A 57,545-nucleotide genomic window follows, 5' to 3' on the forward strand; every position below is an offset into this window, starting at 1 on the left:
GTGCGTGAGGCGGTGCTGAAATGGGCGCACAACGAAGATGTCCTCGACAACCCGGTGCCGGTCCTCGGCGCCTTCGTCGTCGGGACGCAACGGCACCTGATCGACGGGACGGCCGCGAACCGCCGCTGCGCGGCGGACCCTCCTCTAGGCCGGGCCGTGCGAAGTCGACGAGCCCGGGGCGGTCAGCGGGGACCGCGCCCGGGTTTTTCTTTGTCCTTCTCGGGATCCTTGCCCCTTCAAGGCAGGGCGGTGAGCGTTACGACGCTGCCCGCCTCCACATTCGAGTTGAAGCCGGGAACCTGGCCGATGACCAGGGAACTGTCCGAGTCGGTGAGGGATTTGACCTCTACCCGCAGGCCGAGCTGTTGCAGTTTGGAGCGGGCGTTGCCGACGCTTTGACCCATCACATTGGGGACCTTCACCGCGTTCGACACGATCAGCGTCACGGTGTCGCCCGATTGCAGGGTGGTGCCGACGGCGGGCTCGGTCGCGATCGCCTTGTCGCCTTCGACGCTCTTGTCGAACTGCACGCGCGTGTCGCGAACGACCAGGCCCGCGGTGGTCAGCGCGGCGGCAGCCTCCTCGGCGGTCTTGCCCCGGACGTCGGGCACGTTGACAGGCTGGGAACCCTTGCTGCGGTACACCTTCACCTGCGCGCCCATCGGCAGGATCGTGCCGGGCGCCGGCTCCACCTTGGCCAGCGAACCCTTCGGCGCGGTACTGGCCGCCTCGCCGCTGTCGATCGGCTGCAAACCGGCATCGCGGATCGCCTGGTTGGTGGCGGCGAGCTGGTCACCGGGCTTGATATCGGGCACCCGCGGCTTTCCGTTGGAGATCAGCACCGCGACCGTGGAACTCTTGGTCACCCGCGACCCGGCCGACGGCTCGGAGCCGACGACCCCGCCCACCGGCACCGTGTCGGAGGCCTTCTGCCGCAACTCCGTCTCGAAACCGGCTTCCTGCAGGACCGCGACGGCCCGCTGGGAGTCCATGCCCGCGATCGGCGGCACCGCGGTGTAGCGACCGACGCCGAGCCACCAGCCGCCGATACCGACCAGCAGGGTCAGCGCGGTGACGATGCCCACCCACACCAAACCTGTTCGGCGCGAATGATCGTCGCCACCGCCGAACGCGCTCGCCGCCGGTGCGGGGGCGTACTCCTCCGGGCGCGGGCGCGGTGCGGTGACCACCCGGGTGTGGTGCGGTTCGGGCGCGGGGGAATGGTGCGCGGCCATCGGCGGCGGGGTCGCCGGGCGCTCGCCGGGATGATGCGCGGCGCCGGTCTGATAGCTCTCGCTGAGATGTTCGGCCGAATCGCGCGGTGCGGGCACCCGGTAGGGCGGCAGATTCAGTTCCATCGCGATCGTCTGCAGTTTCGCCGCCATCTCGTTGGCGTCGGCGAAGCGCTGCGCGGGGTCGCGGGAGGTGGCCTTGGCGACCAACGCGTCGAATTCGGGCGGTACGCCACCGATGAAGTTGCTCGGGGCGGGCACATCGTTCTCGACCCGCTGATACGCCACCGACAGCGAGTTGTCGCCGGTGAACGGCACCCGCCCGGTGAGCAGTTCGAAGATCAGGACGCCGAAGGAGTACACATCGCTGCGGGCATCGGCGGTACCGGTGGTGACCTGCTCGGGGGAGAGGTAGGCGGCGGTGCCGAGGATCACGCTCGCAGAGGTGGTGTTGGCCGCGGCCACGGCGCGGACCAGGCCGAAGTCGGCGATCTTCACCTCGCCCGCGTCGGAGATCAGCACGTTCTCCGGCTTCACGTCGCGGTGCACCAGGCCTGCGTCGTGGGCGGTGCCGATCGCGCGCAGCACCGGCTCGGCCACGGCGCGCACGGCGTGCGGCGGCATCGGCCCGCGTTCGCGCAGCAGCTCGCGCAGCGTGCCGCCCTCGACCAGTTCCATGATCAGGAACGGGTATTCGCCATCGACGCCCTGGTCGTACACGGCGACCAGCGACGGATGCTTGAGCTTGGCCACCGCCCGCGCCTCGAACTCGAAACGGCTGAGGAACTGCGGGTCAGCGGCGAACTTCGGGTCCATCACCTTGATCGCGACGGGGCGATCGAGCCGGGTGTCGGTCCCGCGGAAGACCATCGACATCCCGCCGCGAGCGATCGGCGCATCGATGCGATAGCGCCCTTCCAGCATCTGGCCGATCAAGTGATGTCCTCCGGCATTCAACCGGCCGCCGTGTGCGGCCACCACGATGGTAACCGGGTGGTGTGGGCATGCCAGACGATGCGTGCGCGCTGACACGTACTACCGTTGTGGGAGTGAGTGCCTTCCCCTGCAGCGACGACGTGCTGCCCGACACCGAAACCATCGTCTCGCTTCCCGAGGCGGCCGATATACTCGGCGTCCCGGTCACCTCGGTGCACCAATTGCTGCGTGACCACCAGATCCTCGCGATCCGCCGCGGCGGCGTCGCGGGCATTCCGTCCCGCTTCTTCGATTCCGAGGACGAGATCGTCCGCATGCTTCCCGGCGTGATCACCGTCATGCGCGACGCCAAGTACACCGACGAGGACATCCTCGGCTGGCTCTACACCGACGACCCTTCCCTGCCCGGGCGCCCGGTGGACGCTCTGCACGGGCAATTGGCCCGCGAGGTAGTTCGCCGCGCGCACGCTGAACCCTTCTGATCGTCACACCGCAGGATCGTGCGCGGCCGCGGGCAGCGGCCGTCGCGAGCGAACCGCGGTAACTAGCCGCCGGTGAAACCCTTGGCGGCGACCAGGATCCGGCGACGGCGGGGGACCGTTGCCCGGGTGGTGAAGACCTGATAGTCGGCTGCTTCGATGCGGTCGAGGATTTCGGCGTAGAGGATGGCGGCGGTGGTGATCGCCGGGCGTACGCGGGGGGCGAGCAGGGCGATGCCGGGGACGGCTTGCCGGTAGATGTCGCGGTTGACGGCGATCAGGTGGGCCAGCGCACGCCGCAGTGGTGCGTCGGTGTGGCCCCGATGACGGCAGTCGCGCAGGTGGGCTTCGTCTACGCCGAACGCCGTCAGCTCGCCGGTGGGCAGGTAGACGCGGTCGCGGTCGAGGTCTTCGGCGACATCGCGCAGGAAATTGGTGAGCTGGAAGGCCTCGCCGAGGGCAGCGGCGGCCGGTTCGGCCTCGGCGACGGGGACGACGGTGCCCAGGACCGGCAGTAGCTGCAGGCCGATGGCGGCGGCGGACCCGCGCATGTACTCGCGGAGCTCGCTCATCGTGGCGTAGCGGGTGCGGTGGGCGGCCGTACCGGGGACGTCCATGCGCATGGCGTCGAGGAATGTCCAGAGGTGGGTGTGCGCGATGTCGTAGCGGCTGATGGTGTCCGCGGCCGCGGTGATGATCTGGCGGCGGCGCGGGTCGGTGCTGTCGATGTCGCCGTGTTCGAGGGCCAGTCGCAGGTGTTTCTCGACGAGGTCGAGGTGCTGGGCGGGGGAGACGTCGACGACCTGCGCGGGTTCACTCGGCACGTGCCGCTGGGTGGTGGTGAGCCGCGCAGGGGCGCGTCCGCCGGCGACGAGGTGGGTCGGGGCCAGGCTGTGCCGGGCGCCGTCGCGGGGGTCGAGGACGCGCGCGGGGTTGTCGGCATGATCGACGATGTCGTCGACCATCCGGGCGAAGGCGTACAGCGCGTGTACCGCTCGCCGACGTTCCGGTGAGAGCAGTGTGGTGGCCAGGTAGTAGGTGCGCCCGTGCTCGGCGGCGATCCGCCGGCAACTCGCGTAGGCCGCATCCAGCTCGCTGGTCAGCGGTCGGGCATCTCCGGAAACGTTCACGGTGTCGCGTCGAAGCCTCTGCGCGCGAGGGCTCATGCTCGAACTGGCGGCGCCGATTCCGTGGCAACGGCCTTCGAACCGGCCGAACGCAGATGCAGCGGATCGACGGTGCGCAGCGACACCGCCGCGACCACGGCGGCGAAGGTCGCCAGCGCGACATGCCAGAAGTTGTAGAGGCCGATCGACCCGTCGGGCTGGAACACCAGCATCAGCCACGTGCAGATCCCGACCAGCCACATCAACGTGCGGGTCGACATCGCGAACCCGGCGGCCAGCGCGAGCGGCCACGAGTAGTACCAGGGCAGCGCGGCGGGGGAGAGCAGCACGATCGCGACGAACGCGATGATGATGCCCATCACGGCCTCGCGCTCACTGTGCCGGAACCGCCACCAGGTCGCGACGAGCAGCGCGACCATGGCGATCTGGCACAGCAGGCGGGTCACGTCCAGTACGGAGTTGAAATCGAGCGGGGTCACCCAGGTGACCATGTGCGCGAGAATCGTCGGCAGCGACAGCCAATTGATGATCTTGTTCGAGCCCTGCAACGCGGTGACCCAGCCGAAGCCGACTCCCGCGATCACCGACGCCGCGCCGAACACCAGCGCGAACACGCCGACGCCGATACCGGCGATCTTGGCGAAGACGAACAGCGGGTGCGGCATGTCCGCGGACGGTCTGGCAGCGTCGGGGTGTTTCTGTTCCTCGGCGAGTGCGGCGTCGGAATCCACCGCGGCTCGCCGCTCGGCGGCTCGCCGTTCCTTCTCGTGCAGAATCCAGATCCACACCAGGAACGGCAGCGCCACGCCTGCCGTCGCCTTGATCGCCACGCCGATGGCGACCACCACGATGCCGGCCACATGATGGCGTTCGAGCACGAGCGCGACGCCCGCGCACATCAGCCCGACCATCAGCATCTCGTTGTGCACGCCACCGATCAGGTGCACCAGCACCAGCGGGTTGAGCACGGCCAGCCACAGCGCGACCGTCGGCTTTCCGCCCAGATGCTTGGTCAGATACGGCACCGCCCACATCATCAGCGCCAGTCCGGGCAGCATGACGACGCGCAGCGCGATGGTCCCGGCGATGACGTTCTCGCCGGTGAGCGAGGTGATCGCACGGCCCATCAACAAGAAGACGGGGCCGTACGGTGCGGTGGTGGTGGTCCAGACCGGGCTCACGTTGTCCAGCAGCACGCCGGGATTGGCGACGGGACCCACCTGATAGGGGTCGAAACCGTCACGCAACAGGGCACCCTGGGCGAGGTAGGAGTAGGAGTCACGGCTGAACATCGGCGCCGCGAACAGCAGGGGCGTGATCCAGATTCCGACGATCGCCCGCAACTCGTTGAGCGTGACCGTCGATTCGCCCTTGCCGATGGTGGTGCGACCCAGCCGGACCCACGCCGTGATCATCAGCAGCACGCCGATCCAGATCACGATCGTCGACAGCACGTATCCGTGGCCGAATCGCAGCCACGACAGGTGCAGCGCTTCGAGTAGCGGATCGCGCTTGCGAACAGCCCCCGCGCCGAAGCCACCGAAGGTGATCATCATGGCGCCGAAGAAACCCATCAGAGCAGCGTGGCCCTCGGGGCTCCTGGCGAACTCGCCTGCGGTGCGCAGCCAGGTCCGGACGCCCGGGTCGCTCCCGGCGGGTAGGTGACGCTGGCGCTCGAGGGTGCGCGTGTTGTCCATGGTGCCTACGGTCGTCTCGGAGGGCGGCATGTTCGGTCGGTCCCCCCGGATGGTCGGCGGTCGCAACCGCGAGCTGATAAGTCGGCCGTCAGTTTACGGCTTCAAGTTGGAACACTAACCCGGTGGTCGGTACCGGCGTGTGCCCGGCTGCCGGTGATTCGTGCCGCCGCCAGCTTGCCGGACAGCAGTGTGGTGGGCACACCCACCCCCGGAGTGGTGCCGCAACCTGCGAGAACGACGTTGTCCACGCCCCTTGGCAGATTGCGTGGCCGGAAGGGCCCGGTTTGCCGGAATACGTGGGCGAGGGAGAACGGTGTGCCCGCGATCATGCCCTGGGCGGCCCAGGTGGCGGGCGTGTCGAGGTGGTCGACGCGGAAATGTTCGGCGATGCCGGTGTAGCCGCGCCGCTCCAGTTCCGCGAGCAGCTCGCGCAGGTAGGCGGGGGCGAGCCGGTCCCAGTCGAGCGGGGCGGCGGTCAGGTTGGGGCACGGCGCGAGCACCGACAGCGGTTCGAAGCGCCCGGTGGCCCGGTCGACGAACTGGTCGGCGTCGGTGAGCGCGGGCCGGGTGAGCAGCAGCGACGGATCGCTCATGAGCCGGCCGCGACCCTTGCGCGCGGCGATCTCGGCGAAGGTCTGTGCCCAGGCGGCGCCGAACTCGATGGTGTGATGGGCCTGCACGGGCCAGCGCGCGGCGATCTCGGCCGCGATGGTGCCGTGGGCGACGACGGCCGACGGTGAGGCGCGCAGGCCGCGACGGTGGCGCAGGCCGAATGTCGGCAGTGACGCGATGTCGGCGGTGAGGACCACCGCGTCGCAGGGGTAGGCGCGCCCGTCGGCGGTGCGCACCGCTTCGGCACGTCGCCCACGGGCCGCGCCCTTCTGTCCCTGTCCGTTCGGTGTCCGTCCGGGGCGATAGTCGATGCCGTCGACCTCGGCATTCAGTACGAGCTGACCACCCGCGGCCGTGAACGCCTCGGCGAGCGCCGCCGTGATCGCGCGCATTCCGCCTTCGGGGAAGTAGACACCCAGGCAGGTGTCCATGTTCGGGATCGCGCCGTAGACGGCGAGCGCGTCATCCGGCGACATGCCCGCGTACAGCGCCTGGAAGGTGAACAGCCTGGTCAGCCGTTCGTCGCCCAGAAAGGACCGTACGCGCGGCCCGAGTTTTCCGAAGCCGCCGAGCTTGGCGAGTGCGGTGAGCGCGGCCCTGGAGCGCGGTGTGCGCACCATGTCGAGCGGCGAATCGAAATCGGCGTTCATGAACTCGTCGAACTCGGCGTCGTAGACGCGGCCGAGCCAGTCGCGCAGTCGGCGGTAGTTGCGCGCTTCAGCGGGCCCGCAAGCACTTTCGACCTCGGCGGCCATCTGGTCGGCGTCGTCGAAGACGCGGATGTCGCTGCCGTCGGCGAAGCGTGCGTGATAGGCGGGAGCGAGGCGGTGGATGCGCAGGCCGACGCTCTGCCTGGTGTGCCCGACGGCGGCAAGCGCGTCGTCGATCACTTCCGGCAAGGTGAGTACCGTTGCGCCGCTGTCGATCTCGTAGTCGTCGAACCGGTATCGGCCCACCCGGCCGCCCGGATGATCGGCCCGTTCCAGCACCGTCACCTCGCGACCCGCGCCCCGCAGGTGCAGCGCGGCCGCCAGACCTGCCAGCCCGGCCCCGACTACGACGACATGATTCGCTTGTCCCACAACACTTTTCCTATCAGGCCGCGCGGCGAGTGGCAGCCAGTGCCATGGCGTGGAGCAACTGCTTGGCCTCCGGCGTCGCGGAACTGGTCGCGATCGCGGCGAGCCCGGTGTCGGTGAGCTCGGTGATCCGGCGCTCCACCTCGTCGACCGCACCCAGGTCGGTGAGCACTGTGCGCAGCCGGTCGACGGCGGCGTCGTCGAGGTCCGTGCCGAGGCCGGTCCGGATCAGGGCGGCGGCGGCCGGATCGGCCCGGCGCAGCGCCTCCGCGATCAACACGGTCCGCTTGCCCTCCCGCAGGTCGTCGCCCGACGGCTTTCCGGTCACCGCCGGGTCGCCGAACACGCCGAGCAGGTCGTCACGCAGCTGGAACGCGATCCCCACGTCGGTTCCGTAGATCCGCAGCGCGTCCACCAGCGCCTCGTCGGCACCCGCCAGCGCCGCGCCCAGATGCAACGGCCGTTCGATCGTGTACGCGGCGGTTTTGTACCGGTTGATCCGCAATGCGGCCTCGACCGACTCGTCGCCGCCCGCCTCGCCGTTGATGTCGAGGAGTTGCCCACCGAGCACCTCGGTCCGCATCCGCGCCCACACCGGTGCGAACCGGGCCAGCGCCCGTGGGCTCAAACCGGCCTCGTGCACCAGATCGTCCGCCCAGGCCAGCGCGAGATCGCCGATCAGAATCGCGACCGCCGAGCCGTAGGCGGCGCCGTCGCCGGGCCAGCCCGCCGCCGCGTGCCGATCCTCGAACTCGATGTGCACGGTCGGGAACCCGCGCCGAGTGCGCGAGGAGTCGATGATGTCGTCGTGCACGAGCGCGCACGCCTGCACCAATTCCAGTGCCGAACAGGCGGTGAGTACCGCGGCGGCATCCGGCCCGGCGGGATCGCCACCGGCGCCCAGCCAGCCGGTCCACGCGAATCCCGGTCGCGTCCGCTTGCCGCCCCGAACCACGAACTGTCCGAGCGCCTCGACGGCGTCGAGGAAGACGGGCCCCAGCGGCTCGACGATCTCACGCCGGGTGGCGAAGAAGCTGGTCAGCACCTGTTCGACAGCGGCGACGAAGGCCGGCGTGCCCGGGGTCAGCGCGACGAGGTCGACCGAGGTCAGAGCGTCGGCGGCGGACCGGGATAGCGGGGTACCGATTCCGGCGGACAGGGCGGCCTCCAGGGGCGAAGTGGGCGAACAGCGGGACCGGTTGGGCACTCGGTGGTGCGGTCACCAGCGTTGTCCCGAACGATACGCGGGCGGACCGGGCGCGCTCTCGGCGCACAGGGCCGCTGCGACGCAGCCCACATCCGGGTTTCCGCGGTGCTACCGTCCGCGGGCACGTTCATCGGCCTTGACGCGTTGCTGGGTGTTCGGCGCCCGGTTTCCCAGTCGGTGCCGGGGCGCCATCGCCTCCCACTAGACTGAGCCGGTGGATTTCGACAATGGACGGGGAAGTTCGACCCCAGATCGACCCGCCCAGCGGCCGTCGATCGTCTCGAACACCCCCTCGGTGGTGCAGAGTCTGCGCACCCATTCGGGCAACGGCGTGCCGTTCTCCGTGGAGTTCAACCCTCCGCGAGACGAAGCGGGCGAGGCTCGGTTGTGGCGCGCGGTCCGCGAGTTCGAACGCATGCATCCCGCCTTCGTGTCGATGACCTACGGCGCGGGCGGTTCCACCCGCGACCGCACCGTGCGCATCACCGGTGCGCTCGCGCAGGAAACCACCCTGCTCCCGGTCGCCCACCTCACCGCGGTCGGGCACAGCATCGCCGAACTGCGCTCCCTGATCGGGTCCTACGCCGACTCCGGCATCTGCAATGTCCTGGTTCTGCGTGGTGACCCGCCCGGTGACCCGCTAGGTGAATGGGCCAAGCACCCCGGCGGTGTCGAATACGCGGAGGAACTGGTCCGCATCGTGCGCGATCTCGGCGACTTCCACGTCGGCGTCGCCTCGTTCCCCCAGGGCCACCACCGCTCGCCCGACCTCGACCACGACACCCACCACCTGGCGGCAAAACTCCGTGCGGGAGCGGAGTATTCGATCACCCAGATGTTCTTCGACGTCGAGCACTATCTGCGTCTGCGTGATCGCGTGATCGCCATGGACCCCATCGAGGGCGCCAAGCCGATCATCCCCGAGCTGATGCCCATCACCTCCCTGCGCACGGTCGCCCGCGCCGAAGAACTCAGCGGCCGCCCCGTCCCCGCCGACGTGGTAGCCCGCCTCACCCGGGCGGCAGGTACCGGCCCGGAGGAAGACCGTGCCGCCGTCCGCGCCGAAGGCATCCAGATCGCCACCGAAATGGCCCAGCGCCTCACCGAAGAAGGCGCCCCCTGCCTCCACTTCATCACCTTGAACTTCGCCAAGGCCACCAGCGAAGTCCTCACCAACCTCGGCTACGGAGTATCCGCCGCCCCGCTCAGCGCGTAGGAACAGCGCTTACCGCGTCACGGCGAGGTCGTTCCAGGTGCGTTCCCAGCTGCGGGTCATCGCCGGGTAGACGATGCTGTAGCGGAAGGGCTTGATCAGGGCCATGTAGAGGCGGCCGAATCGACCGTTGGGCTTCACCAGGACCGCCATTTGTAGGTGGTAGCCGGTGGTGTCGGGGACCCAGCCCAGGTGCATGATGCCGTGCATCGTGCCGTTGGCGATTTCGGCGGCGTATTCGTTGTCGAGGACGTAGAGGGCGGTGAGTGGGCCGTCTTCGGCGGGGATGTCGGTGTCGCGCAGGTCGGCGGGCAGACGCTCGCGCAGAGACGGGACGCGGGTGCCGGTGCCTGCCTCTTCGCGGTCCCAGCCGAACAGTTCGCCCAGCTTCCAGCGGATCTTGAACAGCAGGCCGCTGATGCCGGTGGACTCGGAGGCGCGTTCGGCCTGGAGGGCGGCGAGTAGGGCGGGGAAGTCGTCGGGGCCCGCGCCGGGGGTGCGGAACTGCCAGATGTCCTCGACGTCGAAGTCGGGGGCGATCTCGTGGATGCGCCAGGGCTGGTCGGTGTGGGCCGATTCGGGTAGTCGCATAGCGGGGACCTCCATGTGTACGGCAGCGTATATGTCGAGAGTACCGCTGATATACGCCTACGTATAGAAAGAGGGAATGTGATTGATGCGGGCTTGACGACCGGGCAGCGTGGGGGCCGCGGAACGAGTCCGAGCCCCCGGTGGACCGGTGCTACTCGTGTCGTTCGGGTTCGACGAATGCCGTAGTGGCCAAGGCGAGCACGAGCAGGCCGGCGCACAGGTAGCTCGCCACCTCGATGCCCGCGGCCATGGCCGCGCGCGCCGCTTCCGCGATGGGCAGCGTGTTCGGGTTTTCGGCGAACGCTCCGATCACCGAACCGGCGCTGTCGGTGACGGTCGACTCCAGTTGCCGCACTTCGGGTTCGGGCAGGCCCGCGTCGGTCAGGCGGTCGCGCAGGCCGGTGCCGACGGTGCTGAAGTAGATGGTGGTGAGGACGGCGATGCCCAGTGCTGAGCCGAGTTCGCGTGCCGCGCTTTGTATTCCCGAGCCCTGTCCCGCGCTCTCGCTCGGCACGTCGGCGAGCACGATATTGGTGACCTGGGCGGTCGCGAAGCCGACGCCGATGCCGTAGACGAACAGTGCGAGCGCGATCGACCACCAGCTGCTGTCCGCCGCGGCGAACAATCCGAGCAGCGCCAGTCCGGCCGCTTCCAGCAGCAAGCCGATCCTGACCTGGCCCAAGGCCGAGACCGAGGCCGTCAACGAGAAACTCGCGCCGCTGGCGACGAAACTGCCGATCGCGAGCGGCATGAGGGCGAGTCCGGCTTGCAGCGCGGTGTAATCGAGGGCGAATTGCATCCACAGCGGCAGGACCGCGATGATGCCGAACTCGCCGACGCCGACGATCAGTGTCACCACATTGCCCCTGCGGAACGAATCGATCGAGAACAGCCGCACGTCGACCAGCGGTTCCCCGTCGGTGCGTCCGAGTCGCGCCTGCCTGCGCCAGAAGAGCCCGAGGGCGAGTGTGGCGCCTGTGAACGCGACGAGAACCGGTGAAGGCCCGCTGCGCCAAGCGAACCCGTCGATGCTCAGCGGCTCGGTCACGAACAGCCAGCCATAATGCCGACCCTCGATCATGGCGAAGGCGAGCAGGCCGAGGCCGAGTGCGGACTGGGCCGCCCCGAGCCAATCGACGCGACCGGCGTTCTTCGGTGCGGCGGGGAGGTAGGCCAGCACGGCCACCATGATCAGCGCGACCGCGGGGATGTTGATGCCGAAAGCCCACCGCCAGGAGAAGCCGGCGAGCCAGCCGCCGAGCAGCGGGCCGAGCGCCGCGGCCGCGCCGATCGTGGATCCCCAGATCGCGAAGGCCTGTCCGCGAGCCTTTCCGGTGAATGCCGCGTTCACCAGGGCCAGCGAGGTCGGCAGGATCATCGCCCCGCCGATGCCCTGCAGGAAGCGGGCCGCGATGAGCAGGCCGCCACTCGGTGCGAGCGCGGCGAGCAGGCTGGTGGCGCCGAAGACGACCAACCCGATCAGGAACAGCCTGCGTGCGCCGTAGAGATCGCTGAGTCGACCGGCGACCAGGAGGAGCGCGGCGAAAACGATCGCGTACGACTCCTGGATCCATTGCGCCTGAATCGAGGTGATCGCCAAGTCCTCGACGATCGGCGCGAGGATCACGTTCACGATCGTCAGGTCGACCACGATCAACGCGACGCCGAGTGAGACGGCGATCAGCCCCAGCCACAAGCGCAGCGGTGGAGTCTCGGTTTCTGTCCGCACTATACCTCCGTCATAAAGTTACTTTACTATGAAGGTAAATGGTGGGCCGGTAAGTTGTCAATCGGTGATCGACGAGAGGACGAGATGGTGGAGCAGACATCCGGCGATGTCGCGATGCGGCGGCAGCGGCTCGCCGCGGGGCTCATCGACTACGGCGCGAGCTTCACCGAACTGGGCCGCCGATTCGCGGAAACGCTCGGCGTGCACTCCACCGACGCCTTCGCGCTGATGGAGATCGCGGCCGCCGAACACGCCGAAGAACCGCTGTCTCCCGCGCTGCTGAGCAAACGGATCACCCTGACCTCGGGGGCGATGACCACCCTGCTCAACCGGCTGGAGCAGGCGGGATACATCACCCGCAGCCGCGAGCACACCGATCGCCGGGTCGTGACGTTGCGGTGCAGCGCGAACGCTCGACAGCTGGCCGACGAGTTCTTCCACCCGATCAACGCCGAGCAGGACGCGATCCTCGCCGAATACGAGCCTGCCCAGCTCGCGCAGTTCGAGCGGTTGCTCGAGCGGTTGCGCACGGCGATGGACCCCGGACAGCCGAAGGGCGCCCCGTAGTCGAGTCGACGTTGCGGGGCGCCCGAGGGAGGTAGGCCGGTCAAGCCGCGCGGGCGGCTCGCAATCCCCACGCGTCGGCCAGCAGGCGGTGTGATTCGAGCCGGTCGGCGTGGTCGTGGGTGATGGTGGTGATGAGCAATTCGTCTGCGCCGGTAACCCTTTGGAGGGCCTCGAGCCGCTCGACCACGGTGGTGGGCGAGCCGACGATCTGCGAAGCCAGGCGGTCGTCGACGAGGCGGAGTTGATCCGGGGTGAGCGGGGACGCTGTTGCGGGATCGGGGTATTCGGCCGCGCCGCCGCTGCGGATGCTGTGCACCCAATGTCCGTACGTGCTCGCGAGGTGGCGGGCGGTGTCGTCGTCGGCCGCGGTGACCACGTCCGCCGAGACGATCACGTGCGGTTCGGCCAGCTGCGCCGACGGCCGGAACGCCGCCCGATACGCCTCGACCGCGTCCAGCGCGGACCCCGGTGCGACGTGGTAGGCGGCCGCGAACGGCAATCCCGACTTGCCCGCCAGCTCGGCGCTTTCGCCCGCCGAACTGCCGAACAGCCACAGCTCGGTGTCGATGCCCTCGCCGGGAACGGCGTGCAACTCGACACCGCCCGGGGTGAAGTAGCGGCCGTCGAGGAGCGCCTGCACCTCGGCCACCTGGTCGGCGAAGTCCAACGACTCCGCGCCGGGCTGCTGCAGCGCCTCGGCCGAGGCCAGGAACTTCGTGCGGTCGGTGACCCGGCGTGGATCGAACGGTGGCGGCACCACCACACCGTCACGCACCTCGGTCCGGCCGGTGACCGTGTCCACTATCGGGTGCCCGCCCTTGGTGGTCGTGGCCGCGGCGCCGAACTGGCTGCGCCGATGCCCCGACCGGCCCAGACCCAGATCGAGTCGTCCCGGGTACAGCGCGTCGACAGTGCCGAAGGCCTCCACGATCGAGGCGGAGGTGTGATGGCCCACCTGCACCGCGCCGGTCCCCACCCGGATACGCGAGGTCGCCGCGGCGACCAACCCGAGCAGCGTCAGCGACGACGAACTCGCCACCGACACGAAATGGTGTTCGGCCAGCCAGTATCGGCGATACCCCCACTGCTCGGCCTGCCGGGCGAGGTCGACGGTATTGCGCAGTGCCTGTGCGGCACTGGACCCTTCGCTGATCGGTGACAGATCGAGAATCGACAGCGGCACACTCATAGCTTCGGATCCTGTTCTCCCGCTTCGATCGCCACGCGCAGCCGGTTCTCACGGGGGGCGACAGGGCAGGTGGCGAAGTCGGTGAACGCGCACGGCAGGTTCACCGCCCGGTTGAAGTCGAGGGTGACGGTGCCGTCGGCCTCGACCGCGCCGAGGGCGAGCGAGCGGGCGGCCGGGTAGGTGGTGACGCCGCTGGTGGCGTCGGTGAACAGCACCTTCAGGTCGTCGGGGGTGCCGAAGGCGAGCAGCGCCTCGTGGCTGTCGCCGATGCGGAACTCGATGATTCCCGCGGCGCTGTGGTGGTGCTCGAGCCCGTCGACCACGGCGCCGGTGGTGACGGTGCGTGCTTGGCCGAACGCGGTGAAACGCCCGGTCACCACCCAGCGCGGGTCGGCCGGGTAGGCCGCGACCCCGGTGAACGCGGTCAGTGTCGGCGTGGCCGGATCGTGCACCCGCACCGCGTACTGTCCGGAGCGCCGGATCACCTCGAGGACCCTCTCCTCGTTGAGCACGCTCACCCCCGGGGCGCCCTCCACGGGCGTCACGATCTGCACGCCGCCGATCCGCTCGCCGTCGACATCGAGCCGGTCGGCGGGCTGCGCGGTGATGAACACCTTGTCGTCGGTGACCCACCAGGTGCCGGGGACGCCGTCCAGGCGGGCCGGGCTGTCGGTGAGCCAGTGCAACCCCGCCAGGCTGAGCCAGCCGAGGGGATCGCGCAGGCCGTCTTCGCGGGCGTGATGCCAGCGCGCCCAGTCGTCGGCGAATGTCGTGGTGGGGGTCGGGTTCTCGACGGTGATCGTCATGACGCGCGTGCTCCTTCGGCGACGGTGTGGTGGTGGGGGTGACGCAGACCGAGATGGTCGCGCAAGGTAGTGCCGGTGTATTCAGTGCGGAAGCTGCCGCGTTCCTGCAGTTCGGGGACCACGGTGTCGACGAATTCGTCGAGCCCGCCGGGTGTCAGGTGCGGGACGAGGATGAAACCGTCGGACGCGTCGGACTGCACGTACTGGTCGATCTGCTCGGCGACCTGGGCGGGTGTGCCGATGAACTGCTGGCGGGCGGTGACCTCGATGATGAGTTCGCGGATGCTGAGGTCGCCCGCCTCGGCCTGTTCACGCCACGCCTTCGCCACGGCCAGTGGATCTTTCGTGTGCCGGACCCGGCCGCGGGTGATCTCCGCGGCGGCGTCGGGCTCGACATCGGGCAGCGGGCCGTCGGGGTCGTATCCGGAAAGGTCACGGCCCCAGACCTGTTCGAGGAAGGCGATCGCGGTCTGCGGGCTCACCTGCTGGTAGCGGATGTCGCGGGCCCGTTCGTGTGCCTCGTCGGTGGTGTCGCCGAGGACGAACGTGGCCGCGGGCAGCACCAGCAGATCGCCGTGTGCGCGACCGTATTTCGCCAGTCGGCCCTTGACGTCGGCGTAGAACTTCTGGCCCGCCTCCAGGGTGCCGTGCCCGGTGAAGATCGCGTCGGCGGTCTTCGCGCCGAACTCGCGGCCCTCGTCGGAATCGCCCGCCTGCAACAGCACCGGATGCCCCTGCGGGCTCGGCGGGACGACGAACGGTGCCGCGAAGTCGAACTGTGAACTGCGGAACGCGGTGTCGGGAATGTCGCGGGCGAAGATCCCCCGCTCGCGATCGATCACCAGCGAGTCGGTGGGCCAGCTGTCCCACAGTGCCCTGGTCGCGGCGACCACCTGTTCGGCCCGCCGATACCGCTCACCGTGTTCGAGGTAACCACCGCGCCGGAAGTTCTCGCCGGTGAACGCGTCCGAGGAGGTGACCACATTCCACGCGGCCCGGCCGCCGGAGAGGTGATCGAGCGAGGCGAACTGCTTGGCGACCTCGAAGGGTTCGTTGTAGGTGCTGTTGATGGTGCCCGCCAGCCCGAGCCGCTCGGTCACCGCCGCCACCGCGTTGAGCACGGTGAAGGTATCCGGCCTGCCGACCACATCCAGGTCGTGGATCTGCCCGCGATGCTCGCGCAGCCGCAATCCCTCGGCCAGGAAGAAGAAGTCGAACAGGCCGCGTTCGGCGGTGCGCGCCAGATGCTCGAAGGACACGAAATCGACCTGCGATTTCGAGGCCGGATCGGCCCAGACGGTGGTGTTGTTGACGCCGGGGAAGTGCGCGGCGAGGTGGACTTGCTTGCGTGGTTTCGAGGTCACCGCGCTGCTCCTGTCGTGGCGTATCGGCTGAGTGGACGGGGGAGACCGAGGCGCTCACGCAGGGTCGCGGTGGTGGTGGTCGGCGCGAGCGTGGATCGATGGGTGGTGAGCTCGGCCAGCGAGGCGTGCAGGGCCAGCGGTCGCAGGACCACGCCGTCGACGGCGTCGGCGCGGGTGATCTCCGTGAGGAGATCGTCGAGCGCGGCGGCGGTACCGACGTGGTGGAATCCGAGCGGCGGGTGGTCCGCCGCCCAGCGATCGAGCTCGCGCACCTCGGCGAGTGCGGTGTCTGCCGAATCTGCCAGGTGCACAGGCAGATCCAGCAGGATCTGCACGGTGCCGGGATCGCGGCCCTGCGCGGCGATCGCCGCGCGCAAGGCCGCGCGATGCGCCGCGGCGGTCGCGAGATCGGGGGCGCTGACGCGGATGATGTCGGCTCGGCGGACGGCGACCTCGGTCGACTCGGGGGTGTCGGCGCGGACCGTGATGACGGGTTGGCCCTGCGGCGAGCGCGGGGTGATCGACGGGCCCTTGACCGAGAAGTTGTCGCCGGCGAAGTCGATGTAGTGCAGGCGGTCACGGTCGATGAACCGGCCGGTGGGTACGTCGCGGATCTCGGCGCAGTCCTCCCAGCTGTCCCACAACCGGGTCACCACCTCGATCGCCTCGTCGGCCTCGTGCCACAGCAACTTCGGATCTTGCACCTGCTTGCGCCCGAAGGCCTTCGCCTCGACCTCGGTGGTGGACACGGTCACCTCCCACCCCGCGCGGCCCAGGCTCGCGAAGTCGAGCGCGGTCACGGCCTTGGACGCGTGGAACGGTTCGGTGTGGGTGACCGGTACCTGCGGGATCAAGCCGATTCGGCTGGTCAGCGGGGCGGTGCGGGCGGCGATCGCGACGGCGTCGAGCCTGCCGCGGGTCACGGCCGCGCCACCGGACTGGATGCCGAACGCGTCGGGCAGGAAGACGGCGTCGAACCCGAGCTGCTCGGCCGAGGAGATCACGGCGGTCCAGTAGCCGGCGGTGAACAGGTCTTCGGCGCCGGAATCGGTGGGCCGCCAGGACGCGGGATGCGTTCCGGTGCCTACCGTTTCGATGCCGAGGAACAGTCTGGGCTGGCTCATCGGGTGAGGTCCTTTCCGTCGAGGGGATCGATCCGGGTGCCCGGCGCGGGAATCGCCGCGAGCAGCTCCCTCGTGTACGGGTGTCGCGGATCGGTGAACAGGGTTGCGGTGGGCCCGGTTTCGACGACGCGACCGTGGCGCATCACCGCGACCCGGTCGCTGATCCGGCGCACCACGGCCAGGTCGTGGGAGATGAACAGGTAGCCGAGGGCGAGTTCGCGCTGGAGGGTGTCGAGCAGGTCGAGGATCTGCGCCTGCACCGAGGCGTCGAGCGCGGAGACCGGTTCGTCGAGCACCAGCAGGTCGGGGTGCAGGGCCAGCGCGCGGGCGATCGCCACGCGCTGTCGTTGCCCGCCCGACAGTTCCGCGGGCCTGCGTTTCGTGAAATCCGCCGGTAGCGCGACCTGTTCGAGCAGCTCGGCGACTCGTTTCGTCCGGTCGCCGATCCCATAGGCGCGCAGGGGTTCGGCGATGATGTCGGCGACCTCCCAGCGCGGATCCAGCGAGGAGTACGGGTTCTGGTACACCACCTGGAACCGTCGGCGCAGCGTGCGCAGGCGGTTTCGGCGGGCGCTGGTGAGGTCGTGGCCGTCGAAGGTGACCGTCCCGCTGTCGGCGTCGGTGAGTCGCAGAGCGATGCGCGCCGTCGTCGACTTGCCCGAACCGGATTCGCCGACCAGCGCGAGCGTTTCCCCGCGATCGAGACTGAACTGCACATCGTCGACGGCGGTGATGGAGCCCGCTCCCGCGTGGAAGCGCTTGTGCAGGGCGTGAACCGACAGCAACGGTTTTTCCGCTCGGGGTCGCAGGGGCCGGAATTCGGTGGGCGACAGCGCGGGGGACGCGGCGAGCAGGCGCTGCGTGTACGGCTGTGCCGGGTGGTGCAGAACCTGTGCGGTAGTGCCGGATTCGACGACCTTGCCCTGCTCGAGCACCACCAGTCGATCGGCCCGTTCCGCGGCAACGGCCAGGTCGTGGGTGATCAGCAGGACGGCCGTCCCGCGGGCCGCGATCCGCTCGGCCAGCCGATCCAGCACCTGCCGCGCCACCGTCGCGTCGAGGGCGCTCGTCGGCTCGTCCGCGATGATCAGTTCCGGCCCGCACGCCAGCGCGATCGCGATCAGCACGCGTTGACGCTGCCCGCCGGACAGCTCGTGCGGATACTGCCGCGCCCGCAACTGCGGGCGATCCAGCCCGACCTCTTCCAGCAGGTCGAGGGCCTGGAGCGCCGCCCCGCGCCGGTCGGCCAGCCGATGCACCAGCAGCGCCTCGGCCACCTGATCGCCCACCCGCAACACCGGATTGAGCGACAGACCCGGATCCTGCGGCACGAATCCCACCCGTGCCCCGCGCAGCCGCCGCAGGGCCTTCTCGTCGTCCGGGTCGATCCGCTCACCGGCGAACTCGACCTTGCCCGCCACGATTCCCGCCGAATCCCCGAGCAGCCCGATCACCGCGTGCGCCAATGTCGATTTGCCCGACCCCGACTCGCCGACGAGGGCGACGACCTCTCCGCGCGCCACCTCGATCGACACGCCGCGCAGCGCGGACACCGACCCCGCGCCGGTCCGATATTCGATGTGCAGATCTTCCACCTGTAGCAACGGCTGGTCCGGCGTGGCCGAACTCCGCGTCGGGTTCGTTCCGTTCGTCTTGTCGCTCATCGGGTTTCGGTCCTTCCCGCGAATCGACCCACACGCTGAGCCGACAACACCACGGCGATGATGACCAGGCCCGGCAGCGTCGTCAGCCACCAGGCGGAGGCGAGGAAGTTGCGGCCCTCCGAGATCAGCGAACCCCATTCGGGGGTGGGCGGTTTGGTGCCGTAGCCGAGGAAGCTCAGCGAGGACACGGCCAGCACGGCCATGCCGAACTCGACTGCGGCCAAGGCCAGCACCGGCTGGAACGCATTGGGCAGCACGTGCCGAACGAGCACCGCGTACCAGCGCACGCCGGACGCGTGCGCGGCCTCGACATACGGCGCGTGCCGCACCCGCAGCACCTCCGAGCGCATCACCCTGGCGAAGTTCGCGATCAGCGAGACGCCCACGGCGACAGCCACATTGCGGGTGCCGAAGCCGAGCGCGGTGACCAGGGCCAACGCGAGCAGCAGCGACGGGATGGACAGCAGCACATCGACGACCCGCATGATCGCGGTGTCGACGATGCCGCCCGCGGCGCCCGACAGCAGCCCGAGTACCGACCCGACCACCAACGCGATCCCGACCGCGGTGAGCGTGGCGGTGAGCGAGAGCCCCGCACCGTGCACCATCCGCGTGTACAGGTCGCGTCCGAGATTGTCGGTGCCGAACCAGTGCGCCGCGCTGGGGGCCTGGAACTTGTCCGCGGGCACGCCGATCAGCGGATCGCCGGAGGCGAACACCGAGGGCGCCACCGCCCAGCCGACCGCGACGGCCAGCACCACGCCCGACACCACCAGGCCCAGGTGTGCGCGGGCCCATCGGGCAGTTCGGGCCACTCGGTGCACGCGCGCGACGCCGTGATCGGCCACCGATTCGGGCCGTGCGGTCGGCGCCGGTCGGCGCACGAGGATGTCAACCACGTTCACTCCGTTCGGTGTCGGTGTTCGAGCCATCCGATTCGCCGGATTTCCCAGCGACGGACACGGCGTCGGCGGGGGTGCCCGCGACCGGCACGCCACGAGCGCGACGTGTCCCGGTGATGCGCGGATCGAGCAGCGGATAGAGCAGGTCGACCGCCAGATTCACGCCGACGAAGATCAGCGCCGAGATCAGCACCACGCCCTGGACCACGGGGATGTCCTGGTTGAGCACGGAGGTCTGGGTGAGCCGGCCGACGCCCGCGCGGGCGAACACCGACTCCACCACCACCGACCCGGCCAGCATCGTGCCGACCAGCACCCCCGCGATGGTGAACGCGGGCACGCTGGCCAACCGGGCGATATGACGACGCTGCACCCACCAGCGCGACGCGCCCTTGGCCAGCGCCACATCGGTGAACGGCTGACGCCAGGTCTGTTCCAGCCCGGCAGCGAGAACCTGGGCCAGCACCGCCCCGATCGGTAGCGCCAGCGTCAGCGCGGGCAGTAGCGTCCCGCGCAGCCCGGTCCCGCCGAAGGCGGGGAACCAGTGCAGCCGGAAGGAGAACAGCTGCAACAGGAGCAGACCGGTCCAGAACGTCGGCACCGAAACACCCAGCGGCGGTAGCGCACTCAAGGTATTGCGAAGCCCCGGCCGCCGTGTGTAGGTGGCGGCGAACGCGAGGATCGTCCCGCCGACGATCGCGAAAAGCAGTGCGAGAGAAGCCAGTCCGAGCGTGGCCGGTAGAACGTCGCCGAGGGCTTCGGTCACCGGCTGACCGGTGTTGATGGAGCGCCCCAGATCACCGGTGACGGCATTGCCGAGTGCGGTCACGTACTGGTCCCACAGCGGCTTGTCCAGCCCGTAGCGAGCCTGCAACTCGGCGATCGCCGCCTGGTCCACCGGCGCACCGGTGCCCGCGCTGTCGGCCGCCATCGAGACCGGATCCGCGGGCAGCAGATACAGCACCACGAAGGAGATCGTGAATGCCGCCCACAACACCCAGATCGCCTGTAGCAAACGAGAACCCACGTAGCGTGCGAAGTCCGCCCGGCCGTCCGCGCGCCGGATCTCGCTACCCGCGTTGTCGCGCCGCGGACTCCCGACCACCTCGCTCATCTCAGTGCCCGCTAACCCAGGTGTCGAAGAACTGCAGTCGCGCTGAGGCTTCGAATTTCAGATCCTGGGTGTGCGCGGCCGCTCCGATCGCCTGGGACAGCTCGATCGTCGGGACGTAGAGCCCGTTGTCGAGCACCTGCCGCTGCGCTGTCGCGAGCAGTTCCGCCCTGGCGGCCGGATCGTTCGTGGCGAGCTGCCGGTCGAGAGTTGTGTCGAGCTCGGGGATCGGGCCGCGTGCGTTGATATTGCGCCCGGCGAGCCCGAACGACGTGCGCAGGATATCGCCGTCGGCGCGGGTGGAGTTGCCGTAACCGGCGTCGACGTCTTTCGTGTTCTGCCTCGCGATGGCCTCCGGGGTGGAGACGAGATCGAGCTTCAGCTCCACCCCGATCTGGCGCAGTTGCTGCTGCACCAGCTCCAGAATCGCCTGGTTGCCCGCGAATACCTGGCTGAACGTCACCGCGAAGCTGAGTCGGTCGCCGTTCTTGGCCCGCACACCGTCCGCACCGAGCGTCCAGCCCGCCTGATCCAGGATCGACTTGGCCTTGGCCGGATCGTAGGCGAGCCGTGCTGACTGATCCAGGTACGCCGGAGTCGCTGATGCCAGGCTCGAGGTCGCCGGTTTGAACTGCGGACCGAGCACGGTCTCGACGAGCTGCTTGCGGTCGATCGCAGGAAGCAGTGCCTGCCGGACCGCCGGATCACGCAGCGGGCCGCGAGTCACGTTGAGCTGCAAGCCGAACGGAGTACCGGGGTTGGATGTCGACAGGATCCGCCCGCCGGTGGCCTCGATCTGCGGTGCGTCCTGGGGCAGTGCGTCGCTGACCGCGTCCAGCTGACCGGAGGCCAGGCTGCCGGTGCGCACACCCGACTCGGGTACCACGGTGAACTCGATCCGATCCAGGTACGCCTCGCCCTGGTGGCCGAAAACAGCGGAGCCCCAGTTGTAGCCGGCGCGTTTGGCCAGGGTCACCGAGGTGTCCTGCTTGTACGCGGCGTAGGTGAACGGGCCACTGCCGATGTTGTCACCGGCGCACCTGGCCTCGGCCGGTTTGGCATTGGTGGAGGTGGCCAGGATGCCGAGCTGCGGAGTCGAGGACGCCTGCAGGAACTGGGCGTTCGGCTGGCTGAACTCCACGCGGGCGGTGAGCTTGTCGACCGCCGTCGTGCCGACATAGCTGGTGAGGTAGCTCGCTCCCAACTGCGCCTTCGCGGCACCGAGCTTCACGATCGCGTCGAAGGTATCGCGCACCGAATCGGCGGTGAGCGCGGTGCCGTCGCTGAAAGTGACCCCATCGGCCAACTTGAAGGTGAACACCTTGGCGTCGGGACTGACCTCCCAGCTCTTGGCCAGCCACGGCGTGATCGCGCCGGTCTTCGGGTCCTGATCGGTCAGCGAGTCGACGATCTGGCGGGCCACATAGATGGTCTGGTTGGTGCCCGACTGCGCCGGATCCGAGCAGGTCGGAGCGCCGGACAGCCCGTAGCGCAACGTGCCGCCCGGCTGCGGCGGACCGGCTTGAGCACCGGAGCCTGCGGTGTCGCTGCCACAGGCGACCACCGTGGTGACGGCGGCCAGTGCGCCGACGGCGGCGGCGATGCGATGACGAGGACGGATCACGAGACAACTCCAGAGAATTGGCGGCCAGCGGCCAGGGGACGACTCGGAATGCGGCGGCGCAGCTCGGGCGCCACCTCGGCCTGGAACAGTTCGAGACTGCCCAGGTACTCGGATTCGGTGCGGCCGTCACGTTCGGCGGACAGGTGGATCACCTCGTGCCCGAACTGTTCGTGATAGCGGCCGACCTTGTCGATCACCTGCTCCGGGCTGCCGACCAGCGCCGACGAGCGGGTGACGAAGTCTTCGACGGTCTCGAACACGACCGGATTGCCGACCTTGCGCTGCAGCGAGGTCCGCGCCTCGAACAGCGGGCGGAACACCGCGACGGCCTCCTGCGAGGTTCGCGCCACATGGAAGCCCGCGGTGCCCGCGCCGACCAGCGCATCGGCTGGGTCGTGACCGTAGTGCGCCCACCGCTCGCGATAGTGGCGGATCAGCGCGGCGTACGGCTCGATCGGATTGGTGACGTTCGCCGAGAACACCGGATCACCGTGGCGCGCGGCCAGTTCCACCGACTCCAGGCTCGTCGCACTCCCGTGCCAGATCCGCACCCGCGGCTGCAGCGGCCGGGGCAACGCCTTGGCGGCGGCGAGCGAGGGTCGGAACTGTCCCGACCACGTCACTTCCTCGCTGTCCCACAGCGCCCGGAACAGCTCGTACCCTTCCCGATTGCGCTCCCACTGATCCTCGGTGGTGACGTGATAGAGCTGCGCCTGCGCCGCGCCGTTGCCCTTGCCGATGATCAGCTCGAGCCGGCCCTCGGACAGGTTGTCGAGGGTGGAATAGTCCTCGAACGCGCGCACCGGATCGAGCAGGCTCAAGGTGGTGACCGCGGTGAACAGGCTGATCCGCGAGGTGAGGGCCGCGATGTGGCTCAACACCACCGGGGGAGCGGTCGACAGGAACGGATCCTCGTGCCGCTCACCGACCGCGAACCCGTCGTAGCCGAGCTCCTCGGCGCGCCTGGCCTGTTCGACCACCTCGTGCAGGCGATCGCGCGTCGTCGGGACCACGCCGGTGACCGGATCGGGCACCCGCGTGATCAGCGTCATCAGTAGGAACTTCATGCGGCGGGCTTCTTCGGCAGACCGGGCGGGTTGATCCGCGACTCGGTGACCTTCTCCGAATTCAGGCCCCAGCGATCGAGGATCTTCTGGTAGCTGCCGTCGGCGATCGCGTGCTGCAGCGCCTTGTGAATCGGGCCGATCAGGCCGTTGTCCTTCTTGGTGAGCGCCGCGATCTCGCCCTGCAGCTGCTCACCCGCGCCGGAGAAGGTGGCGATGATCTTGCCGTCGCTGGTGGCGGAGTGATAGACGGCCGCGGGGTTCGGGCCGATGTAGCCGTCGATGCGCTTGGAGGCCAGCGCGAGGTAGTAGTCGGTGCTCTGCTGGTAGTAGGCGATGTCTACCGGGGGCAGGCCCTCGGCGACGTTCTTCTCGTTCCAGCTCACCAGCAGCTGTTCCTGATTGGTGCCCGCGCCGATCCCGATCCGCTTGCCCGCCAGGCTCTTGCGGTCGGTGTAGGTCAGCGTGCTGTCCTTGGGGACCTCGAGGGCGACGGTGTCGGTGCGGTAGGTGGCGAAGTCGTACTTCTCCTTGCGCTCCTCGGTGACGGTCACGTTCGAGATGAACGCGTCCACCTCACCGGAATCCACCCGCACGAAGTTCTGCGACCAGTCGGCCACCTGGATGTCGAGCTTCAGGCCCAGGATGTCGGCCACCAGGGTGGCGAAGTCGACCTCGGAGCCGATGACCGTCCGGTCGTCGGTGGCGTAGAACCGCAGCGGCGGCACGGAACCGGCGGGACCGGTCACCACCAGCGTGCCGCGGTCGCGGATGGCCTTGGGCACCTCGGCGGCGATCGCGTCGACCTTGGCGGCGCGCACCCTGCCCTCCTGGGCGGGGGACAGGTCGTAGGTGATCGCACCGGCCTGCACGGTGTCGGCGGCCTCGGGCTCGGCGGTGCAGCCTGCCGTCAACAGCGTAGCCGCCGCGACGATGCCGATCAGAGTGGAGAGCTTCATCAGTGTCGAAACCTGTTCGTGGGAAGGGATGTTCAGCGGACGCGGGACAGGAACGCCTGCGTGCGCGGGTGTTCGGGGTGATCGAGAACGCTGGCGGCCTCGCCCTGCTCGACGATCACGCCCTCGTCGAGGAACACGACCGTGTCGGCGACCTCGCGGGCGAAACCGATCTCGTGGGTGACGATCACCAGCGCGGTGCCGCTGTGTGCGAGATCGCGGATCACCGCGAGGACCTCGCCGACCAGCTCCGGGTCGAGTGCGGAGGTGGGTTCGTCGAACAGGATCAGCCGTGGTTTCAAGGCCAGGGCCCGTGCGATGGCCACGCGCTGCTGCTGACCACCGGACAGACGCCGGGGGTAGGCGTCGACGAAATCGGCCAGGCCCACCCGTTCCAAAAGCTGTGTCGCCTCGGCGATCACCTCGCCGCGCGGACGGTGCTGCGCCGAGACCGGGGCGAGCACCACGTTGTCGAGCACCGTGAGATGCGGGAACAGATTGAACTGCTGGAACACGAAGCCGATGCGGCTGCGCTGGGCGCGCACCGCGTGGTCGGGCAGCGAACGCAGGGTATTGCCGCGTTGGCGGTAGCCGATCAGCTCACCGTCGATGTGTACGGTGCCCGCGTCCTGTGCTTCCAGATGGTTGAGCACCCGCAGCAGTGTGGACTTGCCGGAGCCGGACGGCCCGATCAGCGCGACCACCTCACCGGCGCGTACGGCCAGATCCACGCCACGCAGTACCTCGGTGCCGCTGTAGGACTTGCGGATTCCGCGCGCCAGCACCGCTGCGGTCATCGGGTTGCTCCTCGGGGTGCGGCCGCACCGGCGGCGATCTCGGTGACCTTGGCGCGGACCCGCTGCCACGGTGTCGGCGGCAGCTCACGCTGCGCGCCCTTGGCGTAGTGCCGTTCGATGTAGTACTGCAGGATCGACAGCGCCGTGGTGAGCACGATGTACCAGACGGTCGCCACCATCAGCAGCGGCACCACCCGGCCGTTGCGGCCGAAGATCACCTGTACCTGGTAGAACAGCTCGGCGATCGCCATCACCGACACGATCGAGGTGCCCTTGAACAGGCTGATCACCTCATTGGCCGCGTTCGGCAGAATCGAGCGCATCGCCTGCGGCAACACGATCGTGCGGAACTGGCGCCAGCGTGGAATCCCCAGCGCCGCCGCCGCTTCGAGCTGACCGTCGTCGACGGCGAGCAGACCCGCGCGGATCAGTTCGGCCGAATACGCCGCCTGATGCAGGGCCAGCCCGATCACCGCCGCGGTGAAACCGCTGATCACACCATTGACATCGAACTCGTAGAAGCCGGGGCCGAACGGAATGCCCACGGACAGGCGGGGATACAGGTAGGCGATGTTGAACCAGAACAGCAGCTGCACGATCAGCGGGATCGAACGGAAAGCCCAGATGTAGGTCCAGGCGATCACCCGCAGCACGGGATTGTTCGACACCCGCCCGATCGCCAGCAGCGTGCCGATCGCGAAACCGAGGGCGGTGCCCCACAGGGTGAGCTCGATGGTCACCCGGAGTGCGGCCAGCACCGACTTCGCGGTGAAGTACTGGGCGAAAGTGCCCCAGTCCCAACCCGGATTGGTGATCAGGCCGTGCGCGAACTGGGCCACCAGCAGTAGAGCGATCGCCGCGACGGCCCAGCGCCACGGGTGCCACGACCCGGCGATCCGGGGCAGGTCGTCGATGGGCGCCTTGTCGGCGGGGAGAGCGTCGCCGGGCGGTGCGGGCGCGGTCTCGGCGCCGGATACGGCAGACGCGGTCATGGGAATCCTTCGGAAAACAGTGGAACGAGGCACAGTGACCTCCACCCGGCCAGCAACGGGTTCGCGATCTGGCGGCGCTCAGGCCGGACAGGTGGACAGCACGAAAATCTCCTCCATCGAACCCGGCAGAAGCACCCACACCCCGAAACGGGCGGGTTGCTGCGACGTCGTAGAGCCAGGTCTCTCGGTCGCTCTGGATGGTTGTGCCCGGCCGTCGTGGCCCGAGCTGAATCAGCATGTGGCATATGCACTAGTGCGCGCAACGATAGAAATCAACGTGAGCGCAGAGGTTGGAACCGATCGTGGGCACCGGCATAATTGCCCCGGTTCGGCGCGGTAGGTGATTCGCGCGCGGGCGCGGGCGCAGGGGTCTGGGCGAACGCGTCCGGGCATAGGGATCCTGCGGACGCGTCGTTGGGTCCGGTGCCGAGAAGGGGGCGGACACCGGGCCGCGGCGGCGGGTTCGCTGCGAGATTGCGACGCGCCGAACGGCCGGTGACTTCACCTGTCCGGATTCACCCACCGCACGCGGTAGCGTCGGCCTTCTCTGCGTCGATGAGGAGTTTCGCCGTGATCGTTGCACGTCGTTCCGCCACACTGACCTCGCTGACGGCCTGCGCCGCCGCGCTACTGCTGGCCGCGCCGCTGGCCGCCGCCGAACCGGCCGCACCGGTGACGCCCGCTGTCACCCGGGATGCGCCGGCTGTTCGGCCATCGGCGGGCCCGGGTGATCTGCTCGGCGCCTACCAAACCGTCGTCGAGACGCTGAAATCCCTGGGTATCCAGCCGTTCCTGTACCCCACGGTCGCCGCGAACTGCACCGGTGACGGCGCGGGTCTCGTGCCTGCCGTCGCGGGCGCGGTCCCTGGGCCGTGGCCGGCGAACACCCTCCCGATCCCGGGCATCGACCTGTCGGCCGTGAAGTCCGGCCAGACCCTGTTCACCTTCCTGCCCTACGGCCTCGCCCCCGACACCGCTGCGACGAAAACCTCCGGTATGCAGGTGGCCTGGCTCAATATCAGCACCGGTCGCGGCGGCATGGCTTCGATGGGCTCGATCGCCGACATCGTTCGCGCCATGGTCCCGCCCGAGGTTCCCGCCGAACTGCGTCCCCTCGCCGAAACCGCCATCCGTGACTTCCTCTTCGCCGCCATCCCTGTCGGCGGCGTTCGCGCTGTCCCCGTAGACACCGGCCGCGGTACCGTCCTGGCCGCCGTCTTCGGCACCACCGACAATGCGGGCAGGTCTTGCTTCTTCTTTCCCACCATCGGCATTACCGAGGTCGCCTGAAACTCGCGGGTCGGCGTCAGGCTCGGCATCGCCCAGTACTGGATCGTCCGCACGGTCGACGACGACGGACCGGTGTCCTCCATCGAGCAACTGCGTCTCACTTCGGACGGCAGGTACGTCACCGAGCGAATCGGGCTACGGGGTCAGGACCTTGTCACCGCAATCGACCTGGTCAAGGTCGAAATCGCCTGGGCAGATCTGGATCTGGACATCGAACAGTCGTCGACCGCCGGAGTGGCGACGGAGGCGGTGGTCATGCCAGGCGGGTAACGGCGTCGCCGGGCGTCACCAAAGGTCGCTGTTTCCAGCGGAGGCGGCCGGTGCGGTGGCGGTGGTGGGAGCGGGTCCAGAGAACGAGGTAGTGGGCTACCGAGAGGGGGTGGGCCAGGGCTGAGGTGAGGTCGGTGGCTGTTGGGGGGCGGCGGGTTTCGATGGTGCGGGCGGTCAGACGGCTTGTGACGGCGGCCAGGTAGCCGAGTAGGCCTGCTCGGCGGGTTCGGGTGCGGCCGAAGATCGCGGCCAGTGGGGGGATCCAATAGGCGAGGGCGGCGAGGATTCCGATGGCTGCGCCGGTGTCACGGCGGCCGCCGTAGGCCGACCACAGCCAGCGGGTGTAGCCGTCGGTGAGTTCTGTGGTGCCGGTGTACATTCGGGTGCTCGCGGCGGGGCCCGCGGTCACCAGGGCGGTGCGATGGCCTGCTCGGCGGATGGCGCGGGCCAGGTCCAGGTCCTCGGTGGCGCTGGCTGCTACGGCCGCGTGGCCGCCGCCGGCGCGGTAGGCCGCGGCGTCGACGGCGAGGAACTGGCCGCACGCTACGGCGGTGGACGGGCGCAGGCTGTGATTGGCGGGCCCGACGGGCAGGGTCGAGGCCCACGACCAGGCCAGCAGGGGCTGGATGAGGCGCTCGGCGGTCGAACCGGTGTCCTGTCTCGGCCAGGCCGAGACCAGACCTGCTCCGCGCCTGCGCAATTCGGTCACCGCCGCGGCGATCGCATGGGGGGCCAGGCGGACGTCCGCGTCGATGAAGACCAGGGCGGCCGCGTCGGTGCGGGCGGCCAGGCGCGCGCACGCGGCGGCCTTGCCGGTCCAGCCGGGGGCGGGGTGGGCGGCCGAGCGCAGGACGGTGAAGCGCTCGTCGTCGGCGATCGCGTCGAGTGCGGCTTCGTAGGTGCCGTCGGTGGACGCGTCGTCGAGAATCAGCACGCTCAGGCGGGGGACGCCGACCTGTGCGCGAAGGTCGGCGATCAGCGCGGGCAGGCGCTGCGACTCGTCGCGGGCGGGGACGCACACCGTGACCGGTTCGATCACGCCCGCGACCCCGCGCGGCAGGGTGCGCAAGGTGACCAGGTTGTAGGCGGCGGTGGCCGCGCCGAGCGCGGCCAGACCGGTGCCCGCCCAGGTCAGGTAGCGGGCAGCCGCGCTCATGTCAGCGGCCCAGTCTGCGACTGGAGATTTCGCGCCACATCTCCGAGGGGGAGAAACCGCCACGCGGTGCGTTCGGCGGGCCGGGGTTGCGGTCGCGGAACGCCAGGCCCGCGATCAGCGCGGCCACCGCGAGGGTGATGCCGCCGACGATGCCCGCCCAGCCCGCGAACGAGCGGGTGTTGGGGTCGGCGTACTTCACCTCGGCACGCAGGGTCGACACCTCGCCCGCGGGCAGCTTCCACGACACCGTGTTCTCACTGTCGGTGGTCTCCCGGGTGCCGTTGGTCTTGGCGACGCGGGCCGGGAACGCCACGGAGAACTGCACGTCCGAGCCGTGCGGCGGCACCGATTCCAGGTCGACCCGCCCGGTGAGACTCACCAGATCGCCGCTGCGCTGGAATTCGAGCGTGAACATGCCCTGGGTCTGATCCGACAGGCCACCGAGCTGGCCGACCTCGCCGAAGGACAGATCGTCGAAGAACACCTGGGTACCCATGTACCCGTCCTGGTTGTAGTTCTCCACCCGCACCTTCGCCGCCAGCTGCTCCGGCGCCTTCAGCTGCGGCCCCTTGTCTTCAGGCCCCGTCGGCACCACCGCGGCGACGATCCGCCCCGACACGCGATCGTTCGACGACACCCCCATCGACACCTGCACACGCAGGCACCCGGCGAGCGCGGGCACGAGCAATGCCAGCAGGACGGCAACGGCCGCGACGCGCCGCGCGGGCACGGAACGACGCGGCGAAGGAGCGGGCATGTCGGCGACGGGACTCGGCTGCACGGTTGACATCGTGCCAGGCTCAGGCCCGAGAGCCCACACGACGGGCCCAGCGCTCACCACCCACCCGTGCCGATCAGGCATTTTCGCCCCGAATCGGGGTGTGTCGCGGCGGGGCCTGCCCGCTCAGAACACGCGTCGCGCGGCCCGCGCACGCAGAAACAACGGGATTCCGAGCACACCGAGACCGAGGAATCCCCAGATCGCCGAGGCGGGAAGGCCGAGGAACACCGCGTGCGCGAGAGTCGAGCCGAGCCAGGTCCACCCGAACACCGCGACCGGGACCGCCACCGACGGGTCGCGCGGCGGCGGCAGGAAATGATCGAGCAGGGTGAGAATCACCGCCATGACCACGGCGACGAGCGCCCAGCCCAGGTAGTTGGTGTACGGGATCTCGGGGATGCCGGGCAGGCCCGCGTCGGTGACCGCCCAGGTCCATTGGCCGTCGGCCACCATCTGCGGATCGAGGAACAGATCCCAGCCGACCGCGCCGAGGACGAACAGTCCCACGCGCCCGGCATTCGACCCGCTGAGCAGTCGAGCGTCCGACGCGCTGTGTGCCCGCGCACGCACGGATCCGGACCGACCCGGGCGCCGCGTGATCGAGGCGCTCGAGGGGCGCTCGCGAGACACGAGCATGCCCGCGACGATCCAGATCGGGTACAGCCCGCCGGTCCACGCCAACGGCACCGCCAACGGGACATCGGCGAACGCGGGCCCGAGCCGATCGACGGCATAGGCGTAGCTGCCGAACGGGAATCCGGTCGCGGTGCCGACGATTTCGGCGGTGAGCCCCAGCCCGGACACGACGACGAAGAACCCGGCGGCCCACCGCAATCCACGAGTGGTCGCCGCGTGCAGCAGGGCGGTCGAGGCGGACAGCACCACGACCGCGACGGTGATCCGGTCGCGCGCCACCCCCGCGCTCAACGGGTACGTGATCTGCGCGAGCACCAGCGCCAGCGCGGTCACGGCCGGCATCGCGCGGCGTGGGTCGGCGCGTAACCAGGCGCGGATCGCGGCGCGAGTACGACGACCTGTGTCGAGAATCGTGCCGGTCATCGATGCCGCCGAACTGTCGGGCCGGTGCTGCCGTGCCGCTGACTCCGGCGGTGTGGCGGGCAGGCCTTCATCGCTTGCGCAGCGGCGTGAACCGGCGCTTGCGCCCGTCGCCGAGGACCAGCCGGGCCGCGCTGCGCCCGCTGGCTCCGGAGACTCCGCCGCCGGGATGGGTGGATGCGCCGGTCAGATACAGGCCGGGAGCGCCGGGGACGCGCTGGCCCGACAGCTCGGGCAGCGGCCGCCACAGCATCATCTGATCGAGTGACATCTCCACGTGCATGACGTTGCCGCCGCGCAGACCCATCTCCCGCTCGAGATCGACCGGCGTCTGCACGAATCGCCGGAGCACCGACGAGGTGAAACCCGGGGCGTACCGGTCGACCTCGGCGATGATCCGGTCCGCTTCGTGCTCGGCGTGTGCTGCCCAGTCGCCGCCGTCGGCGAGCTCGTAGGGATGCCACTGCGCCCACAGCGACAGCTGATGTTCGCCCGCGGGCGCGATGGACGGGTCGAGCGCGCTGAAACTCATCGCCAGCACCACTGGGCGTGGCGGCAGCGAACCGGCCGTGGCGGCGCCGTGAGCCAGTCGCAGCTGCCGACGGTCGGAGACGAGAAACTGCAGACCACGGGCGGATTCGGCGGGGGAGGCGCCGGGGTATTCGGGTAGCCGGTCGGTGGCCAGGCGCACCACCATGCCGATGCCGGGGCCGACCCGGATGCGGCGCTGCCAGTCGTCGAGGACCTGGGCGTCGAAATCGCCCGCGCGCAACAGGTCGAGTGTCGACAGGATATGGGAACCCGCGATCACCGTGTCGGCGTGCAGTGTCCGGCCCGATTCGGTCGCCACCTGCCACCCGCTGCCGGATCGGCGCAGCGAGGTGACGGCGTCGCCGGTGTGCAGCTCGCCACCGTCGGCCCGCAGGCGCGCGATCAACGCCGCGCTGAGCGCCCCACTCCCACCCACCGCACGCCCGGGCGGCACGGTGTGCATGAGCGCGGCGAACCCGGCCATCGGCGCCGTTCCCGGCTCCGACATCGGCGGACCCGACTGCGCGCCGAACCACGCGAGCGACGCCTTGAGTCGTTCGTCGTCGAACCAGAAGTCCAGTAGCGCGTCACCGGACTGCAAGAACTCCCGCGACAACGCCGATCCGCCGGCCCGCGCGTCCAGCCCCCAGAACGAGCGAACGAGCCTGCCCGGCGTCGGCGGCCCGCCGAACGACCGCATCACCCGTGCGCTGCGCTCACCCCACACCTCGACGAAGCGGCGATATGCGTCAGCGTCCTTGACACCGCAGGCGGCCGCGATCGAGGCGCACGTCTCGTCGAGATCACGGTGGAACACGATCGGCGGGCGCGCACCGTCGGACGGTGTGAAGCCCCAGGGATCACAGTCGAGATAACGCAACCCGAACCGTTCGAGCTCGAGCTCCTCGATGATCCCGGTGTGCCGGATCATGATGTGCGCCGAAGATCCACGATCAACGAGATGGCCGGGGAATCGCGCCACCGTCGATACCGCGCCACCGGGCACCTCGTCGCGCTCGAGCACCTGCACCCGGTGCCCGGCCCGGGCCAGATAACAAGCCGCGACCAGCGCGTTGTGACCGGATCCGACCACCACCGTCGTCATGGGTGCGTGGGCGGCATCGGCAGCCTGCGGCCGAGGATGGCGAACGGCCGGGTATCGCCCGCGAACACGAAATTGCGGATCACATCGGTGAATCCGGCCCGCCGGTACAACTTCCAGGCCCGGTTCGCCTCCTCCGGGACCTCCGGCGTCGACAGCAGCACCGCGGCCTCGGCGCGGTCGGCCAGCAACCGCTCGAGCAGGCGCGCGCCGATCCCACGGCCCTGCGCCGCCGGGTGGACGTGCAGTTCGGTGAGTTCGAAATAGTCGGCGAGCAGGTCACGGGCGGCGGTGTCGGGCCATCCGCAGCGCCGCATACCGGTCTGTACCTGCTGGTGCCACCACTGACGCGGCGCACCGCTGTACCCGTAGGCGATCGCCAGGATCGGCGCGGTGCGCAGGTCGACGCCGCCCGCGTCGTCGGGCAGCACCGCGGCCACCGCCCGCCAGCCGGCCCTGGTGGTGTGTTCGGTCCACATCGGGGCGCGGTGATGCTCGGTGCCACGGGGGTATTCCATGGCGGCGACATAGACCGACAGGGCGTCGTGCAGGCGTGCGCGCAGGGCGGCGACGCTGAGGTCGACGATGACGGGTGCGGGGGTGTGATTCGGCTTGACGGCTGTCATGGCTCTCGTCGATGGCGCGCGGACGCGGAAAGTTGTCGGTGGGTGTCCCTATATTCAATCTCAATTCAAACGTTCGAATGTTAGTTCGATCAGTGCGAGGGGCGAAAGGGGCAGCAGATGGCTGGTCACAACGATGGTCGAGCGCACGCGGGCCACGACGGGCGAGCCGGCGGACTACTACGCCAGGCCGACGCGCTGCTCACCGATTCCGCCTGGGAGCACGAACCGGGGGAACGGTTCCGCACCGCGTACCTGGCCGCGCTGCGCGGCGCGGGCTCGATGATCGCGCTCACCGGCGCCGATCGCGCGCCGCGGGCACGCTCGCGTAGCGCCTGGGTGTTACTGAGACGCGCCAGCCCGGAGTTCGTGATGTGGGCCGACTACTTCGAGGCGCACTCGCAATTACGGGCCGCGCTGGAGGCCGGATTGGACCGAGCGATCACCGACACACAAGCTGACGAGTTCTGCTCACGGGTGGGCGCATTCCTCTACGACGTCGACGATGCGCTGGTAGCCGCGGCTAAGAGCCTCCCGCAGCCGAGTCGTGGCCGCGACATGACCGCTTAGTTATGACCGAGTAGGTGGTACGCCACCGATCGAACTCGTATCATGGGGAGCAGATAGCCGCCAAGGTCGGCTACCCGTCGCCTACCCGGAGGCGACCAGCCACGCCTAGTGCCGGGGGAGGTACCGTGCCACTCTCCGAGCACGAGCAGCGCATGCTCGAACAGATCGAGAGCGCTCTCTATGCTGAGGATCCGAAGTTCGCCTCGTCCGTCCGCGGCGGACGTCTTCGCTCCACGTCGAGTCGACGCAGACTCCAAGCTGCGGCGTTGTTCGCCGTCGGCCTCTTTCTGCTCGTCGCCGGCATCGCCGCCCCGTTCAAGCCGGGCGGTTTCCCGATCATCAGTCTCGTCGGATTCATCGCCATGTTCGGCGCTGGTGTCCTGTTGATGATCGGCAACTCGCGTCGCGCCGCCCGACCGGACGCGACCGAGCCTCCCGCGGCGGGCAGCGGCCCGACCACGGGGCACCCGGCCCGTGGTGGTCGCCAGCGCAAGTCCGGCGGCTTCTCCGAGCGAATGGAAGACCGATTCCGGCGACGGTTCGAGCAGGAATAGCTCAGACCTAGCCGACAACGTTGGCGGCGCCACATCCAGCACGGGTGTGGCGCCGCTTTCGTGCGTCCATGGGTGCGGTGACTGTCAGAACGCGAGGCCAGGGCGGTTCCCCCACCTTCCCCACCGCTCCCCACACTTCCCCCGCCCGGCCGCTCGACCGATGTCGCACCTGCGATGTTTGCTGAACGTTGTCGGAACGAGGGGTTGCCGACCCGCGCGGGTTGCCCGAACACGGGATAACCGCGAATCTCAGTGATAGCTGGGATGACCTGCGGAATTGTCTTGGCGGGGAGCAGGATCACTCAGGGTTTCGATTGAAAGTGGGGGAAAGTGGGGTAATGTGGGTCGCGCACTACAGGAGAGGCCGTACGGCGAGGTGAATCCAGTAGGGAGGTGGCCGAGATGTTCCTCGGTACCTACACCCCCCGATTGGACGACAAAGGGCGGCTGACGTTGCCTGCGAAATTTCGAGACGATCTGGCGGGAGGGTTGATGGTCACGAAAGGCCAAGACCACAGCCTGGCCGTGTATCCGAAAGACGAGTTCACCGCGCTCGCGCGGCGAGCCGCGTCGGCGTCCCGAAGTAACCCGCAGGCAAGGGCTTTCGTTCGAGCGCTGGCGGCGGGCACCGACGAGCAACGTCCGGATGCACAGGGCCGGATCACGCTGTCGCCGGACCATCGGCGCTATGCGAACCTCTCGCGGGATTGCGTGGTGATCGGTTCGGTCGACTTCCTCGAAATATGGGATAAGCAGGCGTGGGAGACCTACCTCGAGGAACACGAGGAGGACTACGCGCAAGCCGGAGACGAGTCGCTGGGCGGAATCTTCTGACCCGGAGCACGCGAGTGCTGCGAGGCCTCTGCCCGGGCGTGGACCCTGACGTACTTCCCCGACGCCAGGTGCCTTGCCCCGGTCAGAGACCTCGAAGCATTCGCATCAACTCGTTCGACAAGCACTCATTCGAAAAGCACTGTGTGGCACGGCGATCCGTCTGCGACGCGAGGCAGTATCCCGGGAGGTCGAGGTGAACCATGACGCCGAGAACCCCCGTCATGTGCCGGTTCTGCTCGAGCGCGCCGACGATCTGCTCGGCCCCGCGCTGAGCGAACCGGGCGCCGTCTACATCGACGCGACCCTCGGATTGGGCGGGCACGCCGAGCATTTCCTGCGTACCTACCCGCAGGCGCGTCTGGTCGGTCTCGACCGCGACACCACCGCGTTGCGGATGGCAGGCGAGCGCCTGGCGCCCTACGCCGACCGGATCACGCTGGTGCACACCCGCTACGACGGCATCCCCGCGGCCCTGGCCGAAGCGGGGCTCGACGAAACCGGTTCCGTCTCAGCCATCCTCATGGATTTGGGTGTGTCCTCGATGCAGCTCGACGAGGCCGAACGCGGCTTCGCGTACTCCGTCGACGCACCGCTGGACATGCGCATGGACCCGACCACCGGGATCACCGCGGCCGACGTGCTCAACACCTACAGCCACGGCGACCTGGCCAGGGTGCTGAAAACCTATGGCGACGAACGGTTCGCGGGCAAGATCGCCTCGGAGGTGCTGCGCAGGCGGGCGGTCAAGCCGTTCGCCACCAGCGCCGAACTCGTCGAGGTGCTCTACGCGACCATTCCGGCGGCGGCGCGCCGCACCGGCGGACATCCGGCCAAGCGCTCGTTCCAGGCGCTGCGGGTGGAGGTCAACGGTGAGCTCGACTCGCTGCGGGCGGCCCTGCCCGCGGCACTGGATTCACTGCGTGTGGGCGGACGGATCTGTGTCATGTCGTACCAGTCGCTCGAAGACCGGCTGGTCAAACACGAACTCGCGCCACGGATCGTGTCCCGGTCGCCGATGGACCTGCCGGTCGAACTGCCCGGCATGGGACCGGAATTCCGGATGCTGACCCGTGGAGCGGAAAAAGCGACCGAGTCCGAGATCGAGGTCAATCCGCGATCCGCGCCGGTGCGGATGCGCGCGGCCGAACGAATCGCGGAGAGGTCAGGGAGGACACAGGAGGGGACACGATGAGCGTGCGGACGAGCACAGTCGCGGTGCCGAGCAAGACGGCCCGGCGCGTAGCGGCGGCCGAACGAGTGAAGTCCGGTGCGGCAGAGCGGGCCTACGCCCGCAAGCGCACCAGGGAACAGCTGCTCGACGGCATCGAGCTGCCCGAACGGGCCTCGACGATGGCGGGGCGGATCCCGTTCGTCACCGCGATCATCGGACTGCTCGGCTGCGGCCTCGCCCTGACCCTGTTGCTCACCACCCGCGCCGCCGAGGACAGCTATCAGCTCGGTGACGCCAGGGCGGTCAACCGCAAGCTCGACGACGAGCGGGCCGCGCTGCAGCGCGAGGTCGCCGCCGCCGACTCCGCTCCCGAATTGGCCGCTCGCGCACGTGAGCTCGGCATGATCCCCGCGAAGGATCCGGCCCGGCTGGTGATCGGCGCCGACGGCGAGGTCACCGTGATCGGTAACCCGACGCCCGCGCAGGGTGCACCGGTGCCGCCGCTGAACGGTCCGCCGACCACCGCCCCGAACACCCCGGCGCCGGGACACGCCCAGGCGCAGGGCGAGCGGGTCGTGCCGGTGCAGCCGGGTGCGGCCACCGCGAGTCCGAGCGCGCCCGCCGGTGCCGCGCCCAGCAGTGTGCCGACGAACGTGCTCGCGTCTCCGCCCGCGCCGACGGCCCCCACCGTGAACGCGCCGCAGCCCGCGGTCGCTCCGGTCGCTCCAGCCCCGGTCGAAGCAGCCGTTCCCGCTCCGGCGAACGGTCAGGCACCGGCGGCGAACGGTGAAGTCCCCGCTCCGGTGGACGGCGCTGCCCCGGCCCCGCTCGCCCCGGCGACGGTGCCCGATCGCATCGACGTCGCGGGTCAGGGTGCACCGCTTGTCTCGGCCGACACGCCTGCGCTCGCACCGGATGTCGTGGCCGACCCGCCGATTCCGGCCGGTGCGCCGTTACCGGGTGCGGTGGCTCCGGCCCCCGCATTACGAGCCCCCTCGGCCGGACCGCCGAGTGAACAGCCGCAGGTCGTCGAATCGCAGGATGGTCCTCGATGAAGCAGAGCGGGCCCGCGTCGCAGCAGCGACGCGGGCCGGTCTCGTCGAGGGCCCGCCGCGCAGGCTCGCTCTCGCCGGACCGGCCGATCCGCCTGCGCCTCGGCGTCGGCCGGGTCACCCTGCTGGCCTCGTTGGCCGTGGTCGCGTTGCAGCTGCTCTACATTCAGAGTCTCGCCGCTCCCGCGCTGTCGGCGCAGGCGGCCTCGCAGCGCACCATCAAGGCCACCGAGGCGGCCGTGCGCGGCCCCATCACCGACCGGCACGGCAACCAGCTCGCCTTCACCCTCACCGTGAAAGCTCTGACCTTCCAGCCGGTGACCGAGCGCGAGAAAATGGTCGAAGCCAAGAAGCTGAAGCCCAGCGCGCCGGACCCCGAACAGCGGCTCAAGGACATCGCGAAGTTCATCCACGACAAGCTCGGGGCGCCCACCGAGCAGGAACTGCTCGACAAACTCAAGAGCGACAAGAAGTTCCATTATCTGGCCAAGAACGTCGATCCGCGCGTGGCTGCCGAGATCACCGCCAAGTTCCCGGAGGTCGGCGCCGAACGGCAGGACCTGCGCGAGTACCCGGGTGGTTCGCTGGCGTCCAATGTCGTCGGCGCGATCGGCGGCGACCGGCACGGTCAGATGGGTCTGGAATCGGCACTGGATTCGGTGCTCTCGGGTACTGACGGTTCGCGCACCTACGACCAGGGTTCCGACGGCGCGGTGATCCCCGGCAGCTACCGGGATCTGCAGCCTGCGGTGAACGGCTACGGCGTCGAGCTGACCCTGGACGCGGACCTGCAGTACTACGTGCAGCAGCAGGTGCAGCAGGCCAAACAGGTCTCCGGCGCGTCCTCCGCCTCGGCGGTGGTGCTCGACGCCAAGACCGGCCAGGTGCTCGCGATGGCCAACGACGGTACCTTCAATCCCGCACTGGGCCCGAACCATTGGGCCTCGGGCAAGATGGGCAACCCTTCGGTCTCCGAGCCCTTCGAACCCGGCTCGGTGAACAAGATCATCACCGCGGCGGCCGCCATCGAATACGGCGTGACCACCCCCGACGAAGTACTGCAGGTGCCGGGCTCGATCCGGATGTCGGGCGTCACGGTGAACGACGCGTGGCAGCACGATGTCGCGCCCTATACGACCACCGGCATCTTCGGAAAGTCCTCCAACGTCGGCACTCTCATGCTCGCCCAGCGCGTGGGCGAGGACCGCTTCGCCGACATGGTCACCCGCTTCGGGCTCGGCCAGCGCACCGGCGTCGGCCTGCCCGGCGAGAGCGGCGGCCAGGTACCCGCCCGCGACCAGTGGTCCGGCGGTTCCTTCGCGAATCTGCCCATCGGTCAGGGACTCTCGATGACGACCCTGCAGATGACGGCCATGTACCAGGCCATCGCCAACGACGGCCTGCGGATCCCGCCGCGCATCGTCAAGGCCAAGGTCGCCCCCGACGGCACCCGCACCGAGGAGTTGCAGCCCGACGGCGTGCGCGTGGTCAGCCCGCAGACCGCGCACACCCTGCGTGAGCTGTTCCAGGCGACCGTGCAGAAGGACCCGATGGGTGTTCAGATGGGCACCGGCGCACCCGCCTCGATCGAGGGGTACCAGGTGGCGGGCAAGACCGGCACCGCGCAGAAGGTCGACCCCGCGTGCCGCTGCTATTCGACTTCGTCGTTCTACAGCACGTTCGCCGGGATGGCGCCCGCCGACAACCCCCGCTACGTGATCGGCATGATGCTCGACGCGCCCGTGCGCAGCTCCGACGGCACCGGGGGCGGCTCGGCCGCACCGCTGTTCCACAGCATCGCCTCCTGGGCGTTGCAGCGCGACCGGGTGCCGCCCTCCCCGGAGGCCAAGCGACTGGTGCTGGAGGCGGTGTCATAACGGCTGGTGCCGTAGTTCTCGGCCCCTTCGTCGCACCGTCCACTCAGTCCGGAGGCGGGCGGGCCGAGAACACCAATTAACTCAACCCGCGTTGTCCGACCGACACCGCGCGTCGGTAACCTGACTGCTCGTCTCGCCCACGCGCTCGATCACTCTCAGAGAGGAGCCTTGTGCCCGCGCAGTCCAGCCCGCACGCGCTCCGGCCAACCACTCCGCTGTCGACATCGCTGCAGGCCGTGGCGGACCTCACCGGTGCCACGTCGGTTGCCCCGGTGTCCGCCGAGGTGACGGTCACCGGCATCGAGCAACGATCCAACGCGGTGCGCGCCGGAGACCTGTTCGCCGCGCTGCCCGGCGCGAACTCGCACGGCGCCCGATTCGCCGCCGACGCGATCGCGAACGGCGCGGTCGCCGTGTTCACCGATGCCGCGGGCGCCGAGTTGATCGGTGACGTCGCGGTGCCCGTGCTGGTGCGCGAGCAGCCCCGCGCGGTGCTCGGCGAGCTCTCCGCCGAGATCTACGGCCACCCCAGCGATCGGCTGCGTATCGTCGGCATCACCGGCACCTCGGGTAAGACCACCACCTCGTATCTGGTGGAAGCCGGTCTGGCCGCGGCCGGACTGTCCACCGGGCTGATCGGCACCATCGAAACGCGGATCGGCGGGCAGCGGGTGCCGAGTGCGCTCACCACGCCCGAGGCGCCGCAGCTGCACGCGATGTTCGCCGCGATGGTCGAGCAGGGTGTCGACGCGGTCGTGATGGAGGTGTCGAGCCACGCGCTCGCGCTGGGCCGGGTCGACGGCGTGCGGTTCGCGGTCGGCGCGTTCACCAACCTCTCGCAGGACCATCTCGACTTTCACAAGGACTTCGAGGACTACTTCGCCGCGAAACGTCGGCTGTTCGACGTGGATTCGCCGGTTGCCGCGCGCACCGCGGTGATCTGCGTCGACGACGAATGGGGCACCCGCCTGGCCGGTGATCTGGTCGAACCGGTCACCGTGTCGACCACCGGCGCGGCGACCTGGCAGGTCAGCGGCGACATCAAGACCACCGGCGGCGAGCAGGAATTCACCGCCGCCGGACCCGACGGCGAACTGGCGGTGCGCCTGCGCCTGCCCGGGCGCTACAACGTCGCCAACGCGCTGCTGGCCGTCGCCACTTGCGCTGCCGCAGGCGTCGATCCGGGGATCGCGGCTCCGGCGCTGGCCGGTGTGGACGTGCCGGGCCGGATGCAGCGCGTCGAGCGCGGCCAGGACTTCCTCGCCGTCGTCGACTACGCGCACAAGCCCGCCGCCATCGAGTCCGTGGTCACCACTCTGCGCGGCCACCTCGTCGAAGCGGGTACGGGTCGGCTGGCTGTCGTGCTCGGCGCCGGTGGCGACCGTGACGTGGCCAAACGCCCGCTCATGGGCGCCGCGGCAGCCCGCGCCGACCTGGTGATCGTCACCGACGACAACCCACGCACCGAGGACCCGGCGGCCATCAGGTCCGCCGTGGTGGCCGGTGCGCACGAACTCCCGGCCACCGAACGCGGCGAGATCCGCGAGATCGGTGACCGCGCGGCGGCCATCGCCGCGGCCATCGCCTGGGCGCGTGCGGGCGATGTGGTGCTCGTCGCGGGCAAGGGCCACGAGGCGGGCCAGGAGATCAAGGGCGTCAAGCATCCCTTCGACGACCGCGAGGTGGTCGCGGCGGCGCTGGATGCCCTGCGGAGACGACACAGTCCGCACACGGACTCGGAGGACTTGACAGTTTCATGATCGAGATGACACTGCGGGAGATCGCGGACGTTGTCGGCGGCGAGCTGCACGACGTACCCGACCCCCAGGCACTGGTGACCGGTTCGGTCGAATTCGATTCGCGCCGAATCGGTTCCGGCGATCTGTTCCTCGCCCTACCCGGCGCCAACTCCGACGGACACGACTACGCCGCGAAGGCGGTCGCCGCCGGGGCGGTCGCGGTACTGGCTGCCCGCCCGGTCGGCGTGCCCGCCATTGTCGTGGCACCCGAGCTCGGCGCAGTTCCGGGGACGTCGGTGGCGCTCAGCCACGATGACAGCGTCGGCTCCGGCGCGGCCGTGCTGGCCGCGCTGGCCGAGCTGGCGCGGGTCAGTACCGAGAAGCTGGCCGAGCGCACCGGTCTCACCGTCGTCGGCGTCACCGGGTCCTCCGGCAAGACCTCGACCAAGGATCTGCTGGCCGCCGTGCTGGCGCCGCTGGGTCCGGTCATCGCCCCGCCGGGCTCGTTCAACAGCGAACTCGGCCACCCGTGGACGGCCCTGCGCGCCGGTCTGGACACCAAGTTTCTCGCGCTCGAACTGTCGGCTCGCGGTGTCGGCCACATCGCCGCCGCGGCCCGCATCGCACCGCCTCGGATCGGTGTCGTGCTCAATGTCGGCACCGCCCACCTCGGCGAATTCGGGAGCCGCGAGGCGATCGCGCAAGCCAAGGGCGAGCTCGTCGAGGCGCTGCCCGCCGAGGGGCTGGCGGTGCTCAACGCCGACGACCCCAATGTCTCGGCCATGGCGTCGCGCACCAAGGCACGCGTGGTGAAGGTCGGCCTGTCCGGCGACGCCGACATCCGCGCCACCGACGTGATCACCGACGATCAGGCCCGCGCCCACTTCACCCTGCACGTGGGCGGCGAATCGATCCCGGTGCGACTCGCTGTGCACGGCGAACACCAGGTCGGCAACGCCCTGGCCGCCGCGGCCGTCGCTCTCGAATGCGGCGCCGACCTGGCGACCGTCGCCCAGGCGCTGTCCGGCGCCACCGCGGCCTCGGTCCGCCGGATGGACGTGACGACCACCCCTGCGGGCGTCACTGTCATCAACGACTCCTACAACGCCAACCCCGACTCGGTGCGCGCGGCGCTCAAAGCGCTGGTCACCCTGGCGAAATCGGCCGACGAGCCCCGGCGCAGCTGGGCCGTGCTCGGCGAAATGGGCGAACTCGGCGACACCTCGGTGATCGAACACGACGCGATCGGACGCCTGGCCGTGCGCCTCGACGTCGACCGGTTGATCGTGGTCGGCACCGGACGACCCTCCCACGGCATGCACCAGGGAGCGGTGATGGAAGGCTCATGGGGCGAGGAATCGATCCTCGTTCCCGATATCGACGCGGCGATCGCGCTGCTCGACGACGAGATCGCCGCAGGCGATGTGGTACTGGTCAAGGCGTCGAAGGCGGTGGGCCTGTGGGCCGTCGCCGAGCACCTGACCGGGGCAGCGGAAGGTAATACAGCTCGATGAGGCAAATTCTGTTCGCGGCGGGGATCGCACTGGCGGTGTCGATCCTGCTGACGCCGTTGCTGGTTCGGGTGTTCGCCAGACAGGGCTTCGGCCAGGAGATCCGGGTCGACGGCCCGGCCAGTCACCAGGCCAAGCGCGGCACCCCGACCATGGGCGGTGTCGCGATCCTGATCGGTATGTGGGCGGGCTATCTCGGCTCGCACCTGATCGGCATCGGCTACGACGCGGAGGGGCCGACGGCGTCGGGTCTGCTCGTGCTCGGGCTCACCACCGCGCTCGGCGTCGTCGGTTTCCTCGACGACTTCATCAAGCTGCGCAAGCAGCGCAACCTCGGGCTCTCGGCCGCGGGCAAGTACATCGGGCAGACCGCCGCGGCGGTCATCTTCGCGGTGCTGGCCCTGCAGTTCCGCAGCACCGACGGGCTCAGCCCCGCCAGCAAGCACCTGTCGTACGTGCGCGACTGGAACACGGTGTCGATGGGCGCGATCATCTTCGTCGTCTGGGTGCTGTTCCTGGTCGTGGCCTGGTCCAACGCGGTCAACCTGACTGACGGCCTCGACGGTCTCGCGGCCGGTTCGATGAGCCTGCTGCTCGGCGCGTACGTGATCATCACCTTCTGGCAGTACCGCAACTCCTGCTCCACCAGCCCCGAAGCCGGGTGCTACAACGTGCGCGACCCGCTGGACCTGGCGTTGGTCTGCGCCGCCGCGGCCGCCGCGTGTATCGGATTCCTGTGGTGGAACGCCGCGCCCGCGCGAATCTTCATGGGCGACACCGGTTCGCTGGCCCTCGGCGGCCTGATCGCCGGTCTGTCGATCACCACCCGCACCGAGCTGCTGATGGCCGTGATCGGCGCGTTGTTCGTCGCCGAGGCGGCATCGGTCATGCTGCAGGTGGCGGTGTACCGCACCACGCGCAATCGGCTGTTCAAGATGGCGCCGTTCCACCATCACTTCGAGTTGAGTAAGTGGGCCGAAACCACGGTGATCATCCGGTTCTGGATTTTGGCGGGCATCTCCGCCGCAGTGGGCCTCGGCCTGTTCTACAGCGAATATCTGTCACAGGTCGGGTGAGTAGAGACATGGTCGAACACTCGCCCCGCGCCCTGCGTTCCCCGGGCCCGATGCTCGAATTCCTGCGTGGCCGCGACGTTCTCGTCGCCGGTTGGGGCGTCTCCGGGCGCTCGCTGATCGAACCGCTGCGCGATATCGGCGCCCACCCCGTGGTCACCGACAACGGCGCGAAGGCGCTCGCCGAGGCCGCCGAACTCGGCCTCGAGATCGCCACCAGCGTCGAACTCGAAGGCGCCGACCTGAGCCGGTTCGCGCTCGTGATCACCAGCCCGGGCTGGCGACCGGATTCGCCGGTGCTGGTCTCGGCGGTCACCGAGGGCGTGCCCGTCTGGGGCGACGTCGAATTCGCCTGGTGGGTCGATCAGGCCCGCATCTACGGGCCGGTCCGCAAATGGCTGGTGATCACCGGCACCAACGGCAAGACCACCACCACCCAGATGACGCATTCGATCCTGCGCGCCGCCGGCATCTCCAGCGTGGCCTGCGGCAATATCGGCCTGCCGATCCTGGACGCACTGCGCCGCAACCCCGGCCCGCAGGTTCTCGCCGTCGAGCTGTCCTCGTTCCAGCTGCACTGGGCGCCGTCGGTGCGACCCGAGGCAGGCGTCGTGCTCAATGTCGCCGAGGATCACCTGGACTGGCACGGCGGTCTCGATGCCTACGCCGCGGCGAAGGCCCGCGCGCTGACCGGTCGCGTCGGTGTCGTCGGCCTCGACGACCCGGTCGCGGGCGCACTGGCCCGCAAGGCCAAGGCGCGGCGCACCGTCGGCTTCCGGATCGGTGTCCCCGCCGACGGTGAGCTGGGTGTGGTCGACGGCAAACTCCTCGACCGCGCCTTCACCAAGGCCGCGATCCTCGCCGAGACCAGCGACATCAGCCCGCCGGGACCCGCGGGCATCGCCGACGCGCTGGCCGCGTCCGCGCTGACCAGGGCCATCGACGTGGCGCCGCAGTTCGTCAAGGAAGGCCTCGCCGAACACAAGGTGGGCCCGCACCGCACCGCGTTCGTGCGCGAACTCGGCGGTGTGGAGTTCATCGACGACTCCAAGGCCACCAACCCGCACGCCGCGCGCGCCGCGATCATGGCGCACCCGCAGGTGGTCTGGGTAGCGGGCGGTCTGCTCAAGGGCGCAAGTGTCGACGATCTGATCGAAGAGATCGGTGACCGGCTGGTCGGCGCGGTGCTGTTCGGGGCCGACGCGCCGGTGATCGCCGCCGCGATGACGCGACACGCACCCGAAGTCCCGGTCATCGAGCTGGATGCGGGAGACGATGCAGACATGGAGTCGTCGAGATCGCAGCGAGCCGAGGCGGTCATGGGCCGCGCGGTGCGCGCCGCGGCGGGTCTGGCTCGCGCCGGAGACACTGTCCTGCTCGCACCCGCGGCCGCTTCCCTCGACATGTACGACGACTACACCCATCGCGGACGCTGTTTCGTGGATGCGGTGACGGCACTGGAAGATGGTGACATCGGGCGGGCGCTGTGACGAAGGCGCGCCCGGCCGAGCAGTCACCGCCCAAGAGGGGGCAGCGTGGTTAAGAGCCGGGGCAGCGTGGACGACAGCCGGGTCGGTAAGGGCCAGGCGGGCGCGAGTACTCGCCGCAAGAGTTCGGGGCAGCCGAATTGGGCGGGGGAGCGCTTCGGTGCGTGGTTGGCCCGGCCGCTCGCGTCGTTCCATCTGATCGTCACCATCGCGACCCTGCTCACCGTGCTGGGTCTGGTGATGGTGCTGTCGGCGTCGAGCGTCGAGGCCTACGCCGGTGGTGGTTCGGCCTACGCGTTGTTCATCCAGCAGGCCATGTTCGCCGGGCTCGGTGCCATCGCCTTCTATGTGGCGTTGCGGTTGCCGCTGCGGTTCCTGCGCCAGTGGTCGTTCCCGATCTTCAGCATCTCGGTGCTCGCGTTGGTGCTGGTGCTCATCCCGGGCATCGGCGCGATCCACGGCGGCGCGCGCCGCTGGTTCGACATCGGCCCGCTGTCGATCCAGCCCTCCGAAGTCGTCAAGGTGACCCTGATCGTGTGGGGTGCGCACCTGCTCGCCTCGCGCCGGGGCGCCCAGCTCAAGGACATCCTGGTGCCGCTGGTGCCCGCGGGTCTGCTGGTGTGCCTGCTGGTGGTGCTCGAGCCGAACCTGTCGACCACCATCGCCCTCGGCATCGTGCTGATGGCGCTGCTGTGGTTCGGCGGGCTGCCGGCGCGACTGTTCGTCGGGATCATGGTGACCGGTCTGGTCGCCGCTTCCGTGCTGGCACTGTCGGCCGGGTACCGCTCCGACCGTGTGCGCGCGTTCTTCAATCCCGGTGACGATCCGCAGGGGGTCAACTACCAGGCGCGTCAAGCCAAGTACTCCCTCGCCGACGGCGGTATCTGGGGCCGCGGCCTCGGGCAGAGCCGCGCGAAGTGGAGCTACCTGCCCAACTCGCACAACGACTTCATCTTCGCCATCATCGGCGAGGAACTCGGCTTCCTGGGCTGCATGCTGGTCTTGGCGCTGCTCGCCCTGTTCGTCTACGCGGGTATCCGCATCGCACTGCGCTCGGTCGACCCGTTCCTGCGCCTGCTCACCGCTACCGCCACCACCTGGATCACCGCGCAGGCGCTGATCAACATCGGCTATGTCGTCGGGCTGCTGCCGGTGACCGGTCTGCAGTTGCCGCTCGTCTCGGCCGGTGGTTCGTCGCTGGCGATCACGCTGTTCATGTTCGGCATCATCGCCAGCGCCGCCCGGCACGAACCCGAAGCGGTGTCGGCGTTGAAGGCAGGTCAGGACGGCAGGCTCAGCAGGCTGCTCCGACTACCGGTGCCCGAGGTGTACACCCCGCCGGCGCCGCGCAAAGTGGCGCCGCGCGCCCGAACCGAACGACCACGTCAGGCCCCTCGCCGCCAGCCGCCCGCCGACCGCAGGCGACGGGTGCCGGAAAGCCGCGGCACGAGTTCGCTACGGTCGACAAGAGCGTGGGAGCCGACCTACCCGATGCCACACCGCCCGGTGAAACGGCGGACCGGCGGAGGCGGCGGAGCATGACCACGCAGGCTTTCGCGAGATCGAATTCGATACAGAGAGAACGAGGTAGATCCAGGTGAGTAACCCGCGATCCGGGTTGTCGGTGATCGTCGCAGGCGGAGGAACCGCAGGCCACATCGAACCCGCGCTGGCTGTCGCCGACGCGCTGCGCAGACTCGACGACTCGATCCGGGTGACCGCCTTGGGTACCGAGCGTGGACTCGAGACGAAACTGGTGCCCGAACGCGGGTACCCCCTGGAGCTGATCCCGCCGGTGCCGTTGCCGCGCAAGCCCTCCGCCGACCTGCTGCGGCTGCCCGGCCGGGTACTCGCCTCGGTCAAGGCCACCAGGGCGGTGATCGACGACGTGCAGGCCGACGTGATCATCGGGTTCGGCGGCTACGTCGCGCTGCCCGCGTATCTCGCCGCGCGCGGCGGGCTGTTCGGTCGCAAGCGCAAGGTACCGGTGATCGTGCACGAGGCCAACGCGAAGGCCGGCGTCGCCAACAAGGTCGGCGCGAAACTCGCCGCGAAAGTGCTCGCCGCTGTTCCGGATTCGGGGCTGGCGGGCGCGCAGGTCGTCGGCATTCCGGTGCGTGCGTCCATCACCGGACTCGACCGTGCCGCGTTGCGCGCCGAAGCTCGCGCGCACTTCGGCCTGCCCTCGGAGGGGCCGGTGCTGCTGGTGTTCGGTGGTTCGCAGGGCGCGCGCAGCCTCAACGAGGCCGTCTCCGGCGCCGCACCGCAACTCGCGGCCGCGGGCGTCTCGGTGCTGCACGCGCACGGCCCCAAGAACAGCGTCGAGGTGAGCACCGCCGACGCGCCCGCCCCCTATGTGGCGGTGCCCTACCTGTCGCGGATGGACCTGGCCTACGCCGCCGCCGACGCGGTGGTGTGCCGATCCGGTGCGATGACCGTGGCCGAGGTGTCGGCGGTCGGCCTGCCCGCCTTCTACGTGCCGCTGCCGCACGGCAACGGTGAACAGGAATTCAACGCCCGACCAGTGGTCGCGCAAGGTGGTGGCACAATTGTGGCCGACGCCGAGCTGACCCCGAAATACGTGATCGATGAGGTGATTCCGCTGCTGCTCGACCCCGCTCGACTCGCGCAGATGAGCCGCGCCGCCGCAGGCGCAGGCCATCGCGACGCTGCCGACACGGTGGCCAGGATCGTCACCGAGGTCGCCCGATGAGCGAGCCGGACCAGCAGATCGGGGAGTCCGCGGGCGCGGCCCTGCCACCCGAACTCGAACGCGTGCACATGGTCGGCATCGGTGGTGCGGGCATGTCCGGTATCGCGCGCATCCTGCTCTCGCGCGGCGGCAAGGTCTCCGGCTCCGATGCCCGCGAGAGCCGTGGGGTGCTGTCGCTGCGGGCCCGTGGCGCCGAGGTGCGCATCGGGCACGCCGCCGACGCGCTCGACCTGCTGCCCGGCGGCCCGACGGTCGTGGTCACCACCTACGCCGCCATTCCGAAGACCAACCCCGAACTGGTCGAGGCGAATCGGCGCGACATCCCCGTGCTGATGCGCCCGACCGTGCTCGCCGCGCTGATGCGCGGGCACAGGACCCTGCTGGTCTCGGGCACCCACGGCAAGACCTCGACCACCTCGATGCTGATCGTCACGCTGCAGCACTGCGGCGCCGACCCGTCGTTCGCGGTCGGTGGTGAGCTCAACGAGGCGGGCACCAACGCCCACCACGGCAGCGGTGACATCTTCGTCGCCGAAGCCGACGAGTCCGACGGCTCACTGCTGCAATACGACCCGGACGTCGCGGTGGTCACCAATATCGAATCCGACCATCTGGACTACTTCGGCACCGACGAGGCCTACATCCAGGTCTTCGACGACTTCGCCGACCGGCTGGCCCCCGGCGGCCTGCTGGTGGTGTGTCTCGACGATCCCGGTTCGCTCGCCTTGGCCCAGCGCGTCGCGCCGCGCATGGCCGAACGCGGGATCGAGGTCCTCGGTTACGGATCGGGCGATCTCGATGACGCGCCCGTGCCCGTCGGCGCGCGGCTGCTCGACTGGCAGCCGCGCGATGTCGGCGGCATCGTGGAGTTCCAGCTCGACGGCGAGACCATCCCGCGGTCGTTGCGCCTGTCGGTGCCCGGCAGGCACATGGCCCTCAACGCGCTGGCCGCGCTGCTCGCCGCCCGTGCCACCGGCGCCGACATCGACGAGATCGTGCAGGGTCTGGAGGGATTCGGCGGCGTGCATCGCCGGTTCCAGTTCACCGGCCGGGAGAACGGGGTGCGCGTCTTCGACGATTACGCCCATCACCCCACCGAGGTCCGTGCGGTGCTGGAGGCCGCCGCGCAACTGGTCGCCCAGGAAGCGCGGGACGGCGCTCGCCTGCAGCGTGGCCGGGTGATCGTGGTGTTCCAGCCGCATCTGTACAGCCGCACCGCCACTTTCGCCACGGAGTTCGGCACCGCGTTGAGCCTGGCCGACGAGGTGGTCGTTCTCGACGTCTACGGCGCGAGGGAAGACCCGTTGCCCGGCGTCAACGGCGCGCTGGTCGCCCAGTCGGTGACCACACCCGTGCACTACCAGCCGGATATGTCCAAGGTCGGCAAGCAAGTCGCCGCGCTGGCGGGCGACGGTGACGTCGTGATCACCATGGGCGCGGGCGATGTGACGATGCTCGGCAGCCAGATCCTCGACGGCCTGCGGGCCAGGCCGCAGCAGGGCGGCCGGTGAGATTGCCGATGCCCGCCGCGCGCGGGTGGCACGGCTACCGTCTCTGGACGGTGGTCGGGGTGGTCGTGGTGAGCCTGCTGGTGGTGCTGGCCTGGTTCACACCGGCGTTGTCGGTGCGCACGGTGCGCGTCGACGGGCTGTCGGCGGTACCGGAGGCCGACGTGCGTGGTCGGCTCGAAATTCCGGACGGGCGTTCGATGTTACGGATCGATACCACCGCGATCGCCCAGCGCGTCGCCGCGATCCCGAAGGTGCGTTCGGTCCGGGTGCAGCGTAAATTCCCCTCGACAGTGCTGGTCACCGTCGTGGAGCGAACACCGGTGGTGTACTTCGACGCGCCGGACGGCGCCCATCTGGTCGACGCCGAGAGCGTCGAATTCGCGATCGAGCCCGAATCACCCATCGGAGTCCCGAAACTGCTCACCGAGGGCTCGTTCACCGGGCCCGCGGCGGCCAGGGCCGCGGTGGATGTGCTGGTCACCCTGCCACCCGCCTTGTCGGTGCAGGTGGGCGAGGTTGTCGCACGGTCGATTTCGGACGTCTCGCTGAGCCTTCGCGATGGCAGGAAGGTAGTGTGGGGCGGCACGGGCGACGGTGAGCGCAAAGCTGCTGTCGTGTTGCCACTACTGACCCGTGAGGGGACCGTGTTCGACGTTTCGAGTCCGAATCTGGTCACGGTAAAGTGAGCGACATTCTTTGTGGCACAAGATTCTGGCTCTCATCTCGGCGCGCCTGCGCCGGGATCGCAGTGGCTGCGAATAGCGTTCCGCAGCAGTCGGATACTTGACATAACGCCAACCCTATGGTTGAGGTTGAGGGTTTAAGATCGAAGGAAGGCGAGAGCCCATGACGCCCCCGCACAACTACCTTGCAGTGATCAAGGTCGTCGGTATCGGCGGCGGCGGCGTGAACGCCGTCAACCGAATGATCGAACAGGGACTCAAGGGAGTCGAGTTCATCGCGGTCAATACCGACGCGCAAGCCCTGCTGATGAGCGATGCCGACGTCAAACTCGATGTCGGTCGTGAGCTCACCCGAGGCCTCGGTGCCGGAGCCGATCCGGAAGTCGGCCGCAAGGCCGCAGAGGACCACAAGGACGAGATCGAAGAGGTGCTCAAGGGCGCCGACATGGTCTTCGTCACGGCGGGCGAGGGTGGTGGCACCGGTACCGGTGGCGCCCCCGTCGTCGCCAGCATCGCCCGCAAGTTGGGCGCCCTGACTATAGGGGTCGTCACCCGGCCGTTCTCCTTCGAAGGAAAACGGCGCGGGAACCAGGCCGAGGTAGGGATCAACCTGCTTCGCGAGTCGTGCGACACCCTCATCGTCATTCCGAACGACCGGCTGCTGCAGCTGGGCGACGCCGCGGTGAGTCTGATGGACGCCTTCCGCTCCGCGGATGAGGTGCTACTCAACGGTGTTCAGGGTATTACCGACCTGATCACCACCCCGGGCCTGATCAACGTCGACTTCGCCGACGTCAAGAGCGTGATGTCGGGTGCCGGATCGGCACTCATGGGCATCGGCTCGGCGCGGGGCGAGGGACGTTCGGTGAAGGCGGCCGAGACGGCGATCAACTCGCCGTTGCTCGAAGCCTCCATGGACGGCGCGCACGGCGTGCTGCTCTCGATCGCGGGCGGTTCCGACCTCGGGCTGTTCGAGATCAACGAGGCGGCTTCGCTGGTGCAGGAGGCGGCCCACATCGAGGCCAACATCATCTTCGGTACGGTCATCGACGATTCGCTCGGCGACGAGGTGCGAGTCACCGTCATCGCCGCGGGATTCGACGGTGGCGGCCCGTCTCGGCGGAGTTCGGAGCCCAGCGCGGTCACGACCAGCCGGACCGGGGTGAACCCCATCGGTTCCGGCCGCGCGGGCGAGATCGGCCAGGGACGTCCGTCGGAGGCGCCGTCGCGTCCCACCGAGCCCGCCACGGCCGGGGTGTCCGGTGGCCGGGCCGCCGCGCCGAACTACCGCGATACCGAGCGGTACCGGGAGTCGGAGCGTCAGCGGGTCACCGAGCGCGCGATGAACCAGGTCAACAACCCGGAAGTGCGCGAAGGTGACGACGACGACGAGATCAACGTCCCGGACTTCATGCGTCGATAAGCGTTCGCAGACACGAAAAGCGCCCGAACTCCTGTCGAGTTCGGGCGCTTTCGCGTGCTGGGCGGGGATCAGCCCTTGGCGCTGCCGAGGCAGTAAGTGATCTTCGGATCATTGACCACGAGCACTTGGTCGGCGTCCTCGCCGCACAGCTGCTCGTCGACCTGACCGTCGACGCGGGTGACGACCTTGAAGCTGGCGTCGGACGCGGTGCACGGCACGAACTTGTAGCCGGTCATCATGCCCTCGTTGTAGCAGCTGCCCTCCTTGAAGTTCGGGGCCAGACAGAGGAACGCGACCGTGCCGCCGCTGCCGAAGGTCTCCTCGTAGGAGGTGTAGTCCTCGTGGCACTCGACCTTCTTGTCGTGGACCTGCACGACCTGGTAGACGGCGTTCTCGGCCGAGCACGGGACCGGCTCGGTCTTGGAGTCGATCACCGACGCCGAGATCACGTTGATGCACTCACCGACCTTCGAGCGGGCGGTGTCGGACTTGCTCGCGTCCTTGGCGACCTCGGTGACCTTGTCCACGGCCGAGCAACTCGCGGCACCGAGTGCCGCGACCGCCAGCAGTGCGAGCGAGAACCGCGAAACCATTCCCTTGCCGGTGAACGTCATGCGAACCTTCTTTCTGCAGAACCTCACCGCGGACCCTTCGGCGGTGTAGGCCCCGATCACCCAACCTCACCCGGCGCCGGCGAGCATCCGGGAAACCACGGTAATTTCGCCGCGGTGGCACCGTTATGCTCTGATCCGGCCGTCCACGGCCGATCTCGCCAGTGAGGTACGGAGTGTCATGTTCGAACGCGCATTCGTCGGCCGTGCCGCCGAACTCGCCGCGCTGACCACGACTTTCACCGGCCCGGACGCGCCCTGGTTGCTGCTGGTCGACGGACCGGCCGGAATCGGCAAGTCCCGCTTGATCGCCGAGTTCGTCGGCGCGGCCCGCTGCCGGGTCCTGGTGGTCACCAGCGCCGAGGACGCCCAGTCGCAGCCGCACTATCTCGCCGATGACATCGTCGAGCAGCTGGGTGAGGGCGCGGGTGATGCGTCCGCGGCGGCACCCAAGACCTCGGGAGTGACGCCGGATTCACGCGACCCGGCCGATCTGGTTCGCCATGTGCGGCGTGCGCTCGGCGCGGTCGAGACCCTGCTCGTCGTCGACGACGCGCAGTGGGCAGACCTGGAATCGGTGCGGCTGCTCGCCTTTCTGATCCGGAACCGCCCCGCGCGGGGATTCCGCCTGCTGCTCTGCTTCCGCGACGGCGGTTGCCCACCGTCGATCGCCCGATCGGTCCGCGCGCCGCGGGTGCGGACAGTGCACGTGCGGGTTCCACCGTTCACCGAGGCCGATGTCGACGGGTTGCTGCCGGGGGAGGACCCGGGTCGGCGGGCCAGATTGTTCGCCGCGTCCCAGGGCAACCCGCTGTACCTGACGCTGCTCGCCGATCTGCCCGACCGCGAATTGGATCGGGCATTGCAGGGGGAGGAACCCGACCCCGCGTCGAACGATTTCGCGGCGCTGGACCGGACGATCCGCGCCGAACTGGCCCAGCTTCCGGATACCGAGCGGCTGGTAGCGCAGGCCATCGCGGTGTGTGGACTGCCCCCTGACCTCGAATTATTGTGCTCGACAGCCGATCTCGCGGAGGGCGCCGTGGCCGCGGCGGTAGACGGGCTGGTTCGGCGCGGAGTGGTCAGCATCGGTGACGGCGCGGTGACGTTCGCGCATCCGCTGATTCGCACGGCCGCCTACCGGCTGTCCGGCCAGGGCTGGCGAGCGCTGGCGCACCGCAGGGCCGCGCTCGCACTGCGCGCACGTGGCGCGTCGATGCCCTCGCGCGCGCGTCATCTCGAGCACACGCTCCTCGGCGCCGACGAGATCGCGGGCGCGGAACTGCGACTGGCCGCCGCACAGGTGCTCGCCGACGCCCCGGCGGCGAGCGCCCGCTGGCTTTCGGCCGCCGCGCGGATCGCGCCCGCGACCGACGACCCACTCGCCGCCGCCCTGGCACTGGGCCGGGCGCAATTGCTGTCCGGCGCGGCCGCGCGAGCGGTGGAGACCCTCGAACCGGCTGCCGCCACCGCGGGTCGGCACCAGCTGGAGGCGCTGCTGCTGTCAGCCCGTTGCGCGCGCATGCTCGGTCGCGTCGACCAGGCGCGCACGCTGCTGGCGCACGGTGCGACGCTGCCTCGCCGCCCCGGCGACGGACCCGTGCAACTGGAACTCGCGATCCTGGAAATGCAGGATCGCCAGGACTCCGAAGGCCAGGCCCGCCTCACCGCGTTGTTCGACTCCGACGCCATCGACGACCCGGCCGTTCGCGCCGCCGCGACAGCCTTGCGCTGTCTCGGTCTCCTGGCCGACGCGCGCATCGCCGAGGCCGCCCAGCTCTACGACCCCTGTGGCCGAGCGTTCGGCCTGCTCACCGACACAGTCCTGCGTGAGGTGGTCCACGCCGCCCCCGCGTTCGGCTGGTGCGCCTACTTCCTCGACCGCGATGCCGACGGCCTGCACCACCTGGACCGTGCGATCGCGGTGAGCCGCCGCTTCGGCCGCACCTACGCTCTCGCCGAACTCCACACGGTTCGCGCCTACTCGCTGGCCAAACTCGGCCGTCTCCACGACGCCATCGCCGCCGCCGATGAAGCCACCGACGCGGCGACCACCTTCGGCTATCCCGACCTGGTCTCCTTCGCAGGCGCGCTGAAACTGCGCACTCTCCAACTGAGCGCCCCGCCGGCGGCGGTAACCACCCAGTGGCACATCGTTTCCGCGCTCACACGCCCCACCGTGCGCTGGTGGCGCCAGGTGGTGGAGACAACCCTCACCGAAGTCGGCCGAACCCTGGACCTGCCCGCCTGCGCACCCCCACCCCAGAACGGCCGACCCGGCCCGCTCACGCCGACACACCTGTCCCGGGCCGCCCGCGCCGCGATAGCCGCCGGCGACCTCGCCGCCGCCGCCGACCTGGTCGCTCGTGCCGAAGCGGCCGCCGCGGCGACGAGTCACGCCGTCCACCTCGGCGAGCATTCCGTCGCGACCGTGCGGATCACCCCGAGCGGGGACCTCGGCAGTCAGGTGGGTGCGGCCGCGCTGGCGCGGGCCGAGTACTCCGCGGCCACGGGCGAGGTGGCCGTCGCGGCAGCGGCTGCCGAGGCAGCGGTCGCGGCGTTCGCGCGTGCCGGAATGGTGGTGAACCGGGCACAGGCCGAGTTGATCGCCGGTGTCATCGCGGGCAGATGTGGTGATTTCGGTCGCGCGACCAGTCGATTCGCCTCCGCACGCGCTGTCTTTCTCGCCACCGGTGCCACCCGTCTGCTCGACGAGGTGACCACCGAACAACGTCGTCTCGCAGGTGCCCAGCGTGTCGGTCCCCCGGCCGCACTGACCCGGCGCGAACGCGAAGTCGCCGAGCTGGCCGCCAACGGCCACACCAACAAGGCCATCGCCGAGCACCTCTGCCTCAGCCCCCGCACCGTCGAGGACCATCTCAGCCGAGTACTGCGCAAACTGGGACTGGCCGGCCGCGCGGGCATCGCGCGCAAGCTCGGCGAGCTCGACATCGCGGAGTCCGCCGGGTGACCGGGCGCGCGGTGATCGCCGTGGCGGTCGACGGCGCCGGTCCGTTCGGTGAGGTCGAGCACCTGTCGGCCCAGTCGTTTCGGGCTTGACCGACGTCACTGCGCGCGATGACCGCCCGACCCGGTGACCGCACTACGCTCGAACACATGACTTCCGCACCTCCTACCGTGACCGTTCGCCGGGTGACCACCACCCGCGCCGGTGGCTTCTCCGCCGCGCCCTACGACTCGTTCAACCTGGGTGACCACGTCGGTGACGATCCGGAAGCTGTGCGCCGTAACAGGATTCGGCTGGCCGAGGGCATCGGCCTCACTCCCGACCGGCTGGTGTGGATGGAGCAGGTCCACGGGCGCACTGTCGAGATCGTCGACGGGCCGCGCGCCGAACCGGTGCCGGTGACCGACGCGCTGGTCACGACCGTGCCGGGACTGGCGCTGGTGGTACTCACCGCCGACTGCGTGCCGATCCTGCTCTCCGACGACGAGGCCGGCGTCATCGCCGCCGTGCACGCGGGCCGCATCGGCGCCCGGATCGGCATCGTGCCGCGCGTCCTGGACGCGATGGTGTCGGTCGGCGCCCGTGTCGACCGCATCGGCGCCTTCCTCGGCCCCGCCGCCTCGGGTCGTCAGTACGAGGTCCCCGCCGCGATGCGCGCCGACGTGGAAGCCCACCTGCCCGGCAGCGCGACCACGACCGTTCGGAAAACTCCCGGTCTCGACCTGCGCGCGGGCATCCGCCGACAGCTCACCGAGGCGGGTGTCGCCGGAATCGCCGTAGACCCCCGCTGCACCATCGAGGACAAAACCCTGTTCAGCCACCGCCGCGGCGCCCCCACCGGCCGCATCGCCGGCGTGATCTGGATGGATCCCGCCGCATGACGACCGAAACCGCGACGGACCGCACCGCGGAGCTCTCGGCCCGCCTCGACGGGCTGCTCGCGCGCGTCGACGCCGCCGTCGACGCCGCCCGGCGCCCGGCGGGCTCGGTCCGTCTGCTCCCGGTGACGAAGTTCTTCCCCGCCACCGATGTGGCCATCCTGTACGCCCTCGGACGGCGCGAATTCGGCGAGTCGCGCGAGCAGGAAGCCTCGGCGAAGGTCGACCAGCTGGCCTACGACGATGTCGAATGGCACATGATCGGTCGTTTACAACGCAACAAGGCGCGCTCGGTCGCGCGCTGGGCACACACCGTGGCCTCGGTCGACAGCGAACGTCTGGCAAATGCCCTGGACCGGGCGGCGCAGGACGCACTCGCAGCCGGCGAGCGTATCGCGCCGCTGCGGGTGCTGCTGCAGGTGAGCCTGGACGCCGATCCCGGACGCGGGGGTGTCGCACCGGCCGATCTGCTCGCCCTGGCCGACCTGGTAGCGAAGGCGCCCGGACTGCATCTGGCCGGTCTGATGGCGATTCCGCCCCTTGACGCCCCGAGTGATGTGTCGTTTGCGAATCTTGCGACATTGCACACTTCGCTGCTCGCGCAACACGCCGAAGCCACCGAACTTTCTGCAGGTATGTCGGGTGATTTGGAGATTGCGGTCGAACACGGTTCGACGTGCGTGCGTGTCGGAACCGCCCTGATGGGCGCGCGACCGATAACCTCGGCGTAGCAAAGAAACCTCACCAGTCACATTCGACACATACGATTGGGCTGAAGAGGCGCTGAGCAAGAACTTCAACACCCGGCCGCCACCGGGGCCGAAGGAAGGTCGACCAGATGAGTACCCTGCATAAGTTCAAGGCGTACTTCGGCATGGTTCCGCTCGATGAGTACGAAGACGACTACGTCGACGATCATGCCCCTCGCGGCGTCGAGGAGCGCGCTGGCCGCGTTCGTCCGCGCAGCTACGACCGTTATGCCGAAGACCGCTACGGCGCCGACCGTTTCGAGGACGAGGCCGACGACTTCCCGCAGCCGGCGTACAAGTCGGCCTATCAGGCGCGTCGCGACGACTATGTCGCCGACACCTACGCCGACGATCGCTACGAGACGCCGCGTCGCCCCACCAGGATCGAAACGGCGCCGTCGTCGGGCCGGTCCTTCCGGGCAGGCGGTGTCGCACGCGGTATGCGCGGCTCCACTCGTGGTGCGCTCGCGGTCGATCCCGACGCCGAGGAGCGCAGGCTGGAGGAGCGCTTGCGCCCCGAGCCCGCACCCGCGCGGCGTCCTGGGATCTTCGAGGACGGAGGTCCCTTGTCCAAGATCACCACGCTGCGTCCGCGCGATTACAGCGAGGCCAGGATCATCGGTGAACGGTTCCGCGAAGGGAATCCGGTCATCATGGACCTGGTCGACCTGAGCAATGCCGATGCCAAAAGGCTGGTCGATTTCGCGGCCGGACTCGCTTTCGCGCTGCGTGGTTCGTTCGACAAGGTGGCGACGAAGGTGTTCCTGCTCTCACCGGCCGATGTCGACGTATCAGCGGAAGAACGCCGCCGCATCGCCGAAAACGGCTTCTACAACCAGAAATAGAGAACACACACCGGATACCGAGATGGCCGCCCGCGCACTGCGCGGCGCGGCCATTTTGCACCATGCCGATTTTGCGGCAGAGTGAAGCCGTGGCCCTGTTCGCGGTTCTGTACCTCGTGCTTTTCATCTTCTGGCTGTTGCTCATCAGTCGGGTGATCGTGGAGTTCATTCGCAGTTTCGCGCGCGACTGGCGCCCGACCGGTGTGGTGGTGATCGTCCTCGAGGTGATCTTCACCGTTACCGACCCCCCGGTGAAACTGCTGAGGCGGTTGATACCTCCTGTGAATCTCGGGGGGATTCGTCTCGATCTTTCGATAATGGTCCTGCTCTTCCTCGTCTTCATCCTGATGTCGATCGTGGGTAGGCTCGGTCAGCCCGTGACCTCCGTGTGACACAATGAATCGAGAAGACCGCTTGCTAGTTCT

The 57,545-nt window shown here is 69.3% G+C and carries 50 protein-coding genes and 1 riboswitch; of the genes, 25 read left to right on the plus strand and 25 right to left on the minus strand.

Annotated elements, in window-relative coordinates:
- Positions 1-236 precede the first annotated feature (236 nt).
- Positions 237-2,156, minus strand: coding sequence for a Stk1 family PASTA domain-containing Ser/Thr kinase (gene pknB, locus ACWDXS_RS31390; RefSeq protein ID WP_378992680.1), 1,920 nt, complete (start codon positions 2,154-2,156; stop codon positions 237-239).
- A gap of 125 nt (positions 2,157-2,281) precedes the next feature.
- On the opposite strand from pknB, the gene ACWDXS_RS31395 reads away from it, so the two are divergent.
- On the plus strand, positions 2,282-2,650 hold the full coding sequence (locus ACWDXS_RS31395) for an Rv2175c family DNA-binding protein (protein WP_449971322.1): 369 nt from the start codon (positions 2,282-2,284) through the stop codon (positions 2,648-2,650).
- Between the two features lie 62 nt (positions 2,651-2,712).
- On the opposite strand, the gene ACWDXS_RS31400 is transcribed toward ACWDXS_RS31395, so the two are convergent.
- The 4 genes from ACWDXS_RS31400 to ACWDXS_RS31415 form a co-directional block, all read right to left on the minus strand.
- Entirely contained in the window at positions 2,713-3,777 is a 1,065-nt protein-coding gene (locus ACWDXS_RS31400) for a phytoene/squalene synthase family protein (protein ID WP_449971325.1), read from the minus strand.
- A 32-nt stretch (positions 3,778-3,809) separates the two neighbouring features.
- Positions 3,810-5,471: an alpha-(1->6)-mannopyranosyltransferase A gene (locus ACWDXS_RS31405; RefSeq protein ID WP_378660424.1), complete on the minus strand. Its 1,662-nt coding sequence runs from the start codon at positions 5,469-5,471 to the stop codon at positions 3,810-3,812.
- Positions 5,472-5,572: 101 nt separating this feature from the next.
- Positions 5,573-7,165: a phytoene desaturase family protein gene (gene crtI, locus ACWDXS_RS31410; RefSeq protein WP_378992554.1), complete on the minus strand. Its 1,593-nt coding sequence runs from the start codon at positions 7,163-7,165 to the stop codon at positions 5,573-5,575.
- A gap of 13 nt (positions 7,166-7,178) precedes the next feature.
- Complete coding sequence (locus tag ACWDXS_RS31415) at positions 7,179-8,333, minus strand: polyprenyl synthetase family protein (RefSeq protein WP_379312817.1); 1,155 nt, start codon at positions 8,331-8,333, stop codon at positions 7,179-7,181.
- A gap of 250 nt (positions 8,334-8,583) precedes the next feature.
- Here ACWDXS_RS31415 and ACWDXS_RS31420 point away from each other — a divergent pair, with 250 nt between their 5' ends.
- Positions 8,584-9,585, plus strand: a complete 1,002-nt coding sequence (locus ACWDXS_RS31420) for a methylenetetrahydrofolate reductase (protein WP_378636616.1) — start codon at positions 8,584-8,586, stop codon at positions 9,583-9,585.
- Between the two features lie 9 nt (positions 9,586-9,594).
- Here the strand turns inward: ACWDXS_RS31420 and ACWDXS_RS31425 are convergent, their stop codons facing one another.
- On the minus strand, positions 9,595-10,173 hold the full coding sequence (locus ACWDXS_RS31425) for a DUF2867 domain-containing protein (protein ID WP_449971329.1): 579 nt from the start codon (positions 10,171-10,173) through the stop codon (positions 9,595-9,597).
- A 151-nt stretch (positions 10,174-10,324) separates the two neighbouring features.
- Positions 10,325-11,902: a DHA2 family efflux MFS transporter permease subunit gene (locus ACWDXS_RS31430; RefSeq protein ID WP_449971332.1), complete on the minus strand. Its 1,578-nt coding sequence runs from the start codon at positions 11,900-11,902 to the stop codon at positions 10,325-10,327.
- 84 nt (positions 11,903-11,986) lie between these two features.
- On the opposite strand from ACWDXS_RS31430, the gene ACWDXS_RS31435 reads away from it, so the two are divergent.
- Positions 11,987-12,469 carry a MarR family winged helix-turn-helix transcriptional regulator gene (locus ACWDXS_RS31435; RefSeq protein WP_378992558.1) on the plus strand — a complete coding sequence of 161 codons (483 nt, stop codon included), beginning with the start codon at positions 11,987-11,989 and terminating at the stop codon, positions 12,467-12,469.
- A gap of 40 nt (positions 12,470-12,509) precedes the next feature.
- Here ACWDXS_RS31435 and ACWDXS_RS31440 read toward each other — a convergent pair whose 3' ends face one another.
- Genes ACWDXS_RS31440 through ACWDXS_RS31495 form a run of 12 tightly spaced genes read right to left on the minus strand, consistent with a single transcriptional unit; the run spans position 12,510 to position 26,062 of the window.
- Positions 12,510-13,658: an LLM class flavin-dependent oxidoreductase gene (locus ACWDXS_RS31440; protein ID WP_379315306.1), complete on the minus strand. Its 1,149-nt coding sequence runs from the start codon at positions 13,656-13,658 to the stop codon at positions 12,510-12,512.
- Entirely contained in the window at positions 13,655-14,464 is an 810-nt protein-coding gene (locus ACWDXS_RS31445) for a DUF1684 domain-containing protein (protein WP_387447625.1), read from the minus strand. Before ACWDXS_RS31445 ends, ACWDXS_RS31440 begins: the two co-directional genes overlap by 4 nt.
- Positions 14,461-15,828: an NtaA/DmoA family FMN-dependent monooxygenase gene (locus tag ACWDXS_RS31450; RefSeq protein ID WP_378660444.1), complete on the minus strand. Its 1,368-nt coding sequence runs from the start codon at positions 15,826-15,828 to the stop codon at positions 14,461-14,463. The genes ACWDXS_RS31445 and ACWDXS_RS31450 overlap by 4 nt, the downstream gene beginning before the upstream one ends.
- The gene (locus ACWDXS_RS31455) at positions 15,825-16,952 is read right to left on the minus strand and encodes an LLM class flavin-dependent oxidoreductase (protein WP_449971337.1); all 1,128 of its coding nucleotides are present in this window, start codon (positions 16,950-16,952) and stop codon (positions 15,825-15,827) included. The genes ACWDXS_RS31450 and ACWDXS_RS31455 overlap by 4 nt, the downstream gene beginning before the upstream one ends.
- A complete protein-coding gene (locus ACWDXS_RS31460; RefSeq protein ID WP_449971340.1) occupies positions 16,949-18,616 on the minus strand; it encodes a dipeptide ABC transporter ATP-binding protein in 1,668 nt (555 codons plus the stop codon). The genes ACWDXS_RS31455 and ACWDXS_RS31460 overlap by 4 nt, the downstream gene beginning before the upstream one ends.
- Complete coding sequence (locus ACWDXS_RS31465; RefSeq protein ID WP_449971343.1) at positions 18,613-19,548, minus strand: ABC transporter permease; 936 nt, start codon at positions 19,546-19,548, stop codon at positions 18,613-18,615. Before ACWDXS_RS31465 ends, ACWDXS_RS31460 begins: the two co-directional genes overlap by 4 nt.
- Positions 19,508-20,632, minus strand: a complete 1,125-nt coding sequence (locus ACWDXS_RS31470; RefSeq protein WP_449971345.1) for an ABC transporter permease — start codon at positions 20,630-20,632, stop codon at positions 19,508-19,510. Before ACWDXS_RS31470 ends, ACWDXS_RS31465 begins: the two co-directional genes overlap by 41 nt.
- A 1-nt stretch (position 20,633) precedes the next feature.
- A complete protein-coding gene (locus ACWDXS_RS31475) occupies positions 20,634-22,253 on the minus strand; it encodes an ABC transporter substrate-binding protein (protein ID WP_449971348.1) in 1,620 nt (539 codons plus the stop codon).
- Positions 22,250-23,320 carry an LLM class flavin-dependent oxidoreductase gene (locus tag ACWDXS_RS31480; protein ID WP_449971351.1) on the minus strand — a complete coding sequence of 357 codons (1,071 nt, stop codon included), beginning with the start codon at positions 23,318-23,320 and terminating at the stop codon, positions 22,250-22,252. The genes ACWDXS_RS31475 and ACWDXS_RS31480 overlap by 4 nt, the downstream gene beginning before the upstream one ends.
- Positions 23,317-24,276 carry an ABC transporter substrate-binding protein gene (locus ACWDXS_RS31485; protein WP_378992572.1) on the minus strand — a complete coding sequence of 320 codons (960 nt, stop codon included), beginning with the start codon at positions 24,274-24,276 and terminating at the stop codon, positions 23,317-23,319. The genes ACWDXS_RS31480 and ACWDXS_RS31485 overlap by 4 nt, the downstream gene beginning before the upstream one ends.
- A gap of 32 nt (positions 24,277-24,308) precedes the next feature.
- A complete protein-coding gene (locus ACWDXS_RS31490) occupies positions 24,309-25,070 on the minus strand; it encodes an amino acid ABC transporter ATP-binding protein (protein WP_379312188.1) in 762 nt (253 codons plus the stop codon).
- Positions 25,067-26,062 (minus strand): amino acid ABC transporter permease, encoded by a 996-nt coding sequence (locus ACWDXS_RS31495; RefSeq protein ID WP_378992574.1) that lies wholly within the window; start codon positions 26,060-26,062, stop codon positions 25,067-25,069. The genes ACWDXS_RS31490 and ACWDXS_RS31495 overlap by 4 nt, the downstream gene beginning before the upstream one ends.
- 110 nt (positions 26,063-26,172) lie before the next feature.
- Positions 26,173-26,266, minus strand: a riboswitch (SAM riboswitch).
- A 366-nt stretch (positions 26,267-26,632) separates the two neighbouring features.
- Here ACWDXS_RS31495 and ACWDXS_RS31500 point away from each other — a divergent pair.
- Entirely contained in the window at positions 26,633-27,352 is a 720-nt protein-coding gene (locus ACWDXS_RS31500; protein ID WP_387447618.1) for a hypothetical protein, read from the plus strand.
- A gap of 72 nt (positions 27,353-27,424) precedes the next feature.
- On the plus strand, positions 27,425-27,622 hold the full coding sequence (locus ACWDXS_RS31505) for a hypothetical protein (RefSeq protein WP_449971356.1): 198 nt from the start codon (positions 27,425-27,427) through the stop codon (positions 27,620-27,622).
- Here ACWDXS_RS31505 and ACWDXS_RS31510 read toward each other — a convergent pair.
- From ACWDXS_RS31510 to ACWDXS_RS31530, 5 genes are all read right to left on the minus strand, one after another.
- Positions 27,606-28,778, minus strand: a complete 1,173-nt coding sequence (locus tag ACWDXS_RS31510; RefSeq protein WP_449971359.1) for a glycosyltransferase family 2 protein — start codon at positions 28,776-28,778, stop codon at positions 27,606-27,608. The genes ACWDXS_RS31505 and ACWDXS_RS31510 overlap by 17 nt on opposite strands.
- Before the next feature lies 1 nt (position 28,779).
- The gene (locus ACWDXS_RS31515; protein WP_378992682.1) at positions 28,780-29,535 is read right to left on the minus strand and encodes an LppM family (lipo)protein; all 756 of its coding nucleotides are present in this window, start codon (positions 29,533-29,535) and stop codon (positions 28,780-28,782) included.
- A gap of 147 nt (positions 29,536-29,682) precedes the next feature.
- Entirely contained in the window at positions 29,683-30,618 is a 936-nt protein-coding gene (locus ACWDXS_RS31520; protein ID WP_449971362.1) for a carotenoid biosynthesis protein, read from the minus strand.
- A gap of 67 nt (positions 30,619-30,685) precedes the next feature.
- Entirely contained in the window at positions 30,686-32,251 is a 1,566-nt protein-coding gene (locus ACWDXS_RS31525; RefSeq protein ID WP_449971365.1) for a phytoene desaturase family protein, read from the minus strand.
- Positions 32,248-32,874, minus strand: a complete 627-nt coding sequence (locus tag ACWDXS_RS31530; protein WP_378992583.1) for a GNAT family N-acetyltransferase — start codon at positions 32,872-32,874, stop codon at positions 32,248-32,250. The genes ACWDXS_RS31525 and ACWDXS_RS31530 overlap by 4 nt, the downstream gene beginning before the upstream one ends.
- Before the next feature lie 117 nt (positions 32,875-32,991).
- Between ACWDXS_RS31530 and ACWDXS_RS31535 the strand changes: the two genes are divergently transcribed.
- The 15 genes from ACWDXS_RS31535 to ftsZ all read left to right on the plus strand — a co-directional run bounded on the left by ACWDXS_RS31535 (position 32,992) and on the right by ftsZ (position 51,069).
- Positions 32,992-33,441 (plus strand): SAV_6107 family HEPN domain-containing protein, encoded by a 450-nt coding sequence (locus tag ACWDXS_RS31535; RefSeq protein WP_378636670.1) that lies wholly within the window; start codon positions 32,992-32,994, stop codon positions 33,439-33,441.
- Between the two features lie 125 nt (positions 33,442-33,566).
- Positions 33,567-33,995, plus strand: a complete 429-nt coding sequence (locus ACWDXS_RS31540) for a DUF3040 domain-containing protein (RefSeq protein WP_378636672.1) — start codon at positions 33,567-33,569, stop codon at positions 33,993-33,995.
- Positions 33,996-34,397: 402 nt separating this feature from the next.
- Positions 34,398-34,829 (plus strand): division/cell wall cluster transcriptional repressor MraZ, encoded by a 432-nt coding sequence (mraZ, locus tag ACWDXS_RS31545; protein ID WP_056816815.1) that lies wholly within the window; start codon positions 34,398-34,400, stop codon positions 34,827-34,829.
- A gap of 193 nt (positions 34,830-35,022) precedes the next feature.
- Positions 35,023-36,021: a 16S rRNA (cytosine(1402)-N(4))-methyltransferase RsmH gene (rsmH, locus tag ACWDXS_RS31550; RefSeq protein WP_378636675.1), complete on the plus strand. Its 999-nt coding sequence runs from the start codon at positions 35,023-35,025 to the stop codon at positions 36,019-36,021.
- A complete protein-coding gene (locus ACWDXS_RS31555; protein ID WP_449971371.1) occupies positions 36,018-37,055 on the plus strand; it encodes a hypothetical protein in 1,038 nt (345 codons plus the stop codon). The genes rsmH and ACWDXS_RS31555 overlap by 4 nt, the downstream gene beginning before the upstream one ends.
- Entirely contained in the window at positions 37,052-38,929 is a 1,878-nt protein-coding gene (locus ACWDXS_RS31560) for a peptidoglycan D,D-transpeptidase FtsI family protein (RefSeq protein WP_378992587.1), read from the plus strand. Before ACWDXS_RS31555 ends, ACWDXS_RS31560 begins: the two co-directional genes overlap by 4 nt.
- Before the next feature lie 170 nt (positions 38,930-39,099).
- Entirely contained in the window at positions 39,100-40,689 is a 1,590-nt protein-coding gene (locus ACWDXS_RS31565) for a UDP-N-acetylmuramoyl-L-alanyl-D-glutamate--2,6-diaminopimelate ligase (protein WP_449971374.1), read from the plus strand.
- Positions 40,686-42,182, plus strand: a complete 1,497-nt coding sequence (locus tag ACWDXS_RS31570; protein ID WP_378992589.1) for a UDP-N-acetylmuramoyl-tripeptide--D-alanyl-D-alanine ligase — start codon at positions 40,686-40,688, stop codon at positions 42,180-42,182. The genes ACWDXS_RS31565 and ACWDXS_RS31570 overlap by 4 nt, the downstream gene beginning before the upstream one ends.
- Positions 42,179-43,255 carry a phospho-N-acetylmuramoyl-pentapeptide-transferase gene (mraY, locus tag ACWDXS_RS31575; protein ID WP_101463569.1) on the plus strand — a complete coding sequence of 359 codons (1,077 nt, stop codon included), beginning with the start codon at positions 42,179-42,181 and terminating at the stop codon, positions 43,253-43,255. The genes ACWDXS_RS31570 and mraY overlap by 4 nt, the downstream gene beginning before the upstream one ends.
- A 50-nt stretch (positions 43,256-43,305) precedes the next feature.
- A complete protein-coding gene (gene murD / locus ACWDXS_RS31580) occupies positions 43,306-44,742 on the plus strand; it encodes a UDP-N-acetylmuramoyl-L-alanine--D-glutamate ligase (RefSeq protein WP_378992683.1) in 1,437 nt (478 codons plus the stop codon).
- A 45-nt stretch (positions 44,743-44,787) separates the two neighbouring features.
- On the plus strand, positions 44,788-46,281 hold the full coding sequence (gene ftsW / locus ACWDXS_RS31585; protein ID WP_387447609.1) for a putative lipid II flippase FtsW: 1,494 nt from the start codon (positions 44,788-44,790) through the stop codon (positions 46,279-46,281).
- 55 nt (positions 46,282-46,336) lie between these two features.
- The gene (gene murG, locus ACWDXS_RS31590; RefSeq protein WP_449971378.1) at positions 46,337-47,452 is read left to right on the plus strand and encodes an undecaprenyldiphospho-muramoylpentapeptide beta-N-acetylglucosaminyltransferase; all 1,116 of its coding nucleotides are present in this window, start codon (positions 46,337-46,339) and stop codon (positions 47,450-47,452) included.
- A complete protein-coding gene (murC, locus tag ACWDXS_RS31595; RefSeq protein WP_378636691.1) occupies positions 47,449-48,963 on the plus strand; it encodes a UDP-N-acetylmuramate--L-alanine ligase in 1,515 nt (504 codons plus the stop codon). Before murG ends, murC begins: the two co-directional genes overlap by 4 nt.
- 8 nt (positions 48,964-48,971) lie before the next feature.
- Entirely contained in the window at positions 48,972-49,649 is a 678-nt protein-coding gene (locus tag ACWDXS_RS31600; RefSeq protein WP_378992686.1) for a cell division protein FtsQ/DivIB, read from the plus strand.
- 160 nt (positions 49,650-49,809) lie between these two features.
- Positions 49,810-51,069 (plus strand): cell division protein FtsZ, encoded by a 1,260-nt coding sequence (gene ftsZ, locus ACWDXS_RS31605; RefSeq protein WP_378992594.1) that lies wholly within the window; start codon positions 49,810-49,812, stop codon positions 51,067-51,069.
- A 68-nt stretch (positions 51,070-51,137) separates the two neighbouring features.
- Here ftsZ and ACWDXS_RS31610 read toward each other — a convergent pair whose 3' ends face one another.
- Entirely contained in the window at positions 51,138-51,683 is a 546-nt protein-coding gene (locus ACWDXS_RS31610; protein WP_378636696.1) for an LppU/SCO3897 family protein, read from the minus strand.
- Positions 51,684-51,861: 178 nt separating this feature from the next.
- On the opposite strand from ACWDXS_RS31610, the gene ACWDXS_RS31615 reads away from it, so the two are divergent.
- The 5 genes from ACWDXS_RS31615 to ACWDXS_RS31635 all read left to right on the plus strand — a co-directional run bounded on the left by ACWDXS_RS31615 (position 51,862) and on the right by ACWDXS_RS31635 (position 57,512).
- Entirely contained in the window at positions 51,862-54,651 is a 2,790-nt protein-coding gene (locus ACWDXS_RS31615; RefSeq protein WP_449971383.1) for an AAA family ATPase, read from the plus strand.
- A 146-nt stretch (positions 54,652-54,797) separates the two neighbouring features.
- Complete coding sequence (gene pgeF / locus ACWDXS_RS31620; protein ID WP_378992596.1) at positions 54,798-55,529, plus strand: peptidoglycan editing factor PgeF; 732 nt, start codon at positions 54,798-54,800, stop codon at positions 55,527-55,529.
- Positions 55,526-56,257, plus strand: coding sequence for a YggS family pyridoxal phosphate-dependent enzyme (locus ACWDXS_RS31625; RefSeq protein WP_379315101.1), 732 nt, complete (start codon positions 55,526-55,528; stop codon positions 56,255-56,257). Before pgeF ends, ACWDXS_RS31625 begins: the two co-directional genes overlap by 4 nt.
- 107 nt (positions 56,258-56,364) lie before the next feature.
- Entirely contained in the window at positions 56,365-57,120 is a 756-nt protein-coding gene (locus tag ACWDXS_RS31630) for a cell division protein SepF (RefSeq protein WP_449971387.1), read from the plus strand.
- An 89-nt stretch (positions 57,121-57,209) separates the two neighbouring features.
- The gene (locus tag ACWDXS_RS31635) at positions 57,210-57,512 is read left to right on the plus strand and encodes a YggT family protein (RefSeq protein ID WP_056816435.1); all 303 of its coding nucleotides are present in this window, start codon (positions 57,210-57,212) and stop codon (positions 57,510-57,512) included.
- Positions 57,513-57,545: the final 33 nt, after the last annotated feature.

The organism is Nocardia sp. NPDC003183 (assembly GCF_053590715.1).

Excerpts from the sequence above, each read along its gene's own strand:
- pknB (WP_378992680.1), bottom strand. The coding sequence starts at position 2,156 with ATGCTGGAAGGGCGCTATCGCATCGATGCGCCGATCGCTCGCGGCGGG.
- ACWDXS_RS31405 (WP_378660424.1), bottom strand. The coding sequence starts at position 5,471 with ATGGACAACACGCGCACCCTCGAGCGCCAGCGTCACCTACCCGCCGGG.
- ACWDXS_RS31425 (WP_449971329.1), bottom strand. The coding sequence starts at position 10,173 with ATGCGACTACCCGAATCGGCCCACACCGACCAGCCCTGGCGCATCCAC.
- ACWDXS_RS31435 (WP_378992558.1), top strand. The coding sequence starts at position 11,987 with ATGGTGGAGCAGACATCCGGCGATGTCGCGATGCGGCGGCAGCGGCTC.
- ACWDXS_RS31440 (WP_379315306.1), bottom strand. The coding sequence starts at position 13,658 with ATGAGTGTGCCGCTGTCGATTCTCGATCTGTCACCGATCAGCGAAGGG.
- ACWDXS_RS31445 (WP_387447625.1), bottom strand. The coding sequence starts at position 14,464 with ATGACGATCACCGTCGAGAACCCGACCCCCACCACGACATTCGCCGAC.
- ACWDXS_RS31455 (WP_449971337.1), bottom strand. The coding sequence starts at position 16,952 with ATGAGCCAGCCCAGACTGTTCCTCGGCATCGAAACGGTAGGCACCGGA.
- ACWDXS_RS31460 (WP_449971340.1), bottom strand. The coding sequence starts at position 18,616 with ATGAGCGACAAGACGAACGGAACGAACCCGACGCGGAGTTCGGCCACG.
- ACWDXS_RS31465 (WP_449971343.1), bottom strand. The coding sequence starts at position 19,548 with ATGGCTCGAACACCGACACCGAACGGAGTGAACGTGGTTGACATCCTC.
- ACWDXS_RS31470 (WP_449971345.1), bottom strand. The coding sequence starts at position 20,632 with ATGAGCGAGGTGGTCGGGAGTCCGCGGCGCGACAACGCGGGTAGCGAG.
- ACWDXS_RS31480 (WP_449971351.1), bottom strand. The coding sequence starts at position 23,320 with ATGAAGTTCCTACTGATGACGCTGATCACGCGGGTGCCCGATCCGGTC.
- ACWDXS_RS31485 (WP_378992572.1), bottom strand. The coding sequence starts at position 24,276 with ATGAAGCTCTCCACTCTGATCGGCATCGTCGCGGCGGCTACGCTGTTG.
- ACWDXS_RS31490 (WP_379312188.1), bottom strand. The coding sequence starts at position 25,070 with ATGACCGCAGCGGTGCTGGCGCGCGGAATCCGCAAGTCCTACAGCGGC.
- ACWDXS_RS31495 (WP_378992574.1), bottom strand. The coding sequence starts at position 26,062 with ATGACCGCGTCTGCCGTATCCGGCGCCGAGACCGCGCCCGCACCGCCC.
- ACWDXS_RS31510 (WP_449971359.1), bottom strand. The coding sequence starts at position 28,778 with ATGAGCGCGGCTGCCCGCTACCTGACCTGGGCGGGCACCGGTCTGGCC.
- ACWDXS_RS31515 (WP_378992682.1), bottom strand. The coding sequence starts at position 29,535 with ATGCCCGCTCCTTCGCCGCGTCGTTCCGTGCCCGCGCGGCGCGTCGCG.
- ACWDXS_RS31520 (WP_449971362.1), bottom strand. The coding sequence starts at position 30,618 with ATGACCGGCACGATTCTCGACACAGGTCGTCGTACTCGCGCCGCGATC.
- ACWDXS_RS31525 (WP_449971365.1), bottom strand. The coding sequence starts at position 32,251 with ATGACGACGGTGGTGGTCGGATCCGGTCACAACGCGCTGGTCGCGGCT.
- ACWDXS_RS31530 (WP_378992583.1), bottom strand. The coding sequence starts at position 32,874 with ATGACAGCCGTCAAGCCGAATCACACCCCCGCACCCGTCATCGTCGAC.
- ACWDXS_RS31535 (WP_378636670.1), top strand. The coding sequence starts at position 32,992 with ATGGCTGGTCACAACGATGGTCGAGCGCACGCGGGCCACGACGGGCGA.
- mraZ (WP_056816815.1), top strand. The coding sequence starts at position 34,398 with ATGTTCCTCGGTACCTACACCCCCCGATTGGACGACAAAGGGCGGCTG.
- ACWDXS_RS31555 (WP_449971371.1), top strand. The coding sequence starts at position 36,018 with ATGAGCGTGCGGACGAGCACAGTCGCGGTGCCGAGCAAGACGGCCCGG.
- ACWDXS_RS31560 (WP_378992587.1), top strand. The coding sequence starts at position 37,052 with ATGAAGCAGAGCGGGCCCGCGTCGCAGCAGCGACGCGGGCCGGTCTCG.
- ACWDXS_RS31570 (WP_378992589.1), top strand. The coding sequence starts at position 40,686 with ATGATCGAGATGACACTGCGGGAGATCGCGGACGTTGTCGGCGGCGAG.
- mraY (WP_101463569.1), top strand. The coding sequence starts at position 42,179 with ATGAGGCAAATTCTGTTCGCGGCGGGGATCGCACTGGCGGTGTCGATC.
- murD (WP_378992683.1), top strand. The coding sequence starts at position 43,306 with ATGCTCGAATTCCTGCGTGGCCGCGACGTTCTCGTCGCCGGTTGGGGC.
- murC (WP_378636691.1), top strand. The coding sequence starts at position 47,449 with ATGAGCGAGCCGGACCAGCAGATCGGGGAGTCCGCGGGCGCGGCCCTG.
- ACWDXS_RS31600 (WP_378992686.1), top strand. The coding sequence starts at position 48,972 with ATGCCCGCCGCGCGCGGGTGGCACGGCTACCGTCTCTGGACGGTGGTC.
- ftsZ (WP_378992594.1), top strand. The coding sequence starts at position 49,810 with ATGACGCCCCCGCACAACTACCTTGCAGTGATCAAGGTCGTCGGTATC.
- ACWDXS_RS31610 (WP_378636696.1), bottom strand. The coding sequence starts at position 51,683 with ATGACGTTCACCGGCAAGGGAATGGTTTCGCGGTTCTCGCTCGCACTG.
- ACWDXS_RS31615 (WP_449971383.1), top strand. The coding sequence starts at position 51,862 with ATGTTCGAACGCGCATTCGTCGGCCGTGCCGCCGAACTCGCCGCGCTG.
- pgeF (WP_378992596.1), top strand. The coding sequence starts at position 54,798 with ATGACTTCCGCACCTCCTACCGTGACCGTTCGCCGGGTGACCACCACC.
- ACWDXS_RS31625 (WP_379315101.1), top strand. The coding sequence starts at position 55,526 with ATGACGACCGAAACCGCGACGGACCGCACCGCGGAGCTCTCGGCCCGC.
- ACWDXS_RS31630 (WP_449971387.1), top strand. The coding sequence starts at position 56,365 with ATGAGTACCCTGCATAAGTTCAAGGCGTACTTCGGCATGGTTCCGCTC.